The organism is Roseateles sp. P5_E1 (genome assembly GCF_054049335.1).
Genome location: NZ_JBFUMN010000018.1, coordinates 1 through 55136 on the forward strand (window position 1 = coordinate 1; position 55136 = coordinate 55136).

54 protein-coding genes and 1 riboswitch (1 of these 55 running past the window's edge) are annotated in these 55136 nt (G+C 68.5%); of the genes, 27 read left to right on the forward strand and 27 right to left on the reverse strand.

Translation table 11 applies throughout. The annotated features are described in order from the left end of the window. Window positions 1-174: 174 nt before the first annotated feature. The 3 genes from ACXJKJ_RS15670 to ACXJKJ_RS15680 form a co-directional block, all read right to left on the reverse strand. The gene (locus ACXJKJ_RS15670; RefSeq protein ID WP_457323402.1) at window positions 175-726 is read right to left on the reverse strand and encodes an outer membrane beta-barrel protein; all 552 of its coding nucleotides are present in this window, start codon (window positions 724-726) and stop codon (window positions 175-177) included. Window positions 727-788: 62 nt separating this feature from the next. After that, the gene (locus ACXJKJ_RS15675) at window positions 789-2177 is read right to left on the reverse strand and encodes a sensor histidine kinase (RefSeq protein WP_457390881.1); all 1389 of its coding nucleotides are present in this window, start codon (window positions 2175-2177) and stop codon (window positions 789-791) included. After that, on the reverse strand, window positions 2174-2833 hold the full coding sequence (locus ACXJKJ_RS15680; protein WP_056199107.1) for a response regulator: 660 nt from the start codon (window positions 2831-2833) through the stop codon (window positions 2174-2176). The genes ACXJKJ_RS15675 and ACXJKJ_RS15680 overlap by 4 nt, the downstream gene beginning before the upstream one ends. An 85-nt stretch (window positions 2834-2918) precedes the next feature. Here ACXJKJ_RS15680 and ACXJKJ_RS15685 point away from each other — a divergent pair, with 85 nt between their 5' ends. Together ACXJKJ_RS15685 and ACXJKJ_RS15690 are read left to right on the forward strand one after the other, a co-directional pair. Continuing rightward, the gene (locus ACXJKJ_RS15685) at window positions 2919-3374 is read left to right on the forward strand and encodes a MaoC family dehydratase (protein ID WP_457390883.1); all 456 of its coding nucleotides are present in this window, start codon (window positions 2919-2921) and stop codon (window positions 3372-3374) included. Between the two features lie 44 nt (window positions 3375-3418). Then, entirely contained in the window at window positions 3419-4324 is a 906-nt protein-coding gene (locus tag ACXJKJ_RS15690) for a DUF808 domain-containing protein (protein WP_457390885.1), read from the forward strand. A gap of 2 nt (window positions 4325-4326) precedes the next feature. Here the strand turns inward: ACXJKJ_RS15690 and ACXJKJ_RS15695 are convergent, their stop codons facing one another. The 6 genes from ACXJKJ_RS15695 to ACXJKJ_RS15720 all read right to left on the reverse strand — a co-directional run bounded on the left by ACXJKJ_RS15695 (window position 4327) and on the right by ACXJKJ_RS15720 (window position 9968). After that, a complete protein-coding gene (locus ACXJKJ_RS15695) occupies window positions 4327-4818 on the reverse strand; it encodes a DUF6714 family protein (RefSeq protein ID WP_457390887.1) in 492 nt (163 codons plus the stop codon). 14 nt (window positions 4819-4832) lie between these two features. Beyond that, complete coding sequence (locus ACXJKJ_RS15700) at window positions 4833-5663, reverse strand: segregation and condensation protein A (RefSeq protein ID WP_056199739.1); 831 nt, start codon at window positions 5661-5663, stop codon at window positions 4833-4835. A 12-nt stretch (window positions 5664-5675) separates the two neighbouring features. Beyond that, a complete protein-coding gene (locus tag ACXJKJ_RS15705; protein ID WP_056199099.1) occupies window positions 5676-5879 on the reverse strand; it encodes a DUF3460 family protein in 204 nt (67 codons plus the stop codon). A gap of 14 nt (window positions 5880-5893) precedes the next feature. Next, window positions 5894-7543 (reverse strand): SulP family inorganic anion transporter, encoded by a 1650-nt coding sequence (locus ACXJKJ_RS15710; protein ID WP_457354213.1) that lies wholly within the window; start codon window positions 7541-7543, stop codon window positions 5894-5896. A 127-nt stretch (window positions 7544-7670) separates the two neighbouring features. Next, a complete protein-coding gene (metG, locus tag ACXJKJ_RS15715; protein ID WP_457354211.1) occupies window positions 7671-9746 on the reverse strand; it encodes a methionine--tRNA ligase in 2076 nt (691 codons plus the stop codon). A gap of 39 nt (window positions 9747-9785) precedes the next feature. After that, window positions 9786-9968 (reverse strand): hypothetical protein, encoded by a 183-nt coding sequence (locus ACXJKJ_RS15720; RefSeq protein ID WP_056199090.1) that lies wholly within the window; start codon window positions 9966-9968, stop codon window positions 9786-9788. A 589-nt stretch (window positions 9969-10557) separates the two neighbouring features. Here ACXJKJ_RS15720 and minC point away from each other — a divergent pair. The 3 genes from minC to minE are packed head-to-tail and all read left to right on the forward strand — an operon-like array spanning window position 10558 to window position 12528. Then, complete coding sequence (minC, locus tag ACXJKJ_RS15725) at window positions 10558-11391, forward strand: septum site-determining protein MinC (RefSeq protein ID WP_056199088.1); 834 nt, start codon at window positions 10558-10560, stop codon at window positions 11389-11391. Window positions 11392-11435: 44 nt separating this feature from the next. After that, entirely contained in the window at window positions 11436-12251 is an 816-nt protein-coding gene (gene minD / locus ACXJKJ_RS15730) for a septum site-determining protein MinD (RefSeq protein ID WP_457354209.1), read from the forward strand. A 13-nt stretch (window positions 12252-12264) separates the two neighbouring features. After that, window positions 12265-12528: a cell division topological specificity factor MinE gene (minE, locus tag ACXJKJ_RS15735; RefSeq protein WP_056199081.1), complete on the forward strand. Its 264-nt coding sequence runs from the start codon at window positions 12265-12267 to the stop codon at window positions 12526-12528. 2 nt (window positions 12529-12530) lie between these two features. Here minE and ACXJKJ_RS15740 read toward each other — a convergent pair whose 3' ends face one another. Continuing rightward, a complete protein-coding gene (locus ACXJKJ_RS15740; RefSeq protein ID WP_457390888.1) occupies window positions 12531-12773 on the reverse strand; it encodes a VF530 family protein in 243 nt (80 codons plus the stop codon). A gap of 174 nt (window positions 12774-12947) precedes the next feature. After that, complete coding sequence (locus ACXJKJ_RS15745; protein WP_056199077.1) at window positions 12948-13538, reverse strand: 1-acyl-sn-glycerol-3-phosphate acyltransferase; 591 nt, start codon at window positions 13536-13538, stop codon at window positions 12948-12950. 232 nt (window positions 13539-13770) lie between these two features. Between ACXJKJ_RS15745 and ACXJKJ_RS15750 the strand changes: the two genes are divergently transcribed. Continuing rightward, the gene (locus ACXJKJ_RS15750) at window positions 13771-15441 is read left to right on the forward strand and encodes a serine hydrolase domain-containing protein (protein ID WP_457390889.1); all 1671 of its coding nucleotides are present in this window, start codon (window positions 13771-13773) and stop codon (window positions 15439-15441) included. Here the strand turns inward: ACXJKJ_RS15750 and ACXJKJ_RS15755 are convergent, their stop codons facing one another. Further along, window positions 15442-15723: a 2Fe-2S iron-sulfur cluster-binding protein gene (locus ACXJKJ_RS15755; RefSeq protein ID WP_457390891.1), complete on the reverse strand. Its 282-nt coding sequence runs from the start codon at window positions 15721-15723 to the stop codon at window positions 15442-15444. It abuts the gene before it with no gap. A 56-nt stretch (window positions 15724-15779) separates the two neighbouring features. Beyond that, a riboswitch (FMN riboswitch) is annotated at window positions 15780-15934 on the forward strand. Window positions 15935-16020: 86 nt separating this feature from the next. Between ACXJKJ_RS15755 and ACXJKJ_RS15760 the strand changes: the two genes are divergently transcribed. Genes ACXJKJ_RS15760 through ACXJKJ_RS15770 form a run of 3 tightly spaced genes read left to right on the forward strand, consistent with a single transcriptional unit; the run spans window position 16021 to window position 17985 of the window. After that, complete coding sequence (locus tag ACXJKJ_RS15760; protein WP_056199072.1) at window positions 16021-16512, forward strand: 6,7-dimethyl-8-ribityllumazine synthase; 492 nt, start codon at window positions 16021-16023, stop codon at window positions 16510-16512. Between the two features lie 52 nt (window positions 16513-16564). After that, the gene (locus ACXJKJ_RS15765) at window positions 16565-17059 is read left to right on the forward strand and encodes a YgjP-like metallopeptidase domain-containing protein (protein WP_056199069.1); all 495 of its coding nucleotides are present in this window, start codon (window positions 16565-16567) and stop codon (window positions 17057-17059) included. After that, window positions 17056-17985, forward strand: coding sequence for a tRNA dihydrouridine synthase (locus ACXJKJ_RS15770; protein ID WP_457324147.1), 930 nt, complete (start codon window positions 17056-17058; stop codon window positions 17983-17985). The genes ACXJKJ_RS15765 and ACXJKJ_RS15770 overlap by 4 nt, the downstream gene beginning before the upstream one ends. 1 nt (window position 17986) lies before the next feature. Here ACXJKJ_RS15770 and ACXJKJ_RS15775 read toward each other — a convergent pair whose 3' ends face one another. Further along, a complete protein-coding gene (locus ACXJKJ_RS15775) occupies window positions 17987-20434 on the reverse strand; it encodes an ATP-binding protein (RefSeq protein ID WP_457390892.1) in 2448 nt (815 codons plus the stop codon). Window positions 20435-20551: 117 nt separating this feature from the next. Here ACXJKJ_RS15775 and ACXJKJ_RS15780 point away from each other — a divergent pair, with 117 nt between their 5' ends. Then, the gene (locus ACXJKJ_RS15780) at window positions 20552-20827 is read left to right on the forward strand and encodes a DUF4242 domain-containing protein (RefSeq protein ID WP_457324911.1); all 276 of its coding nucleotides are present in this window, start codon (window positions 20552-20554) and stop codon (window positions 20825-20827) included. A 3-nt stretch (window positions 20828-20830) separates the two neighbouring features. On the opposite strand, the gene ACXJKJ_RS15785 is transcribed toward ACXJKJ_RS15780, so the two are convergent. Then, window positions 20831-21529 (reverse strand): DUF899 family protein, encoded by a 699-nt coding sequence (locus tag ACXJKJ_RS15785; RefSeq protein WP_457390894.1) that lies wholly within the window; start codon window positions 21527-21529, stop codon window positions 20831-20833. A 243-nt stretch (window positions 21530-21772) separates the two neighbouring features. Between ACXJKJ_RS15785 and ACXJKJ_RS15790 the strand changes: the two genes are divergently transcribed. Next, window positions 21773-24550 (forward strand): protein kinase domain-containing protein, encoded by a 2778-nt coding sequence (locus tag ACXJKJ_RS15790; protein ID WP_457390896.1) that lies wholly within the window; start codon window positions 21773-21775, stop codon window positions 24548-24550. On the opposite strand, the gene ACXJKJ_RS15795 is transcribed toward ACXJKJ_RS15790, so the two are convergent. Together ACXJKJ_RS15795 and ACXJKJ_RS15800 are read right to left on the reverse strand one after the other, a co-directional pair. Beyond that, the gene (locus ACXJKJ_RS15795) at window positions 24520-25179 is read right to left on the reverse strand and encodes a peroxiredoxin (RefSeq protein WP_457390898.1); all 660 of its coding nucleotides are present in this window, start codon (window positions 25177-25179) and stop codon (window positions 24520-24522) included. The two genes, ACXJKJ_RS15790 and ACXJKJ_RS15795, sit on opposite strands and share 31 nt — an antisense overlap. Window positions 25180-25279: 100 nt before the next feature. Continuing rightward, window positions 25280-25972, reverse strand: a complete 693-nt coding sequence (locus ACXJKJ_RS15800) for a hemerythrin domain-containing protein (RefSeq protein ID WP_457390900.1) — start codon at window positions 25970-25972, stop codon at window positions 25280-25282. A gap of 121 nt (window positions 25973-26093) precedes the next feature. On the opposite strand from ACXJKJ_RS15800, the gene ACXJKJ_RS15805 reads away from it, so the two are divergent. Continuing rightward, a complete protein-coding gene (locus ACXJKJ_RS15805; protein ID WP_457390902.1) occupies window positions 26094-28556 on the forward strand; it encodes an ATP-binding protein in 2463 nt (820 codons plus the stop codon). Window positions 28557-28762: 206 nt separating this feature from the next. Here the strand turns inward: ACXJKJ_RS15805 and ACXJKJ_RS15810 are convergent, their stop codons facing one another. Further along, on the reverse strand, window positions 28763-30325 hold the full coding sequence (locus ACXJKJ_RS15810; RefSeq protein WP_457390904.1) for a hypothetical protein: 1563 nt from the start codon (window positions 30323-30325) through the stop codon (window positions 28763-28765). Between the two features lie 166 nt (window positions 30326-30491). Then, window positions 30492-31478 (reverse strand): transcriptional regulator FtrA, encoded by a 987-nt coding sequence (ftrA, locus tag ACXJKJ_RS15815; RefSeq protein ID WP_457390905.1) that lies wholly within the window; start codon window positions 31476-31478, stop codon window positions 30492-30494. Window positions 31479-31543: 65 nt separating this feature from the next. Between ftrA and ACXJKJ_RS15820 the strand changes: the two genes are divergently transcribed. Genes ACXJKJ_RS15820 through dbpA form a run of 4 tightly spaced genes read left to right on the forward strand, consistent with a single transcriptional unit; the run spans window position 31544 to window position 35953 of the window. Continuing rightward, entirely contained in the window at window positions 31544-31948 is a 405-nt protein-coding gene (locus ACXJKJ_RS15820; protein WP_457324541.1) for a rhodanese-like domain-containing protein, read from the forward strand. A gap of 32 nt (window positions 31949-31980) precedes the next feature. Next, complete coding sequence (locus ACXJKJ_RS15825; RefSeq protein ID WP_457390907.1) at window positions 31981-34194, forward strand: alpha/beta fold hydrolase; 2214 nt, start codon at window positions 31981-31983, stop codon at window positions 34192-34194. Continuing rightward, window positions 34191-34535 carry a translation initiation factor Sui1 gene (locus ACXJKJ_RS15830; RefSeq protein ID WP_457390908.1) on the forward strand — a complete coding sequence of 115 codons (345 nt, stop codon included), beginning with the start codon at window positions 34191-34193 and terminating at the stop codon, window positions 34533-34535. The genes ACXJKJ_RS15825 and ACXJKJ_RS15830 overlap by 4 nt, the downstream gene beginning before the upstream one ends. Window positions 34536-34555: 20 nt before the next feature. Beyond that, entirely contained in the window at window positions 34556-35953 is a 1398-nt protein-coding gene (gene dbpA / locus ACXJKJ_RS15835) for an ATP-dependent RNA helicase DbpA (protein ID WP_457390910.1), read from the forward strand. A gap of 266 nt (window positions 35954-36219) precedes the next feature. Here dbpA and ACXJKJ_RS15840 read toward each other — a convergent pair whose 3' ends face one another. After that, window positions 36220-36720 carry a hypothetical protein gene (locus tag ACXJKJ_RS15840; protein ID WP_457390912.1) on the reverse strand — a complete coding sequence of 167 codons (501 nt, stop codon included), beginning with the start codon at window positions 36718-36720 and terminating at the stop codon, window positions 36220-36222. Between the two features lie 197 nt (window positions 36721-36917). Here ACXJKJ_RS15840 and ACXJKJ_RS15845 point away from each other — a divergent pair, with 197 nt between their 5' ends. Together ACXJKJ_RS15845 and ACXJKJ_RS15850 are read left to right on the forward strand one after the other, a co-directional pair. Continuing rightward, complete coding sequence (locus tag ACXJKJ_RS15845; protein ID WP_457390914.1) at window positions 36918-37820, forward strand: hypothetical protein; 903 nt, start codon at window positions 36918-36920, stop codon at window positions 37818-37820. 128 nt (window positions 37821-37948) lie between these two features. After that, entirely contained in the window at window positions 37949-38173 is a 225-nt protein-coding gene (locus ACXJKJ_RS15850; RefSeq protein WP_056199021.1) for a hypothetical protein, read from the forward strand. A 3-nt stretch (window positions 38174-38176) separates the two neighbouring features. Here ACXJKJ_RS15850 and ACXJKJ_RS15855 read toward each other — a convergent pair whose 3' ends face one another. The 8 genes from ACXJKJ_RS15855 to ACXJKJ_RS15890 all read right to left on the reverse strand — a co-directional run bounded on the left by ACXJKJ_RS15855 (window position 38177) and on the right by ACXJKJ_RS15890 (window position 47514). Next, complete coding sequence (locus tag ACXJKJ_RS15855) at window positions 38177-39946, reverse strand: glutamine--tRNA ligase/YqeY domain fusion protein (RefSeq protein WP_457390915.1); 1770 nt, start codon at window positions 39944-39946, stop codon at window positions 38177-38179. Between the two features lie 54 nt (window positions 39947-40000). Further along, complete coding sequence (locus ACXJKJ_RS15860) at window positions 40001-40816, reverse strand: hypothetical protein (RefSeq protein ID WP_457390917.1); 816 nt, start codon at window positions 40814-40816, stop codon at window positions 40001-40003. Between the two features lie 10 nt (window positions 40817-40826). After that, the gene (locus tag ACXJKJ_RS15865; protein WP_056199013.1) at window positions 40827-41081 is read right to left on the reverse strand and encodes a hypothetical protein; all 255 of its coding nucleotides are present in this window, start codon (window positions 41079-41081) and stop codon (window positions 40827-40829) included. Window positions 41082-41132: 51 nt separating this feature from the next. Then, window positions 41133-41918 (reverse strand): LytR/AlgR family response regulator transcription factor, encoded by a 786-nt coding sequence (locus ACXJKJ_RS15870; RefSeq protein WP_457390919.1) that lies wholly within the window; start codon window positions 41916-41918, stop codon window positions 41133-41135. Beyond that, the gene (locus tag ACXJKJ_RS15875) at window positions 41915-42985 is read right to left on the reverse strand and encodes a sensor histidine kinase (protein ID WP_457354159.1); all 1071 of its coding nucleotides are present in this window, start codon (window positions 42983-42985) and stop codon (window positions 41915-41917) included. Before ACXJKJ_RS15875 ends, ACXJKJ_RS15870 begins: the two co-directional genes overlap by 4 nt. A gap of 82 nt (window positions 42986-43067) precedes the next feature. Continuing rightward, window positions 43068-44597, reverse strand: a complete 1530-nt coding sequence (locus ACXJKJ_RS15880) for a helicase HerA-like domain-containing protein (protein WP_457390920.1) — start codon at window positions 44595-44597, stop codon at window positions 43068-43070. Between the two features lie 111 nt (window positions 44598-44708). After that, window positions 44709-45431 (reverse strand): PEP-CTERM sorting domain-containing protein, encoded by a 723-nt coding sequence (locus tag ACXJKJ_RS15885; RefSeq protein ID WP_457390922.1) that lies wholly within the window; start codon window positions 45429-45431, stop codon window positions 44709-44711. Between the two features lie 43 nt (window positions 45432-45474). Then, window positions 45475-47514: a hypothetical protein gene (locus ACXJKJ_RS15890; protein WP_457390923.1), complete on the reverse strand. Its 2040-nt coding sequence runs from the start codon at window positions 47512-47514 to the stop codon at window positions 45475-45477. Window positions 47515-47880: 366 nt separating this feature from the next. Here ACXJKJ_RS15890 and ACXJKJ_RS15895 point away from each other — a divergent pair, with 366 nt between their 5' ends. The 9 genes in view from ACXJKJ_RS15895 to rng are tightly spaced (at most 60 nt apart) and all read left to right on the forward strand, a layout consistent with a single transcriptional unit that may run on beyond the window. Further along, entirely contained in the window at window positions 47881-48603 is a 723-nt protein-coding gene (locus ACXJKJ_RS15895) for a YebC/PmpR family DNA-binding transcriptional regulator (protein ID WP_056198998.1), read from the forward strand. Beyond that, a complete protein-coding gene (purD, locus tag ACXJKJ_RS15900; RefSeq protein WP_457390925.1) occupies window positions 48603-49889 on the forward strand; it encodes a phosphoribosylamine--glycine ligase in 1287 nt (428 codons plus the stop codon). The genes ACXJKJ_RS15895 and purD overlap by 1 nt, the downstream gene beginning before the upstream one ends. Beyond that, complete coding sequence (locus ACXJKJ_RS15905; protein WP_457354147.1) at window positions 49886-50539, forward strand: 1-acyl-sn-glycerol-3-phosphate acyltransferase; 654 nt, start codon at window positions 49886-49888, stop codon at window positions 50537-50539. Before purD ends, ACXJKJ_RS15905 begins: the two co-directional genes overlap by 4 nt. Then, the gene (gene hemF, locus ACXJKJ_RS15910; RefSeq protein ID WP_457390927.1) at window positions 50536-51471 is read left to right on the forward strand and encodes an oxygen-dependent coproporphyrinogen oxidase; all 936 of its coding nucleotides are present in this window, start codon (window positions 50536-50538) and stop codon (window positions 51469-51471) included. Before ACXJKJ_RS15905 ends, hemF begins: the two co-directional genes overlap by 4 nt. Continuing rightward, complete coding sequence (nadD, locus tag ACXJKJ_RS15915; protein ID WP_457390929.1) at window positions 51468-52055, forward strand: nicotinate-nucleotide adenylyltransferase; 588 nt, start codon at window positions 51468-51470, stop codon at window positions 52053-52055. The genes hemF and nadD overlap by 4 nt, the downstream gene beginning before the upstream one ends. Then, window positions 52056-52805: a ribosome silencing factor gene (gene rsfS / locus ACXJKJ_RS15920; RefSeq protein WP_457390930.1), complete on the forward strand. Its 750-nt coding sequence runs from the start codon at window positions 52056-52058 to the stop codon at window positions 52803-52805. It begins immediately after the preceding gene. Beyond that, window positions 52805-53272: a 23S rRNA (pseudouridine(1915)-N(3))-methyltransferase RlmH gene (rlmH, locus tag ACXJKJ_RS15925; protein ID WP_056198982.1), complete on the forward strand. Its 468-nt coding sequence runs from the start codon at window positions 52805-52807 to the stop codon at window positions 53270-53272. Before rsfS ends, rlmH begins: the two co-directional genes overlap by 1 nt. After that, on the forward strand, window positions 53269-53946 hold the full coding sequence (locus tag ACXJKJ_RS15930; RefSeq protein WP_457390932.1) for a Maf family protein: 678 nt from the start codon (window positions 53269-53271) through the stop codon (window positions 53944-53946). The genes rlmH and ACXJKJ_RS15930 overlap by 4 nt, the downstream gene beginning before the upstream one ends. A 60-nt stretch (window positions 53947-54006) precedes the next feature. Continuing rightward, a protein-coding gene (gene rng / locus ACXJKJ_RS15935) for a ribonuclease G (RefSeq protein WP_457390933.1) crosses the window boundary here: on the forward strand, window positions 54007-55136 show its 5' portion. It continues 364 nt past the right edge of the window; only the first 1130 of its 1494 coding nucleotides appear in the window; the start codon lies at window positions 54007-54009; its stop codon lies off the right edge, out of view.

Genomic DNA, 55136 nt, shown 5'->3' on the forward strand with positions numbered 1-55136 from the left:
CAACGACGAGCAACGCCGCATGACCCCGCAAATCACCCCGGCCCTCCGGGTTGAGCCTGGCAAGGGCGCATGCGGCGTTGCTCGTCGTTGCGGGCGGGGGCCCGCGGCCTCCTCGCGCCTTGCCTGCACCCTTGCCAGGCTCAACGCGGGCTATGCCCGCTGCCGCGCAGGCTCCTAGAACTTGAAGGCCAGACCCACCTCGGCCTTCTGCTGCGTGAAGCGGTCGCCGTCGCTGCGGCGCGAACCGTAGCGGTTGTATTCGACGGTGGCGGACACCTGCGGTGCGAGCTTCCACTCCAGGCCGCTGCCGAACATGGGCCGCACGAAGGACTCGCGATCGGTGTGGCCCAGCGAGTCGCTGGCCTTGAGCCGGTTCACGGCCAGGCCGACCTTGCCGAAGAGTGCGAAGGAATCGCCGAGCGGGGTGGTGGCCCGTGCGGCCAGGTAGGCGACGCTTGTGGACATCTTCAGCTGGTAGGAGGAACCTGGCGTGGGGTCGGCCGCGTGGTAGCTGCCGAAGGCGCCGTAGCCCAGCTCGGCCGCCCAGGTGGGCGTGAACCGCAGCCCGGTGTACAGCTTCATCGCATGCGGCTTGTTGTCGTTGGCCACGTCATGGCCGTTGATGCTGAAGTTCGCCTCGCCGGGAGTAGTGAGGTTGAAGCCGACGTAGGGGTCGGCGGCATGCGCGGGCAGAGCGGCCAGCGCGGCAACGGTGAGGAACAGCACAGCTTTCAAACAAGGCTCCGGTCGGTGGTGGAAAGGACCGGGCCATTGTTGAAAGCCGTGGCTTAAGGAATGCCCAAGACGATGGCCGGCAACCGAAGTTCGAAGCGCGCACCGCAACCACTGCCGTCGGGCCACGTGAGGCCGTCGCCCAGCGTGACCTGGCCACCCAGTCGGTCGGCAGCCCGCGCCACGATGGCCAGGCCCAGCCCGCTGCCCTGCACGTCATGCCCGGCGCCGCGCCAGAAGCGCTCGAAGGCCTGAGGGCGGTCGGCGGGCGCAATACCCGGGCCGTCATCGGCCACAGCCAGCCGCAGGCCCTCGGGCGCGACGTCGAGACTGACCTCGATGCGGCCGCCGCGGCCCACGTAGCGCAATGCGTTGTCGAGCAGGTTCTGCAGCAAGGACTGCAAGGCCACGGTGTCCAGGCGTACCGGCAGCTGGTCCGGCGCGTCCAGCGCCAGCGCAATGCCGCGCTCGCGTGCGGCGCCCGCCTGCTCGGCCAGTCGCTGCGCGCAGAAATGCGCCAAGTCGAGGGCGACCGGCGCGGCGGGCTGCTCGTTGTCGAGGCTGGCCAGGTCCAGCAGCTGGCGCGACAGGTGGGCGCTGCGTGCGATGGCTTGTTGCAGCCCGGCGGCAGCAGTGGCGCGCGCGTCGGCATCAGCTGCGTGCACGAGGGCGTGGGTCTGCGTGGCGACGACGGCCAGCGGCGTGCGCAGCTCGTGCGCCGCCTCGTGCACAAAGGCGCGTTCACGCGCGCGGCGCCGGCGCAGGCGGCTCAGCAGCGCGTCGAAGGCCTGACCCAGCGGGCGCAGCTCACGGTAGCGCAGGTCCACGTCCAGCGGTGCCAGGTCCTGCCGCAGGTCCAGGCTGTTCAGCCGGCGAGCAAAGCGGCGCAGCGGCGCCAGGCCCGTGTAGACGGCGATCCACAGCGGCAGCAGCATCAACGGGAAGCCCACCAGCAGCTGCATGCCCAGCGCGCCGCTGGCAAAGCCGAGCAACTGGGCGCGCGACAACGCCGGCTCGGCCAGCCGCAGCGACCAGCGCGGCCCGTCCTGGCGGTAGGTCCAGTGCGTCCGGCCGGCGATGGTCTGCTCGCCGACGCCCGGCTTGGCAATGGCATCGCCGGGTGCCGACGCGTAGACCTGTCGGCCTTGACGGTCCAGCAACTGCATCAGCAGCGGGCCTGTCGTCATGGTCTGCCCCATGCGCAGCCCGTTGATGTAGCGCGTATGGCCCTCGAGCACCCGGGCAGCCAGCGCGGGATCTTCGATCTCTTCCAGCCCCGCGGCGAGCTGACGGCCCAGCTGGCGCACACCAGGGTCGGTGGCCAACTGGTGCTGGACATCGAGCTGGTCGTCCACCAGCAGCAGCACCGAGCACAGCGTGAAGGCGACCAGCAGCGCCAGGATCAGCCGACGCGTCAGCGTGGGTTGCAGCCATTCGAACTTCATGCGCATTCGAGCCAGTAGCCCACGCCGCGCAGCGTGCCGATGCGGGCCGCGCCCACCTTGCGGCGCAGGTTGGCCAGGTGCACCTCCAGCGTGCCGAACTCCATCGGTTCGCCCAGTGGTGCCAGGCGCTGCGCGAGCTGGTGCTTGGCGACCACACCGCCGCGTTCGCGTGCCAGTTCCAGCAGCAGCTGATATTCGCGCGGCGACAGCGCCAGCTCAGCGCCCTCCAGCAGCACCCGCTGGCGACGCGGCTCGATCGTCAGGCCGCCCAGCGTCCACTCGTCGCTGGCCTGCTGGGCGCAGCGCCGCAGCACCGAGCGCAGGCGCGCCATCAGTTCGGGCATCTCGAAGGGCTTGACCACATAGTCGTCGGCGCCGCCGTCGAAGCCGGCGAGGCGGTCCTCCAGCGTGGTGCGTGCGGTGATGACGATGACTGGCACTGCGCTGCCCTGGCGGCGCCAGCGTGTCAGCAAGGCGCGGCCGTCGCCGTCGGGCAGGGTCTGGTCCAGCAGCACGGCGTCCTGCGCGGCGGGGTCGAGCTGCCGGGGCGCGTCGTTGGCGCGCCGCAGCCAGGTGCTGCTGTGCCCTTCGGTGCACAGCGCGGCCTGCAGCGCAGGCCCCAAGCCGAGGTCGTCCTCGATCAACAGAATGTGCATGGAACGGTGGTGTCGCGTGGGCTACGGTCGATCAGGGCGCGCGAGGTTAACGTAGTGGCACACCCGCCACCTTGCGTCACCCTGCATGCGCCACTTCGACACCCTTGCCGATCTCGAATCCCTGATCGGCCAGCCCCTGGGCCACAGCGACTGGATCACCGTCGACCAGGCGCGCGTGAACGCGTTTGCCGAGGCGACCGAGGACAGGCAGTGGATCCACGTCGACCCCGAGCGTGCCAAGTCAGGGCCTTTCGGCGGACCGATTGCGCATGGCTTCCTGACGCTGTCGCTGATCCCGTATTTTTTTGAGACCGGCTTCTCGGTACGCGAATCGCGCATGGTGCTGAACTACGGCCTCAACAAGGTGCGCTTCACGAAGCCGGTGCCGGTGGGCAGCCGGCTGCGCGCCGGCTTCAAGCTGCTGGCCATGGACCCGGTGGCCGGTGGCGCGGTGCAGTTGACGGTGGAGGTCGCCATCGAGGCGGAAGGTGTGGCCAAACCCGTCTGCGTGGCGGAGAGCCTCGCTCGGCATTACCGCTGAGCGGATAGCATCGCGGCCGTTCCAACGACCGCATCGCCTGCCCCATGGCCTCCAGCCTGCTCGTCCTGCTCGACGACATCGCCACCATCCTTGACGACGTGGCGACCATGACCAAGGTCGCCGCCACGAAGACCGCCGGCGTGCTGGGCGACGATCTGGCGCTCAACGCCCAGCAGGTCAGCGGCGTCAATGCCGACCGCGAATTGCCGGTGGTATGGGCGGTGGCCAAAGGCTCGCTGCTGAACAAGGCCATCCTGGTGCCGGCGGCCCTGGCCATCTCGGCCTTTGCCCCGTGGGCCATCACGCCGCTGCTGATGGTCGGCGGCGCCTATCTGTGCTTCGAGGGCTTTGAGAAGCTGGCGCACAAATTCCTGCATAGCGCGGAGGAAGACCAGGCTCACCACGACGAGCTGGTCAAGGCGATTGCCGACCCCAAGGTCGACATGGCCACCTTCGAGCGCGACAAGGTCAAGGGGGCCATCCGCACCGACTTCATCCTGTCCGCCGAAATCATCGTCATCGCCCTGGGTACGGTGGCCAGCGCGCCGCTGCAGACCCAGTTGGCCGTGCTTGTGGCGGTGTCTTTCGCGATGACGTTGGGCGTCTATGGCTTTGTGGCCGGCATCGTCAAGATGGACGACGCCGGGCTCTGGCTGTCACGCAAGGCAGGCGCGGTGACGCAGGCCTTCGGCCGCTTCCTGCTGGCCGCCGCGCCGCGGTTGATGAAACTGCTGACCGTGCTGGGCACGGCGGCGATGTTCCTTGTCGGCGGCGGCATCCTTGTGCATGGCATTGCGCCACTGCATCACGCCATTGCACATCTGGCCGAGGGCCAGGCTTGGGCTGTTGGGCTGGTGCTGGAGAACGGCGCGAACGCGCTGCTCGGCGTCATCGCCGGCGCACTGGTGCTGGCCGGCGTCACGGCGGTGCAGAAGCTGCGCGGGCGCTGAGGTTAAAGGTACTGCGACCAGTACTTGTCTAGCGGCTCCTTGACGTACGAGAAGCCTTCCTCGTCCAGCACTTCGTAAACATAGAGCATGTACTGCGCGATAGCCCGACACTGCGCTGGCGAGAACATTTCGTGAGGCTTGTGCCATCCGTCGCGGTCAGGTCTGCCTCTTTGATGGAACGCCATCTGCGCTTCAGCCGCGGAGTTCCACTGCGTGTGATAGCCCGCGCGCAGCAGCCAGCACATATAAGCTGGCGCGTAAAAGACGTAGCCCTTGACGTCGAGGAAAGAGAAGACGGCCTCATGGCGCGCGATGTGGGCATCGGGCACGTCCTGCCAATGCTGCGCCGTGTCCATGCGGCGGGCAGCCTGCCGCTCGGCATCCGTCGCGCCATCGTCGATGGCAATGGCCTCGTGCAGTGTCACGCCATCGCCCAGCCTCACGTCGCGGAACGCTTCGTGGATCTGCTTCAGAACTCGGTCCCGGCGATCCACAGCGCGCCGTTGCCTCAATTGGCCGAGTAGGCCAGCCTCACATAGATCGGCGCAAACGCCTCGGCCTGCGTGATCTCCAGCAGGCGCTCCTTGGCCAGCTCCAGCATCGCGATGAAGGTGACGACGATGACGGCCTGGCCGCGCGTGACGTCGAACAGGGCCTCGAACTCGACGAAGCGCTGGCCCTGCAGGCGGCGCAGCACGATGCTCATGTGCTCGCGCACCGACAGCTGCTCGCGGCTGATCTTGTGGTGCTGGTTGAGCTTGGCACGCTTGAGGATATCGAGCCAGGCCTCGCGCAGATCGTCGGTATTGACGTCGGGGAAGTGGGGCGTCAGCGACTGCTCGATGTGCACCTGGGCGCGCAGGAAGTCGCGTCCCAGCTGCGGCAGGCGGTCCAGCCGCGCGGCGGCCAGCTTCATCTGCTCGTACTCCAGCAGGCGCCGCACCAGCTCGGCACGCGGATCCTCGGCCTCCTTGCCATCCTCGCTCTTCTTGGGCGGCAGCAGCATGCGTGACTTGATCTCGATCAGCATCGCGGCCATCAAGAGGTATTCGCTGGCCAGCTCGAGGTTGTGCTTGCGGATCTGCTCGACATAGCTCAGGTACTGGCGGGTCACGTCGGCCAGCGGGATGTCGAGGATGTTGAAGTTCTGCTTGCGGATGAGGTACAGCAGCAGGTCCAGCGGGCCCTGGAAGGCCTCCAGGAAGACCTCCAACGCATCCGGCGGGATGTAGAGGTCCAGCGGCATCTGGAACAGCGGCTCGCCGTACAGGCGCGCCACTGCGACCGCGTCTACGACCTCGGGAAGGTCAGACGCGGCTTGGCTGGATTCCTCAGCCATGGCCGTCAAGGCTTACTTGCCGGACGTTTGATAGACGTAGGGCTGCTGCGGTACGCGGGCGTCGTCGAAACCGGCCTGGGCGTTGCGGTCCTGCTCCTTGTCCCACAGCAGGGCACGGCCGGCGCGCTGTTCGGCCTCCAGCGTGGGGCGCTGGGCCTTGAGTTGCTCAATGAAGTTCGTGACTTCGGACTTGTAGGGCTTCCAGAACAGCGGCATGGGGGTCTCTTTGACTAAGGGGCTGATTTTAGATCGGCGATGCTGGGCACGATGGCGGCGTCGCCCAATTCGGCGGCCAGACCGGAGCGGCGCAGCAGATCCAGGGGCTGGGCGTTGATGTTCGCGAGCACCAGGGCGACGCTGCGCTTGGCCAGCGTGCGGTGCAGTTCGCGCAGGGCCTCCACGCCCGAGGTGTCCATGACGATGAGGCGGTGCATCTCGAAGACGACGGCCCGCGTGCCAGCGGGCAGCTGCTCGGCCAGCGCCTCGATCTTGCCGACCGCGCCAAAGAACAGGGCGCCATAGAGCTCGTAGGCCACCACGCCCTCGGGCAGGACGCCGGCGTCGAAGCGGCTGATCGTGAACAGCTGGCCCATGCGCCAGACGAAGAACACGCAGGACGCGATCAGGCCCACCTCCACCGCCACGGTCAGGTCGGTCACGACGGTCAGCGTGAAAGTGCCGACGAGCAGCGTGCGGTAGGTGAAGTTGAATCGCCGCAGCCTCGCGAACTCGTGCCAGTCGCCCATGTTCCAGGCGACGACGAGCAGGATGCCGGCCAAGGCCGCGAGGGGCACATGCACGGCCAGCGGCGCGGCCACGAGCAGGATGATCAGCAGGCTCAGCGCATGCACGATGCCGGCGACCGGGCTGGTCGCGCCGGCACGGATATTGGTCACCGTGCGGGCGATGGTGCCGGTGGCCGGCATGCCGCCGAACAGCGGCGCCACCAGGTTGGCGATACCCTGCGCCATCAGCTCCTGGTTGGGGTCATGGCGGGGCAGGTCAGGCGTGAGCTTGTCGGCCACGCGGGCGCAGAGCAGTGACTCGATGGCGCCGAGCAGCGCCAAAGTCAATGTCGGGATGACGAGCTGGCGCAGGCCCTCCCAGCTCGCGTCCGGCCAGGCCAGCGCTGGCAGGCTACGCGGAATGCCACCGAAACGGCTGCCGATGGTTTCCAGCGGCAGGTCCAGCAGCGCGGTGGCCAGCGTCGCGCCCACGAGCGCGATGACGGTGCTGGGCAGCAGCGCCATCCAGCGCCGCACGCCGCTCAGGGCCTGCTGCCCGATGTTCTTGGGCCAGAGCAGCAGCACGGTCACGGCCGCGGCAGTCGTCGCAACGGCCCAGGGATTGAAGCCTGCCGCGTGCGCGCTCAGCACGCCAATCTGGCCAAAGAAGTCAGCCGGCATGGGCAGGCGCGACAGGCCCAGTGCGTCCTTCAGCTGAGCGAGCGCGATCAGCACCGCGATGCCGTTGGTGAAGCCGGTGACGATGGCCACCGGGATGTAGCGCACCAGCACGCCCAGCTTGAGGGCGCCCATCGCGAACAGCAGCACACCGGCGCCCATGGTGGCGAGCAGCAGATTGGCCAGGCCGTAGCGCTGCAGGATGCCGTAGACGACGACGATGAAGGCGCCGGCCGGCCCGCCGATCTGCACGCTGGAGCCGCCGAAGAGGGAGATCAGCAGCCCGGCGACGATGGCCGTGGCCAGGCCCTGTTCGGGGCGCAGACCGGAGGCGATGGCGAAGGCCAGCGCCAGCGGCAGCGCGACGATGCCGACCGTCAGGCCGGCGCCGAGATCAGCGAGGAAGCGCTGCCGCGAGTAACCCGCCCGCAGCGCGAGCATGCGGGGGCGGAAAGGGTGCAGCTGGGGCAGTGGCATGGGACCTCCGGGGTGGCGACGACGCGAGGAGCGAGGTCGCGGCCGGAGGCCCGCAGTGGTAGTGCTCGGCGATGAAACGCCGGCGCCGCGACGGGCCAAGAGGCAGTCGCGGCGAGTTCATGGCTGCTCAGCGCACCCGCATGCCCGGCAGAGCGCCGGGGAAAGGCTCGAGCACGAAGATGCCCGGGTGGGCCTTCTCGTCGGCGTGGCTGGCGGCCAGCACCATGCCCTCGCTGATGCCGAACTTCATCTTGCGCGGAGCGAGGTTGGCGACAAGCACGGTCAGCTTGCCTTCCAGGGCCTCGGGCTTGTAGGCGCTTTTGATGCCACTGAAGACATTGCGCAGGCGGCCCTCGCCAGCGTCCAGCGTCAGGCGCAGCAGCTTGTCCGAGCCCTCGACGTGCTCGGCCTTGACGATCTTCGCGATSCGCAGGTCAACCTTGGCGAAGTCGTCGATCTTGATCTCTTCCGCGAGGTCTTCGCCACCGGGCACTACCTTCGGCGCCGGCGGGGCTTCGAACAGCTGCTCCACCTTGGCCAGGTCGACGCGCTGCATCAGGTGCTGGTAGACGCCGATCTGATGGGCGCCCAGGGCGCGGGCGCTGTCGCTCCACTGCAGCGGCGCGATCTTCAGGAAGGACTCGACCTGACCGGCCAATGCCGGCAGTACCGGCTTGAGGTAGAGGGTCAGCAGGCGGAAGGCCTCGATGCAGACGCTGCAGACGTCGTGCAGGGCGGCGTCCATGCCTTCCTGCTTGGCCAGCTCCCAGGGCTTGTGCTGGTCGACGAACTCGTTGACCTTGTCGGCCAGCAGCATGATCTCGCGGATGGCCTTGCCGAATTCGCGGTCCTCATAGAGCTGGGCGATCGAATCGCTTGGGGCGCGCAGCGCGTCCAGCAGCATGCGGCCTTCGACGCCAAGGTCGCCGCTGAGATGGCCGTCGAAACGCTTGGTCAGGAAGCCCGCGGCGCGCGACGCGATGTTGATGAACTTGCCGACCAGGTCGCTGTTGACGCGGGCCGCGAAGTCCTCGGGGTTGAAGTCGATGTCCTCGACCTTGGCATTGAGCTTGGCGGCGATGTAGTAGCGCAGCCACTCGGCGTTCAGGCCGAGAGCGAGGTACTTCAGCGGGTCCAGGCCGGTGCCGCGGCTCTTGCTCATCTTCTCGCCGCCGTTGACGGTCATGAAGCCGTGCACGAAGACGTGGTTGGGGGTCTTCCGCGGCACGTAGGTGCCGTCGGCCAGATGCTTGCCGCTGAAATGCAGCATCGCCGGCCAGAACAGCGTGTGGAAGTAGGTGATGTCCTTGCCGATGAAGTGGATCTGCTCCACCGACGGATCCGCCATGAAGGCGTCGTAGTCCCTGCCAGTCTTGCCGAAGTAGTTCTTCAGCGAGGCCAGGTAGCCGATGGGCGCGTCCAGCCAGACGTAGAAGTACTTGCCCGGCGCATCGGGGATCTCGATGCCGAAATAAGGCGCGTCGCGGCTGATGTCCCAGTCGCTGAGCTTGTTGTTGCCATCCTCGTCGGTCTCGAACCACTCGCGAATCTTGTTCAGCACCTCGGGCTGCAGCCGGCCGGCCTCCTGGGTCCATTGCGTCAGGAAGTCGACGCAGCGTGGGTCGCTCAGCTTGAAGAAGTAGTGCTCGCTGGTCTTGAGCACCGGCGTCGCGCCGGACAGCACCGAGTAAGGGTTCTTCAGCTCGGTGGGCGCATAGACGGCGCCGCAGACCTCGCAGGAGTCGCCGTACTGGTCCTTCGCGCCGCATTTGGGGCACTCGCCCTTGATGAAGCGGTCCGGCAGAAACATCGACTTGGCCGGGTCGAAGAATTGCTCGATGGTCTTGGTCGAGATCAGCTCGTTGTGGCGCAGCGCGAGATAGACGGCCTTGGACAGCTCGTGGTTCTCTGGTCCGTCGGTCGAATGCCAGTTGTCGAAGCTGATGTGAAAGCCGTCGAGGTATTGCTTGCGGCCGGCGGCAATGCCGGCGACGAAGTCCTGCGGCGTCTTTCCGGCCTTCTCGGCCGAAATCATGATCGGCGCGCCGTGGGCGTCGTCCGCACAGACGAAGTGCACTTCGTGGCCCGCCATGCGCTGGAAGCGCACCCAGGTGTCGGCCTGGGTGTACTCCATGATGTGGCCGATGTGGAAACCGGCGTTCGCATAGGGTAGGGCGGTGGTGACGAAGAGCTGGCGGGGCATGGGCGCTGGGAACGGAGCTGGCGGGCGGAACTGCGGATTCTAGGTTTGCGGGTCAACGGGGGCGGCCGGGTCGGCTGCGGCCTCGCCATCGGCCTGAGGCTCATCGGGGGCGTCGGGTTCGTCGGGCTTGCCGCTGATCTTGCGCTGGCGCTTTTCCTCGGCCTTGCGCTTCTTGGCCAGCTCGCGCTGGCGTTTTTCATAGCTGTAGTTCGGGGTAGCCAAAATGGACTCTCCTTGAGGTGGTCGGCCCAATGTAGCTTGCGATGGCGCGTTGAGCGCTTCCAAGTTGCAGCCGAAAGCTCCACAGCGCCTCAAGGACCTCGCTTAAGTCACTGATTTGTAACGCTTCTGAAAGCTATCCACCGAGTCTGTGGAAAACTTTGTGGAGAACCCGCCGCCATCGCAGCCAAGCCCTTATGGAATGCGGGTCCGCTTAGGTTGCTCAATTTCTAGGCACCCTCGGTTCGCTTATATGAATCAATAACTTAGCGGAATGGCGGGGCGAGCTCACGGGCCAGGGGGCATGAGGGCTGGCGGGGCTTGACGCCTTCCAGATTTGGGGATAAGTCAAGGCACCAAGTGCGGATGTCACGGTTTGGAAGGACATTTCGACGCGCTTTGTCCCCGTCTGCTGTGGACAAGTCTGTGGGCCGGCTGACGACAGCGGCGCTAAGTGCTTGATCGGCCAGCCGGCCGCCCGCAATGCCCGTTTTTGAGGCGCCATCGCGGGTGCCGCCTGGGGGCAGCCCCAACAGGCAAGGCGGGGGTGGCGGCTAAACTCGCGCCCTTTTGAACGGGCGGCAGCGGCGCAATGGCGGATTTGACGAGGGAAAGTGGCGGACGCGGCAAGAGCGCAGCGCGCGCCGGCACTTTCGAATTGAAGTCGCGCCGCTTCAGCCTGCTGGGCCTGGTGCTGCACAGCGCCGACATGGCCGAGCTGGCCGCCGACTGGGCCCAGCGCGCGGGCGCCGGCGGCTTCGAGCATGAGCCCGTTGTCATCGACTTGAGCCAGCTGGCGCGTGCGCCGGCCACCGTGGCCGCGCCGGTCGAAGGCCAGGCACCGTTGGCCCTGGACGGGCCGGCACCGGTTGATTTGCGGGCGATCGTCGAGCTGCTGCGCAACAGCCAGCTGCAGCCAGTGGCCGTGGCCGGTGCGACGGCCGAGGAGCTGGCCGCGGCGCATGAGCTGGGCCTGGCCGACGCGGCCGACGAGCCGATGGGTGAACGCAGTGCCGCGCCGGCCGAGACAGTGCGTGAGGTGGTTCGTGAGATCACCGTCGAAAAGATCATCGAGAAGCCCGCCGCACCTGCGCCGACCCTGGTCATCGACAAGCCGCTGCGCTCCGGCCAGCGCATCTATGCCAAGGGCGGCGACCTCGTCGTGCTGGCGCTGGTGAACCACGGCGCCGAAGTCATCGCCGATGGCAGCGTGCATGTCTACGCACCGCTGCGCGGCAAGGCCATCGCCGGCGCGCGCGGCGACACGTCGGCCCGCATCTATGCCCACAGCCTGGAGGCGGAGCTGCTGTCGATTGCCGGCATCTACCGCACGACCGAGAACCCGCTGCCGGCGGACGTGGCGGGCAAGCCGGCCCAGGTCCTGCTCGATGGCGAGAAGCTGCTGATGCTGCCACTCGCCCTCTGAAGTGCTCTGAACCCGATTGAACTGAACGAACAGGAAAGCTCCAGATGACCAAGATCGTCGTCGTCACCTCCGGCAAGGGCGGGGTCGGCAAGACCACCACCAGCGCGAGCTTCGCCACCGGCCTCGCGATGCGCGGCCACAAGACCTGCGTCATCGACTTCGATGTTGGCCTGCGCAACCTTGACCTCATCATGGGCGTCGAGCGCCGTGTGGTGTATGACCTCATCAACGTCGTCAACGAAGAGATCAAGCTGACGCAGGCCCTCATCAAGGACAAGCAGCTCGACAAGCTCTACATCCTGGCCGCCTCGCAGACGCGCGACAAGGACGCGCTGAAGCAGGAAGGCGTCGAGCGCGTGCTCAACGAGCTCAAGGCGATGGAGTTCGACTTCATCGTCTGCGACTCACCGGCCGGCATCGAGACCGGTGCGCTGATGGCCATGCACTACGCCGACGAGGCACTGGTCGTGACCAACCCCGAGGTCTCGTCGGTGCGCGACAGCGACCGCATCCTCGGCATGCTGAGCAGCAAGACCAAGCGCGCCATCGAAGGCGGCGACCCGGTCAAGGAGCATCTGCTCATCACGCGCTATAACCCGAACCGGGTCGAGGGCGGCCAGATGCTGAGCCTGGACGACATCCACGAGATCCTGCGCACGCCGCTGATCGGCGTCATCCCCGAGAGCGAGAGCGTGCTGCAGGCCTCCAACCAGGGCACGCCGGCCATCCACCTGGCCGAGACCGACGTGGCCGAGGCCTACAAGGACGTCGTTGCCCGCTTCCTCGGTGAGGACAAGCCCATGCGCTTCACCGAAGCCGTGAAACCCAGCTGGTTCAAGCGCGTCTTCGGCGCCAAGTGATGGGAGCCGCGCAATGGGATTCCTGAACTTTTTCCTCGGCGAGAAGAAGAGCTCGGCCAGCGTCGCCAAGGAGCGGCTGCAGCTCATCCTCGCGCACGAGCGCAATGGCCGCAGCTCCAGCCCCGACTATCTGCCGCAACTCCAGCGCGAGCTGGTGGCCGTCATCAGTAAATACGTGTCGATCAACCCTGAAGACATCAAGGTGCACATGGAGCGCCAGGGGGATCTGGAAGTACTCGAAGTCAAGATCGAACTCCCGGAGCCTGGCGGCCGCTAAACCTACGGTCGAGCGGCGCGCGCCTGCTCGCGCCGCATGAAGAGGTAGAGGCTCTCGACCTTGGCGCGCGCCCACGGCGTCTTGCGCAGGAACTTCAGGCTCGACGCCACGCTGGGGTCGATCTGGAAGCACTTGATCGCAATGCGCTGGCCGAGTTCGGCCCAGCCGAAATGCTCCACCAATGCGGTCACGATGGCCTCAAGGGTGAGGCCATGCAGCGGGTCTTTGGACAGGTTGGTTGGCATGGGCTGCGCTGTGAGAAGTAGGTGGTTTCGGTATTCGGGCCGAGCGCCGGGCCGCTCCCAAGCCGGCCCCTATGGCGATGTGCTCGCGGCTTGATGCCGTGAGCATCGCCGTCCCCTCGGGGGACCGGCTGGGCTCGCCCGCGTGCAGCGTGGCGAGACCGGACGAGGGGCACATCATTCGTGCGTGAACTGGTCTGAGTTCTTGCCCTTGTACTGGGCGTAATAGCGCTTGATCTCGGCCATGTCGGCGTCGACATCGCCGGTCGGCCGGAACAGCGGGCCCAGGCCAACGAGCTTGCGCGGGTAGTCCATGTGCGCCATGACGATGGGCAGTTTCGCCGTGACGGCGATCCAGTAGAAGCCGGTCTTCCAGTAGATGGTCTTGCTGCGCGTGCCCTCGGGGGGCACGATGAGCTGCACTGGGCCGTCGGCGGCCTGCAGGGCCTCGGCTGAGGCGGCGACAAGATTGCTGGACTTGTCGCGATCCACCGGGATGCCGCCCAGCCAGCGCATCAGCCCACCAAACGGGAAGCGGAAGATGGAAGCCTTGCCCATCCAGTAGGGCGTCAGGCGCAGCGCGAAGGACGCGAACAGCGTGTAGGGCAGGTCCCAGTTGCTGGTGTGCGGGGCGGCGATGAAGACGCTCTTGCGCGCCTCGGGCTGCAGCTCGCCCTGAACGGTCCAGCCTGCCAGCTTGAGCCAGGCCACGGACAAACCCCGCAGCAGGGTGCTCAGCCCCGGGGTTGTGAAGATGGTGCGATGCATGGCGGCGATTGTCCCGTGCGCCGGTCTGCCTCAATCTGAGGCAGCGCAAGGAAAGCGCTGTTGTGCCAAGGACTTGGGCTTGCCGCCCGCAGGCTGTGCACGCGGTTGTCCACAGGCGCTGTGGATGGCCGCTGCGGCTCATGCCTTCTTTCGTGCCGTTCATCGCATGCCGGCTTGCCGGGCCGCGCGCCAAACGCCATGCTGCGCGGCGTCTCACCACCTGCCCACCGACATGCGACAACACGCCACGCCCGCCTTCGCTCTGTCTGTTTTGCTGGTCGGCACGGCCCACGCTGGCCAACCCGCCACGCCCGCGGCCATGACGGCCTATGCCGACCAACTGCTCGACGCGCAGAAGCTGAAACGCGATGGCCCCGGCGTCACGGTGCTGGTGGCGCGCGGTGACCAGCTTCTCTACAAGGGCGCTCGCGGCATGGCCAGCATCGAGCTCGGCGTGCCCCTGCAGCCCGACCAGCTGATGCGCATCGGCTCCGTCACCAAGCAGTTCGCTGCCGCGGCCCTGCTCAAGCAGATCGATGAGGGCAAGGCCAAGCTCGATGATCCGCTGTCCAAATTCCTGCCCGACTATCCCAATGGCAGCCAGATCACGCTGCTGCAGCTGCTCAACCACACCTCGGGCGTCAAGAGCTACACCGGCATCCCGGGCTATATGGGCAACCCGGTGCGCCGCGACCTCAGTACGGCCGAGCTGATCAAGGAGTTCAAGGACCTGCCGGCGGACTTCCCGCCCGGCGAGAAGTGGGCCTACAACAACTCCGGCTATGTGCTGCTCGGCGCCGTCGTCGAGGCCATCTCGGGCAAGAGCTGGCACCAGTCCATCGACGAACTGCTGCTCAAGCCGGCGCAGATCACCAGCGTGCACTACCAGGCCGGCGACCGGCTCTTCAAGGGCATGGCCCAGGGCTACACGCTGAACGCCCAGCGCGAGGCGGCACCGGCCGGCTTCCTCAGCATGACCCAGCCCCATGCGGCCGGCGCACTGATCGCCAACACCGAAGGCCTGTGGCGCTGGAACCAGGCGCTGCATGGCGGCAAGCTCATCAGCCAGGCGAGCTACCAGCGCATGACCACGCCGGAAGGCCCGGCCAAGCCCTCGCACTATGGCTTTGGCATCACCGCCGCCACGCTGCGCGGCCAGCCGATGCTGATGCATGGCGGCGGCATTCATGGTTTCGTGTCGACGCTGAACTACCTGCCGCAGAGCCAGACGACGATCGTCATCCTTCGCAACAGCGATGGACCCGGCTTCTCCATGGATCTGGTGGCCCGCAAGCTGGCCGCCTTCGCCGTCGGCGAGCCCTTTGCCGAGCCCAAGGCCGTGGCCGTGGCCGCCGAGCAGCTCAAGTCCGCCGAGGGCGTGTTTGTTCGCGAGGACAAGCAGACCCGCATGTTGCGCGTGAAGGACGGCGTGCTGCACAGCCAGCGCAGCGGCGGCGGCAGCACCGCGCTGATTGCGCTGGGCAATGACCGGTTCGCCCTTCCCGACTCACTGACCGAGCTGCAGATCGAGCGTGGTGCCGATGGCAAGGCCGTGGCGGCGCGTGTCTTCAACAATGGCGAGACCGCCGACGCCGAGCGTTGGACGCGCAGCGGCGAGCTGCCGAGCGAGATCGCCTTCATGGCGCTCACGCCGGCCCAGATGCAGGCCCTGGTGGGCGACTACAGCTCGCCGCAATTCGCGGTCAAGGTCTTCATCGACGACCAGGGCCGTCTGCAAGGCCAGGCACCTGGCCAGCCGGCCTTCGAGCTGAAGGCCAGCACGCCGCGCCGCGTGCACGTGCCCCAGGTCGACGCCCAGCTCGACTTCGGCGCCGAGGAGGACCAGGCCGCCTCGGTGACGCTGATCCAGGGCGGCAACAAGCTCGTCATGCCGAGAAAGTAGTCACACCCACTGCAGCACGACGTCGCTGCGTGGGCAGGCCACGCAGGGCAGCACCCAGCCTTCGGCCTTCTCTTCAGCGGAGAGGCCGGGCCACGGGATGTTGTGCTCGATGCGGCCTTCCAGCAGCCGCGAGATGCAGGTGCGGCAGGTGCCGTTGCGGCAGGACCAGGGCAGCGCGACGCCGGCGGCCAGGCCGGCCAGCATCAGGGGCTGGTCGGCGGCGCAGTCGAAGGTCTCGCCACCGGGCAGCAGGGTCACGCGAAATAGGGCTGTCTCGGACATGACCGTCATCATGCCGCCAGCGCCGCTAGCATCCGTGTGCCGGCCCGCAAGGCCGGCAGCGTTCTCAGGGCGGGGCGAAATTCCCCACCGGCGGTATCTGGGCGAAAGCCTGGGAGCCCGCGAGCGCCTTCGCCGCTTCGGCGGCAAAGGGTCAGCAGACCTGGTGCGATGCCAGGGCCGACGGTCACAGTCCGGATGAAAGAGATCGCGGAGCGTCGGCGTGCTTGCTTGAGCGGGCACGCCGCTGCTGCGTGCGCTTGCCCTGATTCTGGAAAAACCGTCTTTCAAGAGGACACCATGAATCAGACCCTCAATCCCACCTTCAACCTGACCCGCCTGCCGCGCGTGGCCATCGTGGCCGCCAGCTGGCACAAGGACATCGTCGGCGTCGCCGTGTCGGCCATTCGGCATGAATTCGACCGATGTCGAATCCCCGCGGAACAGGTCACGGTCATCGACGTGCCCGGCGCCTTCGAGATCCCGCTGCATGCCAAGCGTCTTGCGCGCAGCGGCCGCTTCGATGCCGTCATCGCCTGCGGCCTCGTCGTCGACGGCGGAATCTATCGCCACGATTTCGTCGCCCAGACCGTCATCCAGGCGCTGATGGACGTGCAACTGGACACCGACGTGCCGGTCTTCTCCGCCGTGCTGACGCCGCACCACTTTCATGAGCATGGCGAGCACAAGCGCTTCTTTGCCGAGCATTTCTCCACCAAGGGCCAGGAGGTGGCACGCGCCTGCCTCGCGACAATAGCGAGCCTGGACCAGCTGAACGCGCTGGTCGCCTGACCTCGCTACCCGCGCGGCGCACTCGATGCGCCGCGCCTTGAATCCCGACTGCATGCTTGCCGCCCGCTACCTCGCTGGCTACCCGCCCGAACTCATCGCCCAGGCCGAACAGCTGCGCCTGGACGGCCGCCTGGCCGACCATCTCGCCCGCCGCCTGCCTGAGCGCCACGAGGTGCGCAGCGATGGCGCCCTGTTCGACTATGTGCAGGCGCTCAAGGCCCGCCACCTGCGCAATGCCGAGCCGCTGAATTTCGTCGGCTATGACGCCAAGCTGCGCGTGCTGCAGCAGGCGCTGGGGACGCACACCCGCCGCACCCAGGTGCAAGGCTCAAAGCTGAAGATGCGCCGCGAGATCCGCGTGGCCACGCTGTTCAAGGAGGCGCCGGCCGCGCTGCTGCGCATGATCGTCGTGCACGAGCTGGCGCATCTGCGGGAGCTGGAGCACAACAAGCCCTTCTACAAGCTCTGCCAGCACATGGAGCCGGACTACTTCCAGCTGGAGTTCGACCTGCGGCTCTATTTGATGAACCAAGAGGAGTCGAAATGATCCTCTTGGCGCCCATGGAAGGGCTGTTGGATCACATCTTGCGCGATGTGTTGACCCGCGTCGGCGGCGTGGACCGCTGCGTGTCCGAGTTCATCCGCGTGACCGACCAGTTGCTGCCCGGCCGCGTGTTCACGCGCATCGTGCCGGAGCTGAGGAACGGTGGGCGCACGGCAGCCGGCGTGCCGGTGCATCCGCAGTTGCTGGGTTCCGACGTGACCTGCCTGGCCGAGAACGCCGGGCGACTGGCCGAGCTGAAGCCCGAGGGCATCGACCTGAACTTCGGCTGCCCGGCCAAGTGCGTCAACCGCCACCGTGGCGGCGCCGTGTTGCTGGACGAACCCGAGCTGATCCACGAAATCGTCTCCGCCGTGCGCCGTGCGGTGCCGATGGACGTGATGGTGTCCGCCAAGATGCGCCTGGGCTATATGGATGACAGCCGCACGCTCGAAGTGGCCCGCGCGATTCACGACGCGGGCGCCCAGGAGATCGTCGTGCATGCCCGCACCAAGGCTGATGGCTACAAGCCGCCGGCCTACTGGGAGCGCATCGCCGCCGTGCGCGAGGCCGTGCCCATCACCATCATCGCCAACGGCGAGATATGGACCGTCGAGCATGCCGAACTGGCCCGCGAGCGCAGCGGCTGCGAACACCTGATGCTGGGCCGCGGCATGGTGGCCGACCCGGGCCTGGCGCTGCGCGTGGCGGGCAGGCGCGCCGAGCCGGTGCCGTGGGCCGAGCTGCTGCCGCTGATGCAGGTCTTCTTCGACCAGGTCCGTGCCACGGTCGCTGCGAAGCATCAGGGCGGTCGACTCAAGCAGTGGCTGCACTACCTGAAGCGCGCCTACCCCGAAGCCGATGCGGCCTATGCCGAGCTGCGCACCGTGAACTCGGCCGACGATTTGGCGACGCGCCTGTTCGCTGCCTGAGTCACAGCTCGAAGGCCGCGCGCATCGCGTCGGACAGCTTCATGCGCCGACCTTCCTGCGCGAGCCGTTCCATGTCCTCCGTGCTGAACCGCTCCGCCAGCCCTGCCGCGAGCATCGCGCGGTCGGCGGCCTCGTTGGGCTGTCGCTGCATCTGCCCGTGAGCCTCGAACTCCCGGTCCGCCGCGCCGGCCAGTTGCGCGGCCAGCGCCGTGCGGCCGGCTTGCAGATGCAGCAGCGCCAGCGCGTCCAGAGACACCCACAGTTGGTCATCCACCGCCAGCCGACCCAGGCGAGCTGGGGCTTGCCGCGCCACCTCGCGGGCGCGCTCGAACCGGCCCTGTGCGACCAGCGCGCCGATCAGGTTGCCCATGATGGTGGCCAGGCAGGCCAGGTCGCCGGCATCGCCCGGCTCGGCCAGCAGCGCCTCGCCCAGCTGCACGGCCAGGTCCAGCTCACCGGCGGCGCGGGCCTGGTCGGCCAGGTTCAGCCGGGCGCGCATCACGCCGGCGTCGAAGCCACCACGCTCGCACAGCGCCAGCGCCGCCTGGTAGCAGCGCCGGGCCTCGTCATGCCGGCCTGAGGTCAGGTGCAGCACGGCTTCGGTCGTCAGGCCGCGCTCCAGCACGGCAGCCGGCCAGCCGGGGCTTTCCAGCGTGCGCGCGGCGGCCAGTGCGGCGCGGGCTTCGGGGCCGTCGACGCGCCAGTTGAAGGCGTGTTCCACCAGCGACAGGTATTCGCCTCGCTCGTCGCCCAGCTCGCGGTACAGCCGGGCGGCGCGCTCGGCGGCGTCGCGCGCCAGGCCCGGGTGGATGGCGCTGTGACAGCGCGCGCAGGCCGACCAGAAACGGGCCAGCTCCGGCTTTGCAATGGTGGTGTCGTCCGCCAGCCGCGCGGCCAGCGCCAGCGCGTGCGGGCGGGCCTGCGTTGCGCGGGGCATCCACAGCGGCGCGGCGGCGCCGAACAGGGCCACGGCGCCGGTCAAGTCGTGCTCGCCGGCCCATGCCAGCGCTGCCCACAGCCCGGGCAACTCGGGTTCATAGCGCGATTTCCAGGCGGCATACGGCAGCCGCCATGACTCTTCGTAGGCGTCGTCCAGCAGCCAGCGCAGCCCCCCACAGTGGCGGGCCTGGGCCAACGCCGTCTCGCCGGCGGCGGCGAGCTTGTCCAGCGCGAAAAGGCGCATGGTTTCCAGCAAGCGCAAGCGCCGCTGCGCCGTGCCGCGGTCGATGCTGACGAGGGACCGCTCGACCAGGCTGAGCACTGTGGCCACCGCGGCTGCGGCGGGCAGCTTGTCGTCGGCCAGCACCAGGGCTGCGCCTTCCAGCGAGAAGCTGCCCGGGAACACGGCCAGGCGGCGCAGCACGAGGCGTTCGCGCTCGGCCAGCAATTCGTGCGACCAGCTCAGGGCTTCGGCCAGCGCATTGCGGCGCGACGGGCTGCGCGCATCGCTGGGAGCCAGCAGCGTCAGCCGCTGGTGCAGCCGCGCGGCCAGGCCGTCCAGCCCCAGCACATCCAGGCGCGAAGCGGCCAGCTCGATGGCCAGCGGGTTGCAGTCCAGCGCCTCGCAGATCTCCTCGGCCCGGTGGCTGACGCCCGCTTCGGCCGCGCCGGTGCGCGCGGCCAGCAGGCGCACGGCGTCGGGCAGGGGCAGCGGCTCGAGGCGGTAGACGCGTTCGCCCTGGGCCTGCAGCGGCAGCTGGCTGGTGATGAGCAGGCTGACCCGCTCGGTGTCGCGCACCAGCGTCGAGACGAGCTCGGCGACATCCGCGGCGCGGTGCTCGGCGTTGTCCAGCACGATCAGCAGGGCCAGCGCCGACAGCTTGGCCGCCAGCGTCGCGAGCGGGTCCGGGCCGGGTGGCAGGCCCAGCGCGCGGGCCACGGCGGCCGCGACGGGCTCGTCCTCGCGCAGCAGCGTCAGGTCCACCCACCAGGCCCCGTCGGCGTGGTCGCCGCGCAGGCTCAGCGCGAGCTCCTGCGCAAGCCGCGTCTTGCCGACGCCTGGGCCGCCGCACAGCGTGACGGCCGGCTGGTCGCGCAGCAGGGCCTGCAGCTCGCCCAGCTCAGTCTCGCGGCCGATCAGCGGCGGCAGACGCACCGGCAAACGGCCGCGGGCACCCAGGCCAGGCTCGCTGGGCGCGGCCTCGGCCACATCCAGCACCGGCAGCGCGAAGCGGTAGCCAAAGCCGGGAATGGTCGTGATGGCCTCGGCGCCGAGCAGCTTGCGCAACACGCCGACCTGCACGGCGAGGTTGTTCTCCTCGACGACGACATCGGCCCAGACGCGCCGCAGCAGCTCGTCCTTGGCCAGCAGTTGCCCGGCCTTCTCGACAAACGCGACCAGCAGCTCGAAGGCGCGCGCCGTCAACGCCACCTCGGCGCCGCGGCGGAACAGCAGGCGCTCGGCCGGGAGCAGCTTGTAGTCGCCGAAGCGGAATCGGTTGGTGGACATCGAGGGGTCGAATTTAGCCAGATTTCATGCCGGCTAAAGGACGTCGCCCACTCCCTGGAAAGAGGATGGCGTCAGGCCGGTCGACTTCCGGCAGGCCCGCTTCAACAGGAGTTCCCCATGCCCAAGTACGTCATCGAAAGAAACATCCCCGGCGCCGGTCAGCTCACGGCCGAGCAGTTGCAAGGCATTTCCGCCACGTCCTGCGGCGTCCTGCGCGACCTGGGCCCCAGCATCCAGTGGGTGCACAGCTACGTGACCGACGACAAGATCTACTGCGTCTACAACGCGCCAGACGAGGCCAAGGTGCGTGAGCATGCGCGGCTGGGTGGCTTCCCGGCAGACCAGGTCAGCCAGGTGCGCTGCATCATCGACCCGGTGACGGCCGAGGTCTGAGCTTCAGTATTGGAGCTTGGGGTACCAATCGGTGCCCCGCCCCTCGGGCGTGAGGTCCAGCACGGACCACAGCGACGCGACGTCCGGCGCATCGCGCGGGTCCTGGCCGGGGTCGCCCATGGCCTTGGTCATCTCGCTGGCCCAGAACAACCTGACCTGCTCGCCGTCGCGCCTGAACACCACGAGGGCCGGGTACTCGCTGCCGTCGGGCTGCAGGATGCCAAGATCYTTGGCGTAGTCGTCGCCGACGGTCTGCACGAAGTTGAGGTCGCGCCAGCCGCGCTCTTGGGCGAAGGCGTATTGCCGCTCGACCGGCGAGCGGCCGAGGATCTTCAGCGCCACGCGCTGCTTGATGTCGGCGGCATTGCCGTTGACGGCGCCCAGCCAGTTGGTGCACATCGGGCAGGGGCGCTCGCGTTGCGGACCGTACATCCAGAAGTAGGTCACCAGCGTGTCCTTGTCGCCGAACAGCTCGAGCAGGCTGACGTCGAAGGCCTGCTCGTCCTTGAACTTGTAGGGCTTGGCGATCACCGGGCCGGGTGGCAGCGCGCGCCGCTGCTCGGTCAGGCGCGTCATGTGGCGACGGAACTCGATCTCCTCGGCGAGCAGGGCCTTGCGGGCCTGCTCGTAATCGGCAGAGGCGCCGGGAAAGGGTGTCTTGGCCCGGGAGGCCAGTTCGGTGGCGGAGGTCAGGTCAGGCATGCGGTGTCTCCGGCAACTGTGCAACGGGCTGATGTTGTCCGGCCCGCTCCGCTGGCGACATCGGTCTCGGCCACGCGCCTGTGCAGGCCTGCACCTACAGCGGCACAGGTCCTGGTTGCGGGCGTGCGCCGCCTCATCGACCCGGCCATGACGGCAGTCTGACGCAACGGCGCAGGCCAGGCCGCCCGCTGTCCACCGAGTTGGGGACGGCACGGGCGGCCTGCCGACCGCAAACTGCGGCGCATGACTGCGATGTCCTTCGACGAGCTGCGCACGCTGAGCCAACTGCTGGACGAGGGCCTGGAACTGGCGCCCGCGGCGCGCCCGGCCTGGCTGGCGGCGCTGCCCCTGGGGGCGCTGCGCGAGCGTTTGGCGCAGATGTTGGATCGCCATGACGCCGGGGAGCACGAGGGCTTCCTCGCTGCGCTGCCAGGCCTGGCAGAACCGCTCGCTCTGCGGGCGGGCGAGCGTGTCGGGCCCTATCGGCTGCTGCGTCCGCTGGGCCGCGGCGGCATGGGCGAGGTGTGGCTGGCCGATCGGGCTGACGGCCTGTTCGAGCGCCAGGTGGCGCTGAAATTGCCTCGCGGGCACTGGGCTGACGGCGAGGCCTTTGCCCGGGAGACCGGTCTCGTCGCCCGCCTGGAGCACCCGCGCATCGCGCGTTTGTACGACGCCGGCCTGGAGCCCGGCCCCGACGGCCAGTCGCGGCCGTATCTGGCCATTGCCTACGTCGAGGGGCGGCCGTTGGACGAGGCGGCCGCCGGACTGGCGCTGCCGGCGCGGCTGCGCCTGTTCGTGACGATCGCCCGCACGCTGGCGTATGCCCACGGCCGCCTGGTGCTGCATCGCGATCTGAAGCCGGCCAATGTGCTGGTCGACGCCGAGGGCCGGCCGCATCTGCTGGACTTCGGTATCGCCGCCGTGCTGGGCGTCGTCGGCCCGGGCGCGCCGCCGCCGGCCTGCACGCCGCGTTACGCGGCGCCCGAGTTGCTGCTGGGCGGCGAGCTGAGCGTGCAAGTCGACGTCTATGCACTGGGCGTCATGCTGGGCGAGTTGGTGGCAGAGGCGGGCGATGCCGACCTGGCCGCTGTCGTCGCCGGCGCCTGCGCGACGGAGCCGGGCCGGCGCTACGCCAGCGCCGACGCGCTTGCCGACGAGGTCGAGCGTTGGCTGCGTCAGGAGCCGGTGCAGGCGCGCGCGGCGGCGCCGCTGCGGCGGTTGGGCCTGTTGCTGCGTCGTCGCCGTCGTGCCGCGGTGCTGGCTGGCGGCGTGCTGGTTGTGGTTGGCGCCCTGGCCGTGCAATTGGCTGGCCAGCGCCAGCGCGCTGCTCTGGCCGCCGAGCGCGAGAACGTGGCCACGACGTTCGTCGCCGAGATGTTCCGCTTTGGCGCCGAGCCGCAGGCCCGTCATCCTCACGGCGACGGCGAGGTGCCGCTGCTGGAGCGCGGCGCTCAGCTGATTGAGCAGCGCTTTGCCGGCGATCCCGCCCAGCGGGCCCGGCTCTACCGCGTGCTGGGCGATGCCTACGAAACCATGGGGGCCGCGCCACTGGCCGTCAACCTGCGGGAGCGTGAACTGGCCTCGCTGCGTGCCCAGGCCGCGCCGGCCGACGAGACACGCGCGGCTGCGCAGCGCCTGGGGCGTGCGCGGCTTGATGCCGGGCGGCCGGACGAGGTGCTCGCGGCCCTGCCCGACACGCCCGGCGACGTGGACACCGGCCTGTTGAAGGCGCGTGCCCTCGTCGATCTGGGTCGCATGGACGAGGCCGAGACGTTGCTGGCGCGCCTGCCCGCGCCAGCCGATGCCGCTGGGCAGGCGTGGCGCCACTTGCTGCGCGGCGAGCTGCTGAACCGCCGTGGCCATGAGCCCGAGGCCCTGGTTGAGTTCCGCGCCGCCGCTGCAGGCGAGGACACGCTGGCCGCCGCCGAGGCCGGCCTGCGTGGCGCGCGTTGGGCCGCCCAGCAGGGTCGGCACGACGACGCCCTGGCCCTGCTCGCGCCGGCTCTGGCCACGCTGCGCGAGCGCGGCGGCCTGTACGCGGTGCGCGCGGAGGTCGGCGCGGCCAACGTCTGGTCGGCCATGTATGCGACGACGCTGTCGCTGCCTTTCGAGCGCGTGCGCGCCGAGCTGGAGGCCTGCCTGCAAAGGCTGCGCGCCCTGGGCGACGGTGTGCCGCCGCTGCTGCTCGCCCAGGTGCAGGGGCATCTGGGCCGCCTGCTGTTGAACTGGGGCGACGTGGCGCAGGGCGCGCCGTTGGTGGAGGCCGACTACACGCAGCGCCTGCCGCTGCTGCACCGGCCGGTCGAACTGACCATTGCGCACGGCCGTGCCGGTGATGCGGCCATGGAGCGCGGGCAGCACGAGTTGGCGGCCCAGCGCTTTGCATTGCGCCGCCAGGCCCGTGTAGCGGCCGGCAAGGGCCTGCATCCGCTGCTGGCCGGAGATATCCGCCTGCAGGCGCTGAACGCCAGCATGGCGGGTGAGATGGCCGGCGCGCTGCGTTTTCTTGACGAAGCGCCGGCGCCCGAAGCGCTGCGCGGCGCCGGGCACGACCCGGCCTGGTACGAAGAGGTGCTGCGCGAGGCCCGCGCCCGCGTCCTTGTCGACAGCGGCGACGCGGCGCTGGCCCGCCAGGCGCTGGCGCTGGCGTCGCGCCACGAGGCCAAGCCGCAGGACGCCATGCTGACGGCCGGCTTCGCCACCGGGCCTGAGCTGCTGCGCGCTGAAGGCCAGTGCCTGCAGCCGGACGCCCGCGCCGGCCTGGCCCGCATGCGCGCCTTCGTCGCCGCGTTGAGCCTGCCGCACCACCCGGCCGCGCCGCAGATCGCGCGCTTGCACGGCGTGGCCGCGCTGTGCGCCTGGCGCGCTGGCGACCGCGACCAGGCCGCGCGCTGGGCCGCGCTGGCCCGCACGGCGCTGGCCACCCAACCGGGTGTCAGCCCCTACTACAGCGCGCCGCTGCACCGCCTGGAAGCCCAGGCATGCGGGTCTCAGGTGGGCTGCTTGGTGATACGCAGATAGGGCTTGGGCGCCTTCCAGCCGGCCGGGAACAGCGCCTTGGCGTCTTCATCGCTCACCGAGCCGGCAATGATCACGTCGTCGCCCTKCTTCCAGTTCACCGGCGTGGCGACCTTGTRCTTSGCGGTCAGCTGCATSSWGTCSAGCACGCGCAGGATCTCGTCGAARTTGCGCCCCGTCGTCATCGGGTAGGTCAGCATCAGCTTGATGCGCTTGTCCGGGCCGACGATGAAGACCGAGCGCACGGTGGCGTTGGTCGCCGCCGTGCGGCCCTCGGACGTGCCTTCGGTATCGGCCGGCAGCATGTTGTAGAGCTTGGCGACGGCCAGGTCGCTGTCGCCGATCATGGGGTACTTGGGCAGATGGCCCTGGGTCTCCTCGATGTCGGCGGCCCAGCGGTGGTGGTTGTCCACCGGGTCGACCGACAGGCCGATCAGCTTGGCATTGCGCTTGGTGAATTCGGGCTCGATCTTGGCCATATAGCCCAGCTCGGTCGTGCACACCGGCGTGAAGTCCTTGGGGTGGGAGAACAGCACGGCCCACTTGTCGCCGATCCAGTCGTGGAACTTGATCTCGCCTTGCGTGGTCTGGGCGGTGAAGTCGGGGGYGATGTCGTTGATGCGCAGGGACATGGTGTCTCTCCTTGGGTGGGCTCGGGGGCAGGAAGGTGAATGATAGGAACGAAGCAAGGCCTCGTTCCGCATGAGCTTGATCGAAAAGGGTCTATGGAAATCAGCTGGCGAGGCTGGGCACTTCAGCGAGCACGGCCGCCCACACGTCGGCCGGCGCCGCACGGCGGGCGATGGGCCCGTAGCGCGCCCACTGCTCGGGGGTGCAGACGGTCTTGAGCGAGTGCACGAACACGCGGGTCGCGCCGACCGGCGAGTTCTTGGTGCTGCCGAAGGCGGCCAGCGACGCGACGCCATGGGCCACGAGGTGGTCGAAGCCGCCGTGGGCGATGCCGGCCGACACGCACCACTGGGCGAAGAGGGTGGCCTTGCCTTCCTTGGGCAGGCGGTTGACCAGGGGCATCATGATGTCCTCCTCGTGCAGCAGGTGCGCCTCGGCACAGCCGCGGTAGGCGGCGAAGGCATCTCGCAGCGCGCCGACATCCAGCGGGATGGCGCGCGTCACGGCGGCCTGCAGTTCGTGCTCGTCGTCATGCTCGGCGCGGAACATCGCCGCGTTTGCGGCGCCGTCGAAATGCAGATCCAGCATGGACGTGATGCCGCCGCCCGCGCCCTCCATGCCGTCCTCCATGGCCGCATGGACGGCGATGGCTTCGACATAGGCGCCCCAAGCCGGCGCAAAGCCGGCCAGGTCGCCGCGCTCGGCCAGCGGCGCCAGCACCTTGGCCAGGTCGTTGCGCAGCACCTCGTGGTAGTTGCGCATGATGGCGGGCACGGAGACTTCGGGTTCGGTCATGGTCGGCTCCTGGGTGGCGTGTTGCTGTGGGACGAATGCTCGCGGCAGGTGCCGTTCGATGGTTGTTCAACGTTGTTAAACCGGCGGCTTTACAGTGCCCGGCGCAATCACCGGAGCCGCCTTGCCTGCCACCGAACCTGCCCGCCCGCCGACCCAGCCGCTGCGCTTCGGCCCGGGCGGCCGCTTCGAGCTGCGCCCGGCGGAGTACCGGCTGCTGGTGGACGGCGAGCCCTCGGCCCTGGGCGGCCGCGCGCTGGACCTGCTGCTCACGCTGGCCGGCCGGCCCGCCGAGCTGTTCACCAAGGCCGAGCTGATCGAGCGCGTCTGGCCCGGCCTGGTGGTGGAAGAGGGCAACCTGCGCGTGCAGGTCAACGCGCTGCGCCGCCTGCTGGGCGAGGACGCCATCGCCACCGCGCCCGGGCGCGGCTACCGGTTCACGGCCGCGCTGCACGACGACGCACAGGCCGCTGATGCGCCGCCGCCCGCGCCCGCCACGACCACGCTGTTCGGCCGTGACGCCGACCTGGCCCGCCTGCGCCAGGCGCTGGCCGCGCCCGGCTGCGTGAGCGTCGTCGGCAGCCCCGGCGTGGGTAAAAGCAGTCTGGTGCGCGAGGCGCTGGCGCGCTGGACGGGCCGCAGTGCTTGGGTCGACCTGGCGCCRCTGACGCTGCCCGCACAACTGCCCGACGGCGTCGCCCGTGCCTTCGGCGGCCAGCTGAGCCCGGGCGAGGCGCTGCCCCAGCTGCTCAACCTCATCCCGGCCGACGACGACCTGCTGCTGGTGCTGGACAACGCCGAGCACCTCGCCGCGGCCTGCGCCGAGTGGGCCGCGCACCTGACCGCGCTGCCCCGGCTGCGCCTGCTGGTCACCAGCCAGTTGCCGCTGGGCGTAGCCGGCGAACGGCTGCTGCGCCTGGAGCCGCTGCCCGTGGCCGAGGGCGTCGACGGCCCCGACCCCCGTGAGGGTGCACTAGCGCTGCTGGTGGCCCGCATCCGGGCGGTGGACGCGCGCTTCGACGTGTCTGCCAGATCATTGCCGGTGCTGGCCGCGCTGTGCCGGCAGCTCGACGRCCTGCCGCTGGCGCTGGAGCTGGCCGCCGCGCGCGTGCCGCTGATGGGCCTGCAGGCCGTGCACGACGCGCTGGCCGAGCGCTTCGCGCTGCTGTCCCGCGGCCGGCGCGATTCATCGGCCCGCCACCGCACCCTGCTCGACGCGCTGGACTGGAGCCACGGCCTGCTGGAGCCGGCCGAGCAGCGCCTCTATCGCGCGTTGGGTGTGTTCGCCGGCGGCTTCACGCTGGACCTGGCCGTCACGCTCAGCAGCGACGAGCACACCAGCCGCTGGGACGTCGTCGACGGCTTGGCCACGCTCGTAGAGCGCTCGCTCGTCAGCGTCGCCAGTGAAGACCCGCCACGCTACCGCCTGCTGGAGACGATGCGCGCCCATGCGCTGGCCCGGCTCGGCGACGCCGACGGCCATTCCGCGCGCCGCCGGCATGCCGCGGCCGTGCTCGCGCTGATCGCGCCCAGCGACGACGCGGCACTGTGGCTGGCTGACATGCAGAACGTCCGCGAGGCCTTCCTGTGGGCCCGCGAGCACGACCTCGGCACCGCCGCGCAGATCGGCGCCCGCGCCGCGCGGGTCATGGTGTTCACCGTCTGGCGCCACGAGGTGACGCAGTGGCTGCTGTCGCTGCTGCCCGCCATGGAGGCGCGCGGCGAGGCGGTGCCACCGCAGGTGCAGGCGCTGTGGTGGTCCATGCTCGGCTACCTGCTGCTCATCCGCGCCGACCCGCGCGCCGTGCCGGTCTCGCGCAAGGCCGTCGACCTCTGGCGGCCGCTGGGCAACCCCGCCGAACTGCTCATCGCCGCGGCCCACTGGGTGCGCGCCTTCACCGAGGACGAGCCTGAGTTGGAGCAAGCCTGCACGCTGCTGCGCGAGCTGGCCGCGAGCGACGACTCGGCCGCGACGCGGCTGCGCCTGAACGGCGCGCTGGCTGTGGCGGCCCGCCTGCGCGGCGACACCGCCGAACTGCTCGCCTGCATGGAGCGCGAGCAGCTCGCCGCCCGCGAACTCGGGCAGTCACAGCGCGTGCAGGTGGCCGAGAACAACATCTGCCTGACGCTGGTGCGCCTGGGCCRCTTCGAGGAAGGCGCCACGCGCACCCGCGCCCTGCTCGACGCGCTGGACGCCGACGGCAGCGGCAGCAACGGCAGCCTGCCCTGGGTGTTGAACGCCCTCGTCGAGGCGCTCGTCGGCCTGGGCCGGCTGGACGAGGCCCAGGCCCTGCTGCCGCGCTCCCTGGCCGCACAGCGGCGCTTCGGCACGACGGTGGCCTGGCTCGGCATCCTGCCGCTGCTGGTGGCCCAAGGCCGCATCGAAGCCGCCTGCCGCCTCGCCGGCCATGTGCGCAGCCGCTGGACGGCCAACGACACGGCGCTGGACCCGCTGGAGCTGCGCGCGTTGGACGGCGCGCTGGACGCCGGTCGGGCCTTGCTGGGCAGGGACATCACCGCGGCGCTGGAGGCGGAGGGGAGGGCGCTGGGGGATGAGGCGGTGGAGGGGTTGGTGTTGCGGCGGTAGGGGGCGGGGCTCGCTTTGGCGTTGCAGGGGGCGCTTTGCAGGGGTAGCTGGCCTCATTGCGGCCGGGCGCGCTGTCCGTTGTCTGCCATTTGCGGCTGCTCACCAGCGTCTGCTTTGAGGACGCTTGAGCGCGACGAAGCCACCTTCAGCTCGGACGACTCCGGCCCCGATGGGGCGTTGTAGACCCGCCTAACGCACGCAATCGACTACACCGGCTGCGGGTTGAAGAAGATCGACTCAGTGGCGAGCGCGAGATCCTCTGCGCTACCTCCATACCTAGCAACCTCGAACAGCTTGCTGGTGCGATCGTAGAGGTGATACGGCTCCAACTCGCGGTCCGTAAGGAGAATGGCCCGCCGTCGATACTTCTCATTGAGCGACTTGGCTAGGTCAATCTCCTGCGGAGTGAAGGGACAGCCAGAACTTACCTTCGACGCAAAGCCTGCGAGGTCAAAGACTTGCTTGAAAAGGTCAGCCACGGGCAGCGCGTGCAGGGATGCATCCGTGTCCGTTGCGGCAATCACAAGGCCAACACGCTCGGATTCGATCCGAAGCTTGTTGTACTGAAAGTGCATAGTGCGCGCGTAGAACTCGTTCAGCTCAGGGATGTAGGGCGGATCAAGCGTGTAGTCCTTGTTCCCATAGAGACCTCCGATGAACGACAGCGAGGCGACCAAGTGCTGCGAGTGGAACCATGTGTCTGCCGCAAACGGCTTGTCACTCAGACCAAAGGAGAGGCTTGGTTTGCCTGATTCCGTGACCAGAACACCGAGCGACGCAACATCACTGAAATGCATCATCGGAGGAAGAAGATTGAGGCCGTTCCACGAGAACTCGCCAACGCCGCAAATGCTGTGAGGTCCATCGCCGAAGGTGGTCTTCCGCGCCTCCACGCCGTCCGCATCAAGTGGACTTTCACGTCGCGACCAGATTGCTACGTGCTCAGGGAATTTGTCTTTTCGATAGGAAAGCGTCTCTTCCACCGCCTTGCGCCAAGCAGGGATGAAGGCCCCGTATCTCTCAACATGTTGGGCGTCGACAAACCACAAGGCCACGTCACAAGCCCGCAGGTTCCAGAACGCGACAAGGTCGTCCAGATTCGATGCGTCGCCGAAGTAGAAGCCAGGGTAGTCCCAACCCGATCGAATGCTGTAGTGCCTCTCGAGTCCGTATCGCGCGAAGTAGGAGACGCTGGGGTGATCCAAGATATCCGGCGGCAGCTCCTTGTCCGGTTCAATATCAAATTCGCTCGCGTCGGTGGCGATCTTCAGGATTTGACGGTAATCGATCGAGGTGTCATCGACCGACGGATACGCCCCGAGTTGCATCAAGAACAGGTCAGCGAGTGGGTCCGCTTGGTTCCACGTGTAGAGGCGGACGCCCCGCTCCCTGAGTTCCTTCCACTCAGGCCGTTCTCGCAGATAGACGAATGCGTTCTGGATGTCGAGGACCTGAGCGCGGGCTTCGCCCTCGCCCTTCCCAATGAAGATGCCGTCATGGAAGAACGGGTTGATCAGGTGGGGAAACTTCGCCACAAACGCCTTGACTTCATCCGAATCACCGACCGGAATGATCATGTCAGCCCGAAAGCATTCGACTAGCCGCTTTGCCTCAGATTCACGGTCGACAACAACAATCGGATTGAATCGACCGCCCCACAACGCGTGGGAATGTCGTACAGCCTTTCGGAAGCCGGCCTTGTCGCCGGCCTTGATCGCCCAGCAGATGCGCAGCGGTCTGTAAGCAATGTTGACTCGAACCGTTTCCATCGAGGACAGCCTTCTTGTTCGGTTTAGCAGTGACCCACTGCGCAGAGCGCGTGGGCATTGTTCCTGAACACCACTTCTCCGCGGTTTGACATGCAACCGCAATCATTCGCCTCCTCAGCGCGAGGCAAGCGGTCCCCCGCGCACGCCGGCTTGCAGGCGGACCGGACTACCCCATCACCCCAAAACTGCTCCGATAGGCCCGCGGCGCCAACCCCAGCCGTGCCTGGAAGTGATGGCGCAGCGCCTGCACGCTGCCAAAGCCAGCCTCGGCCGCGACGCTTTCGACCGGCAGGCTGCTGGCCTCAAGCAGCCGTTGGGCCTCGGCGACGCGCTCGGCAATCAGCCAGTCGCCGGGGGATTGGCCGGTGGCCTCGGTGAAGCGGCGCAGCAGCGTGCGCGGGCTCATGGCGCCGGCCGCGGCCATGCGCTCCAGCGTCCATGGCGCGCGCAGGTCGGCCCGCACCTGGCCCATCAGGCCGGACAGCCGGTTCGTGCGGTCGCGCGGCACCGGCCGCTCGATGAACTGCGCCTGCCCGCCGCCACGGTGGGCGGGCATCACAAGCCGGCGTGCGACGCTGTTGGCGGCTTCCACGCCGAAGTCGCTGCGCACGAGGTGCAGCATCAGGTCGATGCCCGCCGCGCTGCCGGCCGACGTGAAGACGCGGTCCTCCTCGGCATAGAGCACGCCGGCATCGACGTCGATGGCGGGGTGGCGCTCGCGCAGCTTGTCGGCATAGCGCCAGTGCGTGGCCGCGCGGCGGCCGTTCAGCAAGCCGGTGGCGGCCAGCACGAAGGCGCCCGAACAGATCGATGCCAGCCGCGCGCCGCGCTGCCAGGCTTTGCGCAGCCGCTTGGCCAGCGCCTCGGGCACCGGCACGTCGGCGCCTTTCCAGCCGGCCATGACGATGAGGTCGGCCTGGTCCAGCAGCTCGATGCCGCCGTCGCTGCTGACCGTCAGGCCGCCGTGGGCGCGCAGCGGCCCGGGCTCGACGGCGGCACTGGCGAAGCGATACCAGCCCGGGCCCATCTCCGGCCGCGCCAGGCCAAAGACCTCGGCGGCAATGGCGAACTCGAAGGTGCACAGGCCGTCGTAGACCGGCGCGACGACGAGCGGCCCCGTGGTGTTTGGCGTGATCTTGTCGATACGGGTCATGGGCGCCAATTGTGGCCCTGGCCGGCTGTTGCGACCATGGCGGCACCTGTTCAACGGAGCCCACCATGCCTTCTCAAGTGACCGCCATTCCCGCCGCCCCGTCCGCGCAAGCCGAGGCGCACTTCGCCGCTGAGTTCACCTTCGAGGCCGACTGTTGGGACGTGCATGACGCGCTGGCCCAGGGCGCCGATTTCGTGCTGCTGGACGTGCGCTCGGCCGAGCTCTACGCCCGCGGCCATGTGCCCGGCGCCATCCACTTTCCGCACGGCAAGCTCGTCGAGAGCAAGCTGGCTGCCTGGCCCAAGGACACCCTCTTCGTGACCTACTGCGCCGGCCCGCACTGCAACGGCGCAGCCCGCGGCGCGCTGCGCCTGGCGCGGCTGGGCCGGCCGGTGAAGATCATGGCCGGCGGCATCACCGGCTGGTTGGACGAGGGCTTCGAGCTGGCGACCGCGGCCGTGCCTGCCTGAGCCCTGGACCGAGGCGCGGCTAGCATGTCGTGATGAAGATCCTCATGACCCTGCTGGCCGCGGCCTGCGTCACAAGCGCTGCCTCGGCCCAGACACTCACCCTCGAACGCCTCACCGCTGACCCGCCGCTGGCCGGCCGCCTGCCGCGCCAGGCCGAGATCTCGCCCGCCGGCCAATGGGTCAGCTTCCTGCGCCCCTCGGCGGCCGACAGCGAGGTGCTGGAGCTGTGGGCCCAGCCCGCGGCCGGCGGCGAGCCGCGCAAGCTCGTCGCGGCTGCCGACCTGCTCGGCGGCGCCACGCAGCAGCTCAGCGAGGCCGAGAAGATGGCGCTGGAGCGCCAGCGCATCAGCCAGCGCGGCATCACCGGCTACCAGTGGTGCGGCAGCGACGACAGTGCGTTGCTCTTTCCGCTGTCGGGTGACCTCTATCTGGTCAAGTTGAGCGCCGGGGGCCCTGAGGCTCAGCGCCTGACGAACACGCCCGACGCGCCCAAGCAGGACCCGCGCTGCGCCCCCGACGGCAAGACCCTGGCCTATGTGCAGGGCGGCGAGCTGATGGTGCTGCCCCTTCAGGCCGGCGCCCAACCGCGCCCGCTGTTCGGTGCGCGCATGAATCCCCGTGTGACCTGGGGCCTGGCCGAGTTCATTGCCGGGGAGGAACTGGGCCGGCATCGCGGCTTCTGGTGGAGCCCCGATGGGCGTCAGCTGCTGGCGCTGCGCGTCGACGAACAGCGCGTGGGCTTGAAGACGCGGGCGCAGATCTTTGCGGACCGCACCGAGATGACGGAGCAACGCTATCCGGCTGCCGGTGAAGCGAATGCCCAGGTCTCCGCCTTTGTCATCGGCGTTGCCACCGCTGAAGCGCATGCGCTGCAGCTGCCGACCGGCGCCGAGTACATCTCCCGCGCCGGCTGGTTTGCCGACGGCACGCCTTGGCTGCAATGGTTCAACCGCGACCAGACGCGGCTGACGCTGACCGAGTTCAAGGCCAATGCCGCGGCGCACGACATCACCGTCGAGACCGATGCGGCCTGGGTCGAAGTCCATGACGATCTCATTGAGACGCCGCGCGGCCTGCTCTGGTCCAGCGAGGCAACGGGCCGCCGCCAGCTGCTGCTGGTCAACCGTGCGACCGGGCAGCGCACGCCGCTGACGCAGCAGGCCGAAGCGGTGGCGCATGCGGTGTGCGTGGGCGAGCGAGGTGTCGTCTTCGCTGCCGCCGGCGACCGCGGCAAGACCAGGGAGCTCTATCTGCAGCCGCTGGCCGGGGGCAAGGCCCAAGCCTTGTCAGGCATGGCTGAACGCCAGTGGCGCGATGCCAAGGCCGACAGAGCCTGCGCCCGCCTGCTCGTCACCCGCTCGGCCTGGGGCCAGCCACCGCGGCTGGAACTGCGCAGCCTGGGCCGCGACAGTGCCACCGCCCTGGCCGGTGACGCGCCCGACCCGGCGCTGGAGGCCTTCGCCAACGTCCCGCTGGCGCTGGACCTGACGGCGGCCGATGGCGGCACGCCGTTGAACGCCTTTTTCTTCGCGCCCGCCAGCCGTCCCGGCCAGGGCAAGCATCCCGCCATCGTGCTGGCCTATGGCGGCCCGGGCTCCGCGACGGTGAACTGGGGCTGGGGCCGCGACATGCCATTGATCGCCTACTGGCAGCAGCGCGGCTATGGCGTGCTGATGCTCGACGTGCGTGGCATGGAGCACCGTGACCGCGCCTTCACGCGCGCCCATTTCCGCAGCTTCGGCCAGCATGAGGTGGCCGACCTCTTTGCCGCCGTGCGTCAGCTGCCTGCGCGCGTGAACAGCGTGGACCCGGCGCGCATCGGCTTCTTCGGCTGGAGCTATGGCGGCTTCCTCGGTGCGCGCGCGATGCTGGATGCCGACACGCCGTTCGCGGCCGCCGTCGCCGTTGCGCCGGTGACCGACTGGACGCTCTACGACACGGCCTACACCGAGCGCTATCTCGGCATGCCGGAGGGGGGTAAAGCGGCGACGTACGCCAGCGCCAATCTGCCCGCTCGCGCAGCGCTGCTGAGCAAACCGCTGCTGCTGGTGCATGGCACGGCCGACGACAACGTGCTGTTCGAGCACACGCTGCGCCTCGTCGAGGCCCTGCAGACAGCCGGCAAGACCTTCGACCTGCAGATCTACCCCGGCAAGGCCCACGGCATCGCCGGCCGCGCAGCGCGGCTGCATCTCTACCGCACGATGGATGCCTTTTTCGAGCGGCATCTGAAGCCAGCGCCATGAGCCTCGTCTACTCGACCGACGTCGGCCGGGTCTGCCCCGGTTGCGGGCAACCCATCGCTCAATGCGTCTGCAAGGCCAAGGTCCGCCCGGCGGGCGACGGCATCGTGCGCGTCAGCCGCGAGACGGCGGGGCGCAAGGGCAAGGGCGTGACCGTCATCAAGGGCCTGCCGCTGGATGACGCGGCCCTGACCGCGCTGGCCAAGCAGCTCAAGGCCCTGTGCGGCAGCGGCGGCACGGTCAAGGACGGCGTCGTCGAGATCCAGGGCGACCACCTCGACAAGGTGCTGGCCTGGCTGAAGGCGCGGCCCGAGGGCTGGACGGTCAAACGAGCCGGCGGTTGAGCCCCAACGACAATCGCGGTATGACCGATACCGCTTTCGACCGCCTGCCTCTCAGCCCCGCCATGCTGGCCAACCTCGGCCAGCTCGGCTATGCGCAGATGACGCCCATCCAGGCGGGCAGCCTGCCGCTGGCCCTGGCTGGCAAGGACGTCATCGGCGAAGCGCAGACCGGTTCGGGCAAGACGGCCGCCTTCGCCATCGCGCTGCTGCACCGGCTCAAAGCCGACCTGCCGCGCGTGCAGGCGCTGGTGCTGTGCCCGACGCGCGAGCTGGCCGACCAGGTCACGCAGGAGATCCGCCGCCTGGCCCGCGCGGCCGACAACATCAAGGTGCTGAGCCTGTGCGGCGGCAACCCCATGAAGCCGCAGATCGAGAGCCTGTCCTTCGGCGCCCACATCGTCGTCGGCACGCCGGGGCGCCTGATCGACCACCTGGAGCGCGACACGCTGGACCTGTCGGCGCTGAACACGCTGGTGCTGGATGAGGCCGACCGCATGCTGGACATGGGCTTCCTCGACGACATCAAGGCGATTGCCAAGCGAGCGCCCGCCAACCGGCAGACGCTGCTGTTCTCGGCCACCTTCCCCGAAGGCGTGACCGAGATCGCCGCCAAGTTCATGCGTGAGCCGCAGACGGTCAAGGTCGCGGGTTCAACGAGTGCCGCGGCGTCGACCATCCGCCAGATCGCCTTCGAGGTGGGGGAGGGCGAGCGCCTGGACGCCGTGCCGCGCCTGCTGCGCGCCTTCCGGCCCGAATCGACGATCGCCTTCTGCAACACCAAGCAGCAATGCCGCGATCTGGAAGCGGTGCTCGCGGCGCAAGGCTTCATCGCGCTGGCTCTGCACGGCGACCTGGAGCAGCGCGATCGCGACCAGGTGCTGATCCAGTTCGCCAACCGCAGCGCCTCGGTGCTGGTGGCCACCGACGTGGCCGCGCGCGGCCTGGACATCGCCAACCTGGCCTGCGTCATCAATGTCGACATCAGCGCCGACGTCGAACAGCATGTGCACCGCATCGGCCGCACCGGCCGCGCGGGCGCGGAAGGCCTGGCGCTGAGCCTGGCCAGCCTGGACGAGATGGGCCGCATCGGCCGCATCGAGCAGCTGCAGGGCCAGGAGTTCAAGTGGGAGCCGCTGGACGGCCTCAAGGACGCCCCCGGCGGCCCGCTGCTGCCGGCCATGGACACGCTGCAGATCCTGGGCGGCCGCAAGGAAAAGATCCGCCCTGGCGACATCCTGGGTGCGCTGACCGGCGAGGCCGGCTTTGCCGGCACACAGATCGGCAAGATCAACGTGACCGACTTCCACAGCTATGTGGCCGTGGAGCGCGGCATTGCCAAGGAGGCGGTGCGCCGGCTGTCGCTGGGCAAGCTCAAGGGGCGCAAGGTCAAGGTCCGCCGGATGGCCGACCTGGAATAGGGCCTGTTAGCGCCACGGCAATGGGTCGCGAAGGCCCGCCGCAAGGGGCCAATCTAGACGCAGCGCGCTGCCCGCACTCGCGTGCGGGCCAGGGCTGCAACAACGAGTGGCCCCTTGCGGCGGGCCTTCCCGAAGGGTTGCGGCCAGAAAGACCGCATGCTGTGTTGCAGATCCTCGCTGGGCATGAGCCCAGCTTACGGTCTGCTGTCGTGCCTGCGGCCTTTCTGGCCACAACGCGGCCCATTGCCGTGGCGCTAACAGGCCCTCTAATTCAGCCCCTGCTTGGCCCGTTCGCGGGCCATGTAGTTGGCCTGGTCGCGATCACGATCGCGCTGCACGCGGGCCTCGCGCGTCTCCCAGTCGCCGCAGCTGAAGTAGGAGCCGCCGAACAGCCAGCCCAGCAGGCTGGAGTCGTCGACCGCTTTCCCTTCACCGCCGGTGCAGACCATCGCCGCCTTGGAGCTGCTCTGCTCGGTCAGTGCTTCCTGCACGAGCATGGAGCGCGACATCAGCACCGAGGCCGGCATGGCCACGGCCAGCAGCACGCCGCCGATGACAACGCCCTTGGCCCAGCGCGGCAGCGCGCCGCTGGCAGGCGCGGGTGCCGCCGCCGCACGCGTGGTTGTCGGTTGGGGCCGGTTGAAGGGAATCGTGGCGGCGAAGGACGTCGCCTCGGTCGCCGTGGTGGTGCCCGAGCGGCCGCCCGCGCCACTCAGCAGCCGCGGCTGGGCAGGTTGTTGGGGCGGATTGGTTGTGGCGGCCGGCATGGGGTTCGAGGGCCCCCGAAAGAGAGCCGAACGCGATGCTAGGGAGGCCGTTGCCGGCGGATTGTGAGCAATTGCAAGGGCGCGGCGCTGAGGGTGGAAATGCGTGGAGGAAGTCACGATCTCCAGTTGCGCCATAACGTGCCCGTTCAGGGGTGGCCACCATTCCCGGGCCTGGCTGGCAGAGCTACATTCGGCCCGTGTCCAGCATCCTCGACCTGCTCAGACGCCGCCTGTTGAAGGGCCTGCCAGCGCTGCTCGTGGTGGCAGCCGGAGTGGCCCATGCGCAGGAACTGACGCTGACGCTGCGTGCGCCTGACAGCGAGGCCGACCTGCGCAACGCCTACATCCGCGATGCGGTGCAGTTGGCGCTGGACAAGACGCGCGCGATCGACGGCGCTTACCGCCTGCAGCTGTCAGCGCCCATGAACAAGCGGCGCGCGCTGCTGGAAGCCGCCCAGCAGGCCGCACCGAACTTCCTCGTCGTCACCGGGCCGGACGCCGGCCGGGCCGCGGGCCTGGTGCCGGTGCTCTTTCCCATTCATCTGGGCGTGAATCGCTACCGCGTCTGCTTCGTGCACAGGCCCCAACGCGCCGTCGTGCGCGAGGCCGATACCTTGAGCGCGGTGGCGCGGCTGCGCCACGTGCAGGGCCGCGGCTGGGCCGATGCCGACATCCTGCGTGCCAACGGCTTCACGGTCGCCGAGGCCAACGGCTACGAGGCGCTGTTCCAGATGGTGGCCATCGGCCGGGCCGACCTGTTCTGCCGCAGCGTGCTCGAGGTCGGCCAGGAAGTGCAGGCCCACACCGGCCTCAAGGGTCTGGCGCTGGACGACAGCCTGCTGCTGTCCTACGACCTGCCGCAATACATCTATACCCATCCCGGCAACCAGCAAGCCATCGAGCGCATTGCGCGCGGCCTGCGCCAGGCTTATGCGGACGGCTCGCTGCAGGCTCTGCTGCGCCAGCACCTGCAGCCCTCGCTGGCGCTGCTCAACCTGCCTCAGCGCCGGTTGATGACGCTGAACGTGCCCAGCCCGGCCCTCATCGAGATGAACGACCGGCCCTTCCAGATCGACGTGCTGCGCGGGCCGCTGCGTTAGGACATGCTACGGGCGTGACATCTTGGCGCCCGGGCAGTCAAGTGCGGGGGGCAGCAAGTTCAGCTGCGACCTTTTCACGCGCAAGGGCCCCATGCGGCGCCTAGTCTGCAAGCAAGACGAGGTGCCCCATGAACTCACGCCCCATGCCCCTGATGAGCGACAACTACGAGTTGCGTTTCGAATCCCTGTTCCAGGCCGGCCGCGGACTGGCCTTTCCCTGTGATGCGCAGGGTGGCGTGCGGCTGGATTCCCTGAGCGACCGGGCGCGGCAGAACTATCTGTTCGCCCGCGCCGTCGTCGGCCGCGAATACGCCGTGCCCATCGTGCTGCGTTGCGGGGGCGCGCGCGACTGAGGGCTATTTGGAGAAGCTGTCCTTCAGCCCGGTGATCTTGTTGAAAACAGGTTTGTCGGCGCTGTGGTCGACGCGGTCCGTGACGAAGTAGCCGTGGCGCTCGAACTGCCAACGTTGGTCGGCGGCGGCACCGGCCAGTGAAGGTTCGACGAAAGCCTGCACGACGCGCAGCGAATTGGGGTTCAGGAACTCGATGAAGTCGCGGCCACCAGCATCGGGCTGGGGCTCTGCAAACAGGCGCTCGTACAGACGCACTTCAGCCGCGACGGCCTCGTGTGCCCCAACCCAGCCAATCGTGCCTTTGACCTTGACGGCATCCGCGCCCGGCGTGCCGCTCTTGGTGTCGGGAATGACCGCCGCCAGCGCCGCGGTGATGTTGCCCGCGGCGTCCTTCTCGGCGCCGGTGCATTCGATGATGTAGCCGGCCTTCAGGCGCACCTTGTTGCCGGGGAACAGACGGAAATAGCCCTTGGGCGGCACTTCGACAAAGTCCTCGGCCTCGATCCACAGTTCGGGGCCGAGCGAGAACTTGCGCTGACCCAGCTCCGGCTTGTGCGGGTGGGCGGCGGTCTCGCAGGGCTCGCGGTGATCGTTGGAACCGAAGACTTCGGCGTAGTTCGTCAGCTTGAGCTTGAGCGGCTGCAGCACGGCAAACGCGCGGGGTGCCTGCGGCTCCAGGTCGGCGCGCAGGGCCTGGTCGAGCACGGTGTCGTCGATCCAGGCGTTCTGCTTGCTGGCACCAGTGGCCTCGACCATGGCGCGCACGCTCGCCGGCGTGAAGCCGCGGCGGCGCAGGCCCACCAGCGTCGGCATGCGCGGGTCGTCCCAGCCGCTGACGTGCTTTTCTTCCACCAGCTGGCGCAGCTTGCGCTTGCTGGTGACGACGTAGTTCAGGTTCAGGCGGCCGAACTCGATCTGCTGCGGCAGCGGGCGGGCCAGCATGCCGAGGTCGGCCAGGTGCTCCAGCAGCCAGTCGTAGAAGGGGCGCTGGTCTTCGAACTCCAGCGTGCAGATGCTGTGGGTGATGCGCTCCAGTGCGTCCTCGATGGGGTGGGCGAAGGTGTACATCGGGTAGATGCACCACTTGTTTCCCGTCGCGTGGTGTTCCGCATGCTTGATGCGGTACAGCGTCGGGTCGCGCAGGTTGATGTTGGGCGAGGCCATGTCGATCGTCGCTCGCAGCACCATGGCGCCGTCGGCATGCTGACCATCGCGCATTTCGCGCAAGCGGGCCAGGTTTTCTGCCGGCGTGCGGTCGCGGAAGGGGCTGTTGACGCCCGGGCGACCGAAGTCGCCGCGGTTGGCGCGCATGTCCTCGGCGCTCTGCTCGTCCACATAGGCATGGCCGGCGTTGACCAGCGCCTCGGCGGCGGCGTACATGAAGTCGAAATAGCTGCTGGCCTCGAACAGGTTGTCGCCCCAGGACCAGCCCAGCCACTGCACCATCTCCTTGATGGCGTTGACGTACTCCAGCTCCTCCTTCTCGGGGTTGGTGTCGTCGAAGCGCAGGTGGCASRCGCCGCCGTASTCGCGTGCGAGGCCGAAGTTCAGGCAGATSGMCTTGGCGTGGCCGATGTGCAGRTAGCCGTTGGGCTCGGGCGGGAAGCGGGTGCGGATGCGCGCCTCGTCCAGCGGGCCGGTATTGTGGTGGGCGGCGTCGCCGGGCGTGCCGGCGAAGTGGCGGCCCGCGAACGCGCCGGTCTCGAGGTCGTTCTCGATGCGCTGGCGCAGGAAGTTCGTCGCAGGTGCAGCGGGTGCAGCGGGGTTGCTCATCGTCGGCTCTGGAAATGGAAGCGGGCCGTGTTCCAGGCCCGCAGTGCGCCGATTCTAAGGACGTGGCTGCTGTACCCGCAGCGGCAGCCGCACATGGGCCAGCCCAATGCTGATCCAGACGGCCACGCTGAAGTACAGCGTCATCCAGACGACCTCGCTGCGCCAATGCGCCCAGTCGTGCGAGACCGTCCAGCGGCTGCTGGCGTCGGCCACACCCGCCACGAGGCTGGGGTAGGCCCGGCCGGCGGCTTCGTCGGCCAGCCAGCGTGCCCAGTACATGGGCACATCCACCGCGAACATATAGGCCGCGTAGAGCGCACCGGCGACGATGGCCAGGCCCAGCCAGCGCCGCGCCGCTCGCGTGGCGTGTGGCCACATGGCCAGCAGCGCCAGCACGCTGAGCAGGGCGACCGTGCCCCACAGGGTCTCTTCGACGACATGGCCGATATTGCGCGTCGTCAGCACGGCATACCAGGAATTGACCTCGGCGATGGCGATCAGCGGCAGCACGGCGCCCGCTACCCGGAGGCTGAAGCGGTGCCCGGTCGCCAGCGCCGCGCCGCGCAGCAGCAGTGCCCATTGGGCGGCAAAGCTCAGCTCGGCGATGGTGGCGACGGTGCGGCCGACCAGCACGCTGGACGCCCAGGAATCCACCATGACGAGGCGCGGCACGTCAAAGACCGGCAGCAAGGAGCGGTAGCCGCAGCCCAGCACGTAAAGCGCCGACAGCAGCAGCTGCAGGCGCTGGTGGGGCCAGGTGGTGCCGTCGGGGCGGTTGCGGTGCAGCCAGGCGGTCGAGGCCGTCCAGGCGATCAGATTGAGGCCGGCGATGGCGCAGAGCAGATGCCACCAGTAGGTTGCGTCGAGCATGGTGTTCTCCTCAGCCCGCCTTCGGTGGCCGTCCGGTCTTGACCGGCGCCAGCCGGTCCAGCGCGGCGGCCAGCGCCTTGGCGTCGAGCTGGGCCAGGGCCTGCAAGCCCGCGCGCAGCAGCTCGCTCTTCTTGGCTTCACGCTTCACGTCGTGCAGGCGCAGCTTGAGTTCCTTCAGCAGCGCGTAGTCGGCTTCGGGCATCGTGAAGCCGTCGCGCACGAGCTTGGCGCGTTCGGGAGGGGCGGGTTTGCGGGCGTGGCTCATAAAGATGGAAACCGTTTATACGGTTTTCATCGGAACCCCGCTATCGCGCGGCTACAGGGCTTTGAAACGATTTGCGTGCACGCGGCTGACGGTCAGCTTCTCCGGCCGCTGGCGCAGCTCCAGCAGCACGGTGCCGTTCTCCTGCCGGTGGGCCCGTGCGACAGCGTCGATATGGACGACGGTGGAGCGATGCACCTGCCAGAAGCGTTCCGGGTCCAGTTGAGGCAGCAGCTCGCGCAGCGACACGCGCACCCAGTAGTCGCGCTCGGCGGTCACGGCGCGCACGTATTTGTCGGCGGCTTCCAGGTAGACGATGTCGTCCAGCGGCACCAGCTCGATGGCGTCGCCGACGGCCGCCTGCAGATGACGCAACCTCGGTGCTGGCGCCGTGACCTGGGTCAGCAACCGGCGCAGCGAGGCCAGCGTGGCGTCGCCTTGTGCCACTTGCTCGGGCTCGGCCAGGCGRGCCTGCAGCCGCGCCACGCACTGGGCCAGGCGTTCGGGCGTGACGGGCTTGAGCAGATAGTCTGCCGCGGCGGTCTCGAAGGCCTGCAGCGCGTACTGGTCATAGGCCGTCACGAAGACGAACAGCGGCAGGGCGCCGGCATCGTCGGGCCAGTCCTCGGTGATGGCCTGGGCGGCTTCCAGCCCCGTCATGCCGGGCATGCGGATGTCGAGGAAGCAGACCTGGGGGCGGTGCTGCAGCGCCAGCTCGACGGCGCCCGTACCGCTGCCGGCCTGGGCGGCAATCTGGAGATCGGGCCAGGCAGCAGCCAGTTCGGCGCGCAGGTTCTCGGCGAGCAGGGGCTCGTCTTCGGCGATGAGGGCGGTGGTCATGTCGGAATCTCGATGCGGGCGACGCTGCCGCCGCCGGTTTGAGGTGTCAGCGCGAAGCTGGCGGTATCGCCATAGCGCTGCGCGAGGCGCTCCTTCACCTGCGCGAGGCCGAATCCCGTCCCGACGCCAGTCAACTCGCCGGGCGTGGCCAGACCGGCGCCGCTGTCGGCCACTTCAAGGATGAGGCGCTTGTCATCGCGCGCCGCCGTCACGCGCAGCTCGCCGCCCTCCACATGCGGCTCCAACCCATGCTTGATCGCGTTCTCCACCAGCGGCTGCAGCAGCAGCGGCGGGATGGGAAGGCCCCCCAGTTCGGCCGGCAGAACCAGCTTCACGCGCAGCCGTTCGCCCATGCGCAGCTGCATCAACGCGAGGTAGTCTGACAGGCGCTCGAACTCCTCGCTCAGCGGGTGCTCGATGGCGCGGCTGGCTTGCAGCGTGGCGCGCAGATAGGCGATGAGCTGGTCCAGCATGCGCTGGGCTTCGTCGGGCCGCAGCTTGATCAGCACGCGCAGATGGGCCAGCGTGTTGAACAGCATGTGGGGTTCGAGCTGGCTCTGCAGCAGCGTCAGCCGCGCCTCGGCCGCCTGGCGCTGGGCCTGGGCCTGCTCCAGCCGCAACGCGTTCAGCCTGAACAGCGAGAAAAAGAAGAAGGTGCCCAGCACCGACACCAGCAGCACGAAGCTCACCGACACTGCCGCGCGGCCGCCGGGCATGTCCCAGGGCCGGCTGGCGTGCCGGCCGCTGAGGAGGTCGCCCAGCCACAGCCCGCCCGCGTAGCCGGCCAGCGCGCCCAGCAGCACGCAGGGGGCAACCCAGCCCCAGCCGACCCAGCCGTGGCGCAGTTGGGGCGAGTCGCCGCCCCGGCGGCGCAGCAGCAGGGCCACGCCGGCCATCAGCAGCGAGATGTAGAGCGAGATCTGCGCGCCGACGGTGAAGGAATACAGCATCGCAATGCCGAAGCTGCCGCCCTGCAGCAGAAAGTTCAGCAGGCCGACGACGACGCAGATGAGGGCGGTGCCACCCACATGCGTCGTCCAGTCGTGGTTGCGGTCGGTGGAGGTCATGCGGCCAGCATCATGTGGCCTGCAGCACTGCTGCAAGTGGTCTGCGACGAGCGGGGCCGACGCGGCGCGAGGCGCACGGCGTTCAGCGCCGGCGGCTGCCGCTTCCGCCCAGGATGCTGCCCAGCACGCCGCGGATGATCTCGCGGCCCACGGCCGAGCCGATGCTGCGCACGGCCGACTTGGCTGCGGTCTCGGCCAGGCCGGCGTGATGGGCGCCGCGCGGGCCGGTGGTGCCGAAGAGCACGTCCTTGAGCCCGCCGAGCATGCCACCGCCTTCGTCGGCGGGCGCCGGTGCAGCAGGGCCGCCCTTGAACACCTGGCCGCCTTCCGCCGCTGCGGGCTTGCCAGCGAGCTTCTCGTAGGCGGATTCGCGGTCCAGATGCTTCTCGTAGACGCCGGCGACCAGCGAGCTGGCGATGAGCTGCTGGCGCTGGGCCGGCGTGATCGGGCCGATCTGGCTGCCGGGCGGCAGCACGAAGACGCGCTCGGTGATGCTCGGCCGGCCTTTCTCGTCGAGCAGGCTGACGAGCGCCTCGCCGACGGCCAGCTCCATGATGGCGGTGGCAATGTCCAGACCCGGCTTGGCGCGCATGGTGTCGGCGGCGCTCTTGACGGCTTTCTGGTCACGCGGCGTGAAGGCGCGCAGCGCGTGCTGTACGCGGTTGCCGAGCTGGCCCAGCACCGCGTCGGGAATGTCCAGCGGGTTCTGCGTCACGAAGTACACGCCGACGCCCTTGGAGCGCACCAGGCGCACGACCAGCTCGATGCGCTCGACCAGGGCGTCGGGCGCATCCTTGAACAGCAGATGGGCCTCGTCGAAGAAGAACACCAGCTTGGGTCTCTCCAGGTCGCCGACCTCGGGCAGGGTCTCGAAAAGCTCGCTGAGCATCCACAGCAGGAAGGTCGCGTACAGCCGCGGCGCGTTCATCAGCTTGTCGGCGGCCAGCACATTGATGACGCCCAACCCCGATTCCGTCTGCATGAAGTCGGCGATGTTCAACATCGGTTCGCCGAAGAACTTGTCGCCGCCCTGGGCCTCGATCTGCAGCAGGCCGCGCTGGATCGCGCCGACGCTGGCGGCCGAGACATTGCCGTACTGCGTCGTGAACTGACTCGCGTTGTCACCCACATGCTGCAGCATGGCGCGCAGGTCCTTCAGGTCCAGCAGCAGCAGGCCGTTGTCGTCGGCGATCTTGAACACCATCTGCAGCACGCCGGCCTGCGTCTCGTTGAGCGCCAGCATGCGGCTCAAGAGCAGCGGGCCCATGTCGGACACGGTGGCGCGCACCGGGTGGCCCTGCTCGCCGAAGACGTCCCACAGCGTCGTCGGGCAGGCCAGCTTTTCCGGCGCCTCCAGGCCACGTTCCTTGAGCACGCCGAGCAGCTTCTCGCTCGGGTTGCCGGCCTGGCTGATGCCGGTCAGGTCACCCTTCACGTCGGCCATGAAGACCGGCACGCCCAGTTTGGAAAAGCTCTCGGCGAGTTTCTGCAGGCTGATGGTCTTGCCGGTGCCGGTGGCGCCGGTGATGAGGCCGTGGCGGTTGGCCAGCGCGGGCAGCAGCAGGCACTCGGTCTGCTCATGGCGGGCCAGCAGGATGGGGTCGGCGGGCATGGGGGGTCTCCGGATCAGGGGCAGGTAGGCTGCGGCGAGTCTAGCGGTCCGCTTTGACCACTTCGACTCACCGCAGCCGCTGTCCGGAGGCTGTGACGTGCCCGCTGGCGCTCAGCCGGCGCGGCGCTTGGCCAGGCCCAGCAGCACCGAGCCGCCCAGCAGGAGCAGCAGGCCCGATGCGGGTTCCGGCACCGGCGCCAGATGCACGTCGGCGACGGCCAGTGCCGAGGCGCCGAGTGCATCGAAACTGTCGAACACGCCCAGGCTGACGCTGTGCGCACCGGCGGTCAGCGGCGCGCTGGTGAAGGTCAGGTAGGCGGTCTCGTCGAACAGCGGCGAGGCCGAGCTGCCCATGAAGGTGGCGCTGTTGACGCTGGTCAGCTTGATGACGGTCGTCTTGTCGAGCACGACGTAGGCCGTGTCGTCGGCCGGGGTGCCCGGTGGGTCGTTGCTCATGAACTTCCACTGGAAGATCAGCCGCTCGCCGGCGGCGGCCGTGAAGTCCGCGCTCAGCCCGGAGCCGACGACGGCACCCATGCCGCTGAGCGAGGCGGCCCCGAGCCCGGCGAAGGATTCCAGCGAGGCTGCGGCCACCGCGCTGCCGCCGAACAGGAAGCCGGACGTGTCGGCCGTGCCGAGCACGGCCTGGGCGGTGAAGCCGGCAGGTGGGGCGCCGAACTGGCTGGTTGTGTCCACGGCGACGTTGCCGGCCTTGGCCCAGCCGGTCAAGCCGCCCGCGAAGTCGCCGTTGGTGACGCCCGCGGCCAGCGCCGTCGATGCCAGCAAGCTCAGGCCCATGCTCAGTGCGGCCAGCGTGAATTTGAATTGCTTCATCATGGTCTCCATACAACAGGGTAGGAAAGGGTGGTCGGCGCCTTCAGCGCACGGTGCCGATTTGCGTGATCTGCAGCGTGCTCTGCTGCTCGACGCCGAGGCCGGCCTTCACGCAGTCGAGCGCATTGGTGCTGACTTCGGGCTTGAACGACACGGACTGGCGCGAGCGCAGGTTGGTGCAGGTGACCTTGGCGATGTCCATGCCGCCGACCTGCACGGCCGGCAGCTGCGTGTTGACCAGGCCTACCTGCGAGACCTGCACCCGCTCCCCGTGCAGGGAGACGAGACCGGCCTTTTCGCAGTCGAAGCTGCCATCGGTATTGGCTTGAACGCTGACCGACTGGCGGGTGTTCAGGTTGGCGCAGACCACCTTGCCGCGCAGCAGGCCGATCAGGATGCCGTCCACCGGCTTGGCACGCTTGCCGGCCACCTGCAGGAACACGTGGGTGACCAGGTCCTTGGTGACGAAGGTCTTCTTGTCGGCGTCCCACTGCAGCGCATTGGGCTCAACCAGGTCGCCTTCGAGGAAGACCGAGGCGCCGGGGAAGGGGTCCGTCGCCAGCGCGCCCTTCACGTCGGGGTTGACTTCCTGTGCGCCGGCCGTCGCGTCCGTGACCTGGCCACGGAACTTGATGCGCACGTTGTGCCCGTCCTTGAGCAGGTTGCCGAGCACGAAGCGGGCTTCGCCGGGCTTGTCGGTCGAGCCGGCGGGCAGTTCCATGGCCGTCGGCAACTGCAGCTGGCGCCATGGCGTGATCGGCTCCTGCTGGTTGTCGAACAGCTTCACGCCACCCGTGGGGTCGAACAACATGCTGTCGATGTGTGCGGGCCGCGGCAGCACGAAGCCCCGCCAGTTGCGCAGCACAAGATTGGCCGCTGCGAGGTTGGCCAGGCCCAGAATGAAGTTGCCGTCCGCCGACAGGGTGCCGGTGTCGAAAGTGGGCACGCGTGGGTGCAGGGGCAGCGCCGACCCGCCGGCATCCAGCAGGGTCGCGTCGGCGATGACCACCTGGGTCGTGGTGTTGAGGATGTTCTCTTCCGCGAAATGCGTGCCGACGTGGAACTGCTCGGCGCCGCGCACCTGGCCGGCGATGCTGCCGGGCTGGTTGGGGCTGGCCCAGCCCTTGGCGGACTGCCAGGTTACGAAGTAGCGGTGGTAGCTGGTGCCCTTGAAGGTCCGCGTGCCGGACGCCACCACGCTGGGCGGGTTCCAGGGACTCAGCGAGCCGGTATAGGTGGACACCGGCGTGAGCGTGGTGCTGAGGCTGAGCACCTCCATGCGCAGCCGCGACGCGGTGGCGGAATTGGGGTTGACGAAGTCCCAGTTGGCCAGAGATTGCAGGGTCAGGCCGACGTTGTTGGCCAGGATGCCGAAGTCCTGATCGCTGAAGTGGCGGCGTTCGCCGACGCGGTTCGTGCAGGGCATGGAAGGCCCGGCGGGCATGATGTGGTGGGTGAAGGCGTCCTCGCCGGTGTGCACCACCGCGCTGTGCGAGAGGCCGTAGTTGTGCCCGGCCTCGTGCGCGGCCGTGCCGCCGATGCCCAGGGCCCAGCGGTCCAGCGTGTTGTTGGCGCCGGAAAGCTCGGCGCTGCAGAACACGCCATAGGAGCCGCCGAAGACGCGGGCGTGGTCGATGACGTCGGCGTCGCCGGTGTCCACCGCCTCGGCGATGCCGAACAGTGAGGGGTCGGTGTCCGCGCCGATGGCGACCATGTTGCGCCGCGCCGGCGGCGCGCCCAGCGCGTCCGGGTTGGTCGTCGTGGGCGGCAGCACCTGGACGTTGAACTCGCAGTAGTCGGTGGCCACCACATCGAAGATGCGGTCGCGCAGCTGGGCGGTGGTGCCGGCAGGCGCGCCCGGCAGCGAGCCGATGGCGAAGGTGCGTGCGGGCGAGACGTTGGTCGCGTAGGCCGGGAAGGTGGCGTCGTTGGCCGTCGGGTAGTAGAGGAAGAGCTTGTTCGGCTTCATCGCGTCGATGGCGCCGTAGTTGTGATAGCAGACCGGGGCGGCCTGGACGGATGTGGACAGCAGCGCTGCACCTAAGCAGCCAGTCCATCGGAAATGAGCGGACAAACGGGTCATGAAAATCTCCTGAGAGCGGACCCTGGCGGGCAGGGACGACTCAAAGTTAGGCGCCGGCCTGCAGGGCTTCACCCACCCCTCACCCTTCAACGTGAGGAAGACTGCAGCTCTTAGGGGGACGCCCTTAGGGGGAGATTTCTAGGGGGAAGGTCCCAGCGGGCCGGGAGCTCCGCATGCCGCACACCCCCGCAGTTAGGCCAGTCCGGGCTGCGAATGCATGATGAAGTTCCGGGCGCGTTGGCGCTGGCGAGGCCGCGGGAAGATGGACGCCCGCGAGCAGGCGGTGGGGTCGGGGGCAGGAGGCGGCCTCGTAGAATCGAGGGTTGCATGGCATCTGAGCCGTGCTGCCAAAGGAGCTAGAGCCACATGGCCGGACATTCCAAATGGGCCAACATCCAGCATCGCAAAGGCCGTCAGGACGAGAAGCGCGGCAAGATCTGGACCCGCATCATTCGTGAGATCAGCGTTGCCGCGCGCCAGGGCGGCCCCGACATCAAGGACAACCCGCGCCTGCGTCTGGCGGTGGACAAGGCCAAGGCCGCCAACATGCCGGCCGACCGCATCAAGTACAACATCGACAAGGCCAGCGGCAATATCGACGGCCTGACCTACGAGGAAATCCGCTACGAAGGCTATGGCATCGGCGGCGCGGCCATCATGATCGACACGATGACGGACAACCGCGTCCGCACCGTGGCCGAAGTGCGCCATGCTTTCAGCAAGTACGGCGGCAACATGGGCACGGACGGCTCGGTGGCCTTCCAGTTCAAGCATTGCGGCCAGTTGCTGTTCGCGCCGGGCACGTCGGAAGACAAGGTCATGGAAGTGGCGCTGGACGCCGGCGCCGAAGATGTCGTCACCGGTGACGACGGTGCCATTGAGGTGTTGACCTCGCCAGCCGACTACGAAGCCGTCAAGGCCGCGCTGGAAGCCGCCGGCCTGGTGCCCGAGCTGTCCGAAGTGACGATGCGGGCCGAGAACACGATCGAGTTGACCGGCGAAGACGCCGAACGCATGCAAAAGCTGCTTGACGTCATCGAAGACCTCGACGACACGCAAGCGGTCTATCACAACGCAGAATTGAACTGATGCGAGTCCTAGTCATTGGCAATGGTGGCCGCGAGCACGCGCTGGCCTGGAAGCTCGCCCAGGGCGAACGCGTCAGCCAGGTGTACGTCGCCCCCGGCAACGGCGGCACGGCGCGTGACGAGCAGATCGAGACCGTGCCCATCGGCATGACCGACGTGAAGGCGCTGGCCAACTTCGCCGTCGAACAGAAGATGACGCTGACCGTCGTCGGCCCCGAGGTCGCGCTGGCCGCTGGCGTCGTCGACGAGTTCCGCTCGCGGGGCCTGCGCATCTTCGGGCCCACCAAGGCCGCGGCCCAGCTCGAGAGCTCCAAGGCCTTCGCCAAGGACTTCATGAAGCGCCATGGCATTCCGACGGCAGCCTACGAGACCTTCTCGGACGCCGCGGCCGCTCACGCCTATGTAGACGGCCGCGGCGCGCCCATCGTCATCAAGGCCGACGGCCTGGCGGCGGGCAAGGGCGTCGTCGTCGCGATGACGCTGGCCGAGGCCCACGAGGCGATCTCGTGGATCCTGGAGGACAACAAGCTGGGCGTGACGCACAACGCCGGCGGTGCGCGCGTCGTCATCGAGGACTTCCTCGAAGGCGAGGAGGCCAGCTTCATCGTCGTCTGCGACGGCAAGCATGTCGTGTCGCTGGCCACCAGCCAGGACCACAAGCGCCTGCTGGACGGCGACGCCGGCCCCAACACCGGCGGCATGGGCGCCTACTCGCCTGCGCCGGTCGTGACGCCGAATGTGCATGCCAAGGTCATGCACGAGATCATCCAGCCGACCATCACCGGCATGGCGCGTGACGGCCATCCGTTCACTGGCTTCCTGTATGCCGGCCTGATGATCGACGAGCACGGCCAGCCGCGCACGGTCGAGTTCAACACGCGCATGGGCGACCCCGAGACCCAGCCCATCATGATGCGGCTCAAGAGCGATCTCTTCGAGCTGATGATGCACGCGACCGATGGCACGTTGGACGAGGTCGAGCTGCAGTGGGACCGTCGCGTGGCGCTCGGCGTCGTGCTGGCGGCCGAGGGCTACCCGCTCAACCCGCGCAAGGGCGACGCCATCAGCGGCCTGCCGGAGGACGACGACGAGGCCATGGTCTTTCATGCCGGCACGGCGATGGTCGATGGCCAGCTCGTCACCAGCGGTGGCCGCGTGCTTTGCGTGACGGCCCTGGGTGAATCCGTGCGCACCGCCGCGCAGAGCGCCTATGAGCTGGCCACGGGCATCCAGTTCGCGGGCCGCCAGTACCGCAGCGACATCGGCCATCGGGCCATCAAGCGTTGAACCCGACTTTCCCCATTCAGCCCATTGTCCTGACCGGGCCCCTGCGCCCGCATGGCCCGTCCAGCGCCCTGGCGCGCTGGCTGCTGGGGCTGTTCGGCTGGACGGTGGATGCACCCGGCGTGCCGGCGGAGCAGGGTGTCATCCTGGTCTATCCGCACACCTCCAACTGGGACTTCGTCATCGGTCTGCTGGCCAAGTGGGCCGTCGGCATCCAGCTGCGCTTCTGGGGCAAGGACAGCCTGTTCAAGACGCCCTTGCTCAGCCACTGGATGCGCTGGATCGGCGGTGTCGGCGTGGACCGCAGCAGCTCGCATGGCATCGTCGCCGACACGGTGCGCCAGATGCAGGCCGCCGCGGCGCGTGGCGAGCGCTTCTGGCTGGCCGCCGCGCCCGAGGGCACGCGTTCGCTGAAGAGCGGCTGGCGCACCGGCGCTTACCAGGTGGCCGTGCAGGCCGGAGTGCCGGTGGGGCTGTGCTATTTCGATTTCGAGCAGCGCGTCGTCTCGGTGACGCGCTTCGTCATGCTGACCGGCGATGTGCAGGCCGACTTCGCGCTCTTTGCCGCCTATTTCGGCACGCGCGTCGGCAAGCGCCCCGAACTGGCCAGTCCGATTCAGCCTCGCTCATCGAACACCGGCCCGCGCACATGAACACCCAAGCCGTCCGCGACTATCTGCTCGAGCTGCAGCAGCGCATCGTCACGGCGCTGGAAGGGGTCGACGGCAATGCCTTCGCGTCCGACGGCTGGACACGCGAGCCCGGTGGCCGGCTCGAAGGCGACGGCCTGTCGCGGCTCATCGAGGGCGGCCCGGTCTTCGAGCGCGGTGGCGTCAACTTCTCGCATGTGAAGGGCCGCGTGCTGCCGCCGTCAGCGACGCAGCATCGCCCCGAACTCGCCGGAGCGCCCTTCGAGGCCTTGGGCGTGTCGCTGGTGCTGCACCCGCACAACCCCTTCGTGCCGACGGTGCACATGAATGTGCGTGCCTTCATCGCCTTGCCGCCTGGGCTGCCTGCCGTGACCTGGTTCGGCGGCGGCATGGACCTGACACCCTACTACGGCTACGAGCGCGACGCGCAGCATTTCCATCGCGTCTGCCGAGATGCCCTCGCACCGCACGGTGCCGAGCTGTATCCGAAGTTCAAGACCTGGTGCGACGACTACTTCTTCCTGAAGCACCGCCAGGAGCCGCGCGGCATCGGCGGCATCTTCTTCGACGATTTCGCCGAAGGTGGCTTCGACACGGGTTTTGCGCTGATGCGCTCCGTCGGCGATGCCTTCCTGGCTGCCTATCTGCCCATCGTCGAGCGCCGCCAGGGGTATGCCTATGGCGAACGTGAGCGCGACTTCCAGGCCTATCGCCGTGGCCGCTATGTCGAGTTCAATCTCGTCTGGGACCGCGGCACCCTGTTCGGCCTACAGTCGGGCGGCCGCACCGAATCCATCCTCATGTCCATGCCCCCACAAGTGAAGTGGCGCTACGACTGGGCGCCCGAGCCAGGCACGCCCGAGGCGAAGCTGTACAGCGACTTCCTGCGCCCACGCGATTGGGCCGGCGAAACACCCACCGCACTGTGGCTGTGAAACTGGCAATCTTCGGCGGCAGTTTTGACCCGCCCCATCTCGGCCACCTGGCCTTCGCCCGCTTTGCGCTGGACGCGCTGGCGCCGGACCGCATGGTCTGGCTGCCCGCCGGCCGGCAGTGGCAGAAGCCCGACCAGATCATGGCCGCCGCCGTGCACCGTGCAGGCATGATCAAGCGCCTCATCGCCGGAGAGCCGCGCTTCGTGGTTGATGAGCGCGAACTGCACCGCCGCGGCCCCAGCTTCACGGCCGATACCCTGCGTGAGTTCGCCAGCCAGAACGCTGGCACGGAGTTGATGTTCCTGATCGGCCAGGATCAGTACGCCCGCCTGCCGAGCTGGTACCAAGTTGAAACCATCACCACGCTGGCCACACTGGTCGTCGTGCCACGCGCCGGCGAGGCCGTCGTGACCCCGCCAGGCCTGCCGGCACACCGCCTGCAGGTGCTGGCCCTGCCCGAAATTCCCCTTTCGTCCACCGCCRTGCGCGACGCCGTCGCGCGCGGCGAGGACATCAGCCCCATGGTGGGCGCCGAGGTGGCGAGCTATATTGCCTCGCACCGCCTCTACGAGAAGAAGCACTGAATGGACATTCGCAAGCTGCAACGAGCCATCGTCGATGGTCTCGAAGACGTCAAGGCCCAGAACATCGTTGTGTTCAACACCGAGCATCTGTCGCCTCTGTTCGAGCGCGTCATCATCGCCTCGGGCACGAGCAACCGGCAGACCAAGGCCCTCGCGTCCAGCGTGCGTGAAACGGTCAAGGGGCGCGGCATGCAGGTCATGCGCACCGAGGGCGAGGACAACGGCGAATGGATCATCGTCGACTGCGGCGCCGCCGTCGTCCACGTGATGCAGCCCGCCATCCGCGACTACTACCACCTCGAAGAGATCTGGGGCGACAAGCCCGTCAAGCTCAAGCTCGGTAGCACCGAGACCAGGCTGGTCAAGGCCTCCGAGGAGCCCGCTGCCGCACCGGTCAAGACGGCGCGCAAGGCGACGGCGTCCAAGCCCATCACGACCAGGGCTGCGCCCAAACCCGCCGCGAAACCTGCAGCCAAGGTGGGCGCCAACAAGGCGGTGCCGTCGGCGGCCGCCAAGAAGGCGGTTGCCAAGAAGGCCGCAGCGGGCACCCAGGCGCCCAAGAAGGGCGTGACCCGCAGCGTGGGCGTGAAGACGGCAGCACCCGTCAAGACCGTGAAGGTCGGCGCTGGCCAGGGTGTCGGCAAGGCGGCTACGGCCAAGCGGGTCGCGCCTGCGGCCAAGCCAGCCGCCAAGGCAGCACCCCGCGCGCCTGCCAAGCCTGCCGGCCGCGCGGCGCCGAAAAAGGGCTGATGCGCCTTTTCCTCGTCGCCGTGGGCCAGCGCCAGCCGGCCTGGGCCGACACCGCCTACGAGGACTTCGCCAAGCGCTTTCCGCCCGAGCTCAAGCTGGAGTTGAAGGCCGTCAAGGCCGAGACGCGCGGCAGCAAGACGGCCGAACAGCTGATGGCGGCCGAGGCGGCGCGCATCGAGGCAGCGTTGCCCAAGGGCGTGCGCCGCATCATCCTGGACGAGCGTGGCGAGCGCCGCACCTCAGTGCAGTTGGCTGAGCGGCTGAAGCTGTGGATGGGTGAGGGCCGCGATGCCGCCCTCATCATCGGCGGGCCCGACGGCCTGCATCCCGATCTCAAGGCCACGGCCGACGAGACCTTGCGGCTGTCGGACCTCACCTTGCCCCATGCCTTCGCCCGCGTGCTACTGGCCGAAGGCCTGTACCGCGCCTGGACCGTGACAACCGGCCACCCGTATCACCGCGAATGAATATGACCCCCAAGACGACTTCGTCGTCGGCCCCCCATGGGGGCGCGACCGGCTTGGGACGGCCCGGCACCGGTCCCCGCTCCATCTACCTCGCCTCGCAAAGCCCGCGCCGCCGCCAGTTGCTGGAGCAGCTCGGCGTCAGGCATGAGTTGCTGCTGCCCGGCGCCGACGAAGATGCGGAAGCGCTGGAGGCGGTGCAACCCGACGAGGTGCCCGAGACTTATTGCGCCCGCGTCACCGCGGCCAAGCTGGATGCGGCGTTGGCCCGTCTGGCCGCGCGTGGGCTGCCGTCGGCGCCCATCCTGTGTGCGGACACGACTGTGGCTGTCGACGGCCTCATCCTCGGCAAACCCGCCGACGATGCCGACGCGGCACGCATGCTGGCCTTGATGTCGGGTCGCACGCACCGCGTCATCACCGCCGTTGCGGTGGCCGACGCGGCGCGTCGTGTGGCGGCGCTGAATGTCTCCCACGTGGAATTCGTGCCGCTCTCGGCCGCGCAGATCGACCGCTACGTCGCCAGCCGCGAGCCGTTCGGTAAAGCTGGTGCCTATGCAATCCAGAGTCAGGCAGCCGCCTGGATCGTGAAGATTGCCGGTAGCTACTCGGGCATCATGGGGTTGCCCCTCTTTGAGACGGCGCAGCTGTTGGACAAATTCGGCTTTGAGTTCTGACCTGAGTTTTGATGCGTGCCGCCTCCACCGGCGGCACGCATCAGCATTCAAAGGCAAGAGATGGAAGACATCCTGATCAACTGGTCACCGCAGGAGACGCGGGTGGCCGTGGTCGAGAACGGCGCGGTGCAGGAGCTGCACATCGAGCGCACGTTGGAGCGGGGCCTGGTGGGCAACGTCTACCTCGGCAAGGTGGTGCGCGTGCTGCCGGGCATGCAGAGCGCCTTCATCGACATCGGCCTSGARCGSGCCGCSTTYCTGCACGTKGCCGACCTGCACAGTGCCTCGCAGTTCGGACATGGCCGGCACCAGAACGGCCATGGCGTCGAGGTGCCTCCCACGCCCATCGAGCGCCTCATCTTCGAAGGCCAACCGCTGACGGTGCAGGTCATCAAGGACCCCATCGGCACCAAGGGCGCACGGCTGTCCAGCCAGATCAGCATCGCCGGCCGCATGCTGGTCTATCTGCCGCAGGACGAGCACATCGGCGTCAGCCAGAAGATCGGCTCGCCCGAGGCGCGCGAGGCCTTGCGCGCGCGCATGGTCGTACTGGTGGGGACAAAGGAGCAGGGCGGTGGCGGCGGCTTCATCCTGCGCACGAACGCAGAGGATGCCAGCGACGAGGAGCTCGGTGCCGACATCGCCTATCTGCGCAAGACCTGGCAGCAGATCCGCGCGGGTGCGCTGACAACGCCGCCGGCCAGCCTGTTGCACCAGGACTTGAGCCTCGTCGAGCGCGTGCTGCGCGATCTGACGAGCGAACGCACGGGCTCCATCCGCATCGACTCCAAGATGCAGTACGACGTGTTGCGCGGCTTTGGCGAGACCTTCATGCCGGCCGCCACGGCCAAGCTGGAACATTACCGCGGTGAACGGCCCATCTTCGACCTGTGCAATGTCGATGCCGAGATCGCCCGCGCGCTGGCGCGCAAGGTGGAGCTGAAGTCTGGCGGCTCGCTGGTGTTCGACCAGACCGAGGCGATGACGACCATCGACGTCAACACCGGCGGTTTCGTCGGTGCCAAGAACTTCGACGACACCATCTTCAAGACCAACCTCGAAGCGGCGGGCTCCATCGCCCGCCAGCTGAGGCTGCGCAATCTGGGCGGCATCATCATCGTCGACTTCATCGACATGACGCGTGAGGAGCACAGGACGGCGGTGCTGGCCGAGTTCCGCAAGCAGCTGGG

Excerpts from the sequence above, each read along its gene's own strand:
- ftrA (WP_457390905.1), bottom strand. The coding sequence starts at position 31,478 with ATGACCCGTATCGACAAGATCACGCCAAACACCACGGGGCCGCTCGTC.
- ACXJKJ_RS15700 (WP_056199739.1), bottom strand. The coding sequence starts at position 5,663 with ATGGCTGAGGAATCCAGCCAAGCCGCGTCTGACCTTCCCGAGGTCGTA.
- ACXJKJ_RS15810 (WP_457390904.1), bottom strand. The coding sequence starts at position 30,325 with ATGGAAACGGTTCGAGTCAACATTGCTTACAGACCGCTGCGCATCTGC.
- ACXJKJ_RS15840 (WP_457390912.1), bottom strand. The coding sequence starts at position 36,720 with ATGCCGGCCGCCACAACCAATCCGCCCCAACAACCTGCCCAGCCGCGG.
- hemF (WP_457390927.1), top strand. The coding sequence starts at position 50,536 with ATGAACACCCAAGCCGTCCGCGACTATCTGCTCGAGCTGCAGCAGCGC.
- ACXJKJ_RS15705 (WP_056199099.1), bottom strand. The coding sequence starts at position 5,879 with ATGCCGCTGTTCTGGAAGCCCTACAAGTCCGAAGTCACGAACTTCATT.
- ACXJKJ_RS15740 (WP_457390888.1), bottom strand. The coding sequence starts at position 12,773 with ATGCCAACCAACCTGTCCAAAGACCCGCTGCATGGCCTCACCCTTGAG.
- ACXJKJ_RS15865 (WP_056199013.1), bottom strand. The coding sequence starts at position 41,081 with ATGAGCCACGCCCGCAAACCCGCCCCTCCCGAACGCGCCAAGCTCGTG.
- ACXJKJ_RS15895 (WP_056198998.1), top strand. The coding sequence starts at position 47,881 with ATGGCCGGACATTCCAAATGGGCCAACATCCAGCATCGCAAAGGCCGT.
- ACXJKJ_RS15775 (WP_457390892.1), bottom strand. The coding sequence starts at position 20,434 with ATGTCCACCAACCGATTCCGCTTCGGCGACTACAAGCTGCTCCCGGCC.
- ACXJKJ_RS15790 (WP_457390896.1), top strand. The coding sequence starts at position 21,773 with ATGACTGCGATGTCCTTCGACGAGCTGCGCACGCTGAGCCAACTGCTG.
- ACXJKJ_RS15830 (WP_457390908.1), top strand. The coding sequence starts at position 34,191 with ATGAGCCTCGTCTACTCGACCGACGTCGGCCGGGTCTGCCCCGGTTGC.
- ACXJKJ_RS15820 (WP_457324541.1), top strand. The coding sequence starts at position 31,544 with ATGCCTTCTCAAGTGACCGCCATTCCCGCCGCCCCGTCCGCGCAAGCC.
- ACXJKJ_RS15930 (WP_457390932.1), top strand. The coding sequence starts at position 53,269 with ATGAATATGACCCCCAAGACGACTTCGTCGTCGGCCCCCCATGGGGGC.
- ACXJKJ_RS15860 (WP_457390917.1), bottom strand. The coding sequence starts at position 40,816 with ATGCTCGACGCAACCTACTGGTGGCATCTGCTCTGCGCCATCGCCGGC.
- purD (WP_457390925.1), top strand. The coding sequence starts at position 48,603 with ATGCGAGTCCTAGTCATTGGCAATGGTGGCCGCGAGCACGCGCTGGCC.
- ACXJKJ_RS15680 (WP_056199107.1), bottom strand. The coding sequence starts at position 2,833 with ATGCACATTCTGTTGATCGAGGACGACCTCGGCTTGGGGCCTGCGCTG.
- ACXJKJ_RS15885 (WP_457390922.1), bottom strand. The coding sequence starts at position 45,431 with ATGAAGCAATTCAAATTCACGCTGGCCGCACTGAGCATGGGCCTGAGC.
- ACXJKJ_RS15850 (WP_056199021.1), top strand. The coding sequence starts at position 37,949 with ATGAACTCACGCCCCATGCCCCTGATGAGCGACAACTACGAGTTGCGT.
- ACXJKJ_RS15750 (WP_457390889.1), top strand. The coding sequence starts at position 13,771 with ATGCGACAACACGCCACGCCCGCCTTCGCTCTGTCTGTTTTGCTGGTC.
- ACXJKJ_RS15675 (WP_457390881.1), bottom strand. The coding sequence starts at position 2,177 with ATGAAGTTCGAATGGCTGCAACCCACGCTGACGCGTCGGCTGATCCTG.
- ACXJKJ_RS15685 (WP_457390883.1), top strand. The coding sequence starts at position 2,919 with ATGCGCCACTTCGACACCCTTGCCGATCTCGAATCCCTGATCGGCCAG.
- ACXJKJ_RS15770 (WP_457324147.1), top strand. The coding sequence starts at position 17,056 with ATGATCCTCTTGGCGCCCATGGAAGGGCTGTTGGATCACATCTTGCGC.
- ACXJKJ_RS15765 (WP_056199069.1), top strand. The coding sequence starts at position 16,565 with ATGCTTGCCGCCCGCTACCTCGCTGGCTACCCGCCCGAACTCATCGCC.
- rlmH (WP_056198982.1), top strand. The coding sequence starts at position 52,805 with ATGCGCCTTTTCCTCGTCGCCGTGGGCCAGCGCCAGCCGGCCTGGGCC.
- ACXJKJ_RS15825 (WP_457390907.1), top strand. The coding sequence starts at position 31,981 with ATGAAGATCCTCATGACCCTGCTGGCCGCGGCCTGCGTCACAAGCGCT.
- minD (WP_457354209.1), top strand. The coding sequence starts at position 11,436 with ATGACCAAGATCGTCGTCGTCACCTCCGGCAAGGGCGGGGTCGGCAAG.
- dbpA (WP_457390910.1), top strand. The coding sequence starts at position 34,556 with ATGACCGATACCGCTTTCGACCGCCTGCCTCTCAGCCCCGCCATGCTG.
- ACXJKJ_RS15745 (WP_056199077.1), bottom strand. The coding sequence starts at position 13,538 with ATGCATCGCACCATCTTCACAACCCCGGGGCTGAGCACCCTGCTGCGG.
- ACXJKJ_RS15880 (WP_457390920.1), bottom strand. The coding sequence starts at position 44,597 with ATGCCCGCCGACCCCATCCTGCTGGCCCGCCATGAGCAGACCGAGTGC.
- ACXJKJ_RS15890 (WP_457390923.1), bottom strand. The coding sequence starts at position 47,514 with ATGACCCGTTTGTCCGCTCATTTCCGATGGACTGGCTGCTTAGGTGCA.
- rsfS (WP_457390930.1), top strand. The coding sequence starts at position 52,056 with ATGGACATTCGCAAGCTGCAACGAGCCATCGTCGATGGTCTCGAAGAC.
- ACXJKJ_RS15780 (WP_457324911.1), top strand. The coding sequence starts at position 20,552 with ATGCCCAAGTACGTCATCGAAAGAAACATCCCCGGCGCCGGTCAGCTC.
- ACXJKJ_RS15800 (WP_457390900.1), bottom strand. The coding sequence starts at position 25,972 with ATGACCGAACCCGAAGTCTCCGTGCCCGCCATCATGCGCAACTACCAC.
- ACXJKJ_RS15710 (WP_457354213.1), bottom strand. The coding sequence starts at position 7,543 with ATGCCACTGCCCCAGCTGCACCCTTTCCGCCCCCGCATGCTCGCGCTG.
- ACXJKJ_RS15875 (WP_457354159.1), bottom strand. The coding sequence starts at position 42,985 with ATGACCTCCACCGACCGCAACCACGACTGGACGACGCATGTGGGTGGC.
- ACXJKJ_RS15690 (WP_457390885.1), top strand. The coding sequence starts at position 3,419 with ATGGCCTCCAGCCTGCTCGTCCTGCTCGACGACATCGCCACCATCCTT.
- minC (WP_056199088.1), top strand. The coding sequence starts at position 10,558 with ATGGCGGATTTGACGAGGGAAAGTGGCGGACGCGGCAAGAGCGCAGCG.
- ACXJKJ_RS15760 (WP_056199072.1), top strand. The coding sequence starts at position 16,021 with ATGAATCAGACCCTCAATCCCACCTTCAACCTGACCCGCCTGCCGCGC.
- ACXJKJ_RS15755 (WP_457390891.1), bottom strand. The coding sequence starts at position 15,723 with ATGTCCGAGACAGCCCTATTTCGCGTGACCCTGCTGCCCGGTGGCGAG.
- minE (WP_056199081.1), top strand. The coding sequence starts at position 12,265 with ATGGGATTCCTGAACTTTTTCCTCGGCGAGAAGAAGAGCTCGGCCAGC.